Annotated in this window: 51 protein-coding genes (1 of these 51 running past the window's edge); 18 read left to right on the forward strand and 33 right to left on the reverse strand. The window is 52.3% G+C overall.

Annotated features, from left to right (window positions below; genetic code table 11):
• From rnr to HII30_RS15230, 8 genes are all read right to left on the reverse strand, one after another.
• The coding region (gene rnr, locus HII30_RS15195; protein ID WP_169505899.1) for a ribonuclease R at window positions 1-2,297 on the reverse strand (2,297 nt) is incomplete at its 3' end.
• Window positions 2,298-2,533: 236 nt separating this feature from the next.
• Window positions 2,534-2,764, reverse strand: coding sequence for a preprotein translocase subunit SecG (gene secG / locus HII30_RS15200; protein ID WP_169505900.1), 231 nt, complete (start codon window positions 2,762-2,764; stop codon window positions 2,534-2,536).
• Window positions 2,765-3,036: 272 nt separating this feature from the next.
• On the reverse strand, window positions 3,037-3,507 hold the full coding sequence (locus HII30_RS15205; RefSeq protein WP_169505901.1) for a PaaI family thioesterase: 471 nt from the start codon (window positions 3,505-3,507) through the stop codon (window positions 3,037-3,039).
• 766 nt (window positions 3,508-4,273) lie between these two features.
• On the reverse strand, window positions 4,274-5,944 hold the full coding sequence (locus tag HII30_RS15210) for a long-chain-fatty-acid--CoA ligase (RefSeq protein ID WP_169505902.1): 1,671 nt from the start codon (window positions 5,942-5,944) through the stop codon (window positions 4,274-4,276).
• Between the two features lie 93 nt (window positions 5,945-6,037).
• Entirely contained in the window at window positions 6,038-7,828 is a 1,791-nt protein-coding gene (locus HII30_RS15215; RefSeq protein ID WP_169505903.1) for an acyl-CoA dehydrogenase family protein, read from the reverse strand.
• Window positions 7,821-9,023: an acetyl-CoA C-acyltransferase gene (locus HII30_RS15220; protein WP_169505904.1), complete on the reverse strand. Its 1,203-nt coding sequence runs from the start codon at window positions 9,021-9,023 to the stop codon at window positions 7,821-7,823. Before HII30_RS15220 ends, HII30_RS15215 begins: the two co-directional genes overlap by 8 nt.
• Before the next feature lie 172 nt (window positions 9,024-9,195).
• Window positions 9,196-11,640, reverse strand: a complete 2,445-nt coding sequence (locus HII30_RS15225; RefSeq protein ID WP_169505905.1) for a 3-hydroxyacyl-CoA dehydrogenase/enoyl-CoA hydratase family protein — start codon at window positions 11,638-11,640, stop codon at window positions 9,196-9,198.
• A complete protein-coding gene (locus HII30_RS15230; protein ID WP_169505906.1) occupies window positions 11,637-13,817 on the reverse strand; it encodes a (Fe-S)-binding protein in 2,181 nt (726 codons plus the stop codon). Before HII30_RS15230 ends, HII30_RS15225 begins: the two co-directional genes overlap by 4 nt.
• A gap of 156 nt (window positions 13,818-13,973) precedes the next feature.
• Between HII30_RS15230 and fadR the strand changes: the two genes are divergently transcribed.
• From fadR to HII30_RS15270, 8 genes are all read left to right on the forward strand, one after another.
• Window positions 13,974-14,570: a fatty acid metabolism transcriptional regulator FadR gene (fadR, locus tag HII30_RS15235; RefSeq protein WP_169505907.1), complete on the forward strand. Its 597-nt coding sequence runs from the start codon at window positions 13,974-13,976 to the stop codon at window positions 14,568-14,570.
• A gap of 44 nt (window positions 14,571-14,614) precedes the next feature.
• Window positions 14,615-15,394 carry an electron transfer flavoprotein subunit beta/FixA family protein gene (locus HII30_RS15240; RefSeq protein ID WP_169505908.1) on the forward strand — a complete coding sequence of 260 codons (780 nt, stop codon included), beginning with the start codon at window positions 14,615-14,617 and terminating at the stop codon, window positions 15,392-15,394.
• Between the two features lie 176 nt (window positions 15,395-15,570).
• Window positions 15,571-16,551, forward strand: coding sequence for an electron transfer flavoprotein subunit alpha/FixB family protein (locus tag HII30_RS15245; RefSeq protein WP_169505909.1), 981 nt, complete (start codon window positions 15,571-15,573; stop codon window positions 16,549-16,551).
• Window positions 16,552-16,625: 74 nt separating this feature from the next.
• On the forward strand, window positions 16,626-16,964 hold the full coding sequence (locus HII30_RS15250; RefSeq protein ID WP_169505910.1) for a DUF1801 domain-containing protein: 339 nt from the start codon (window positions 16,626-16,628) through the stop codon (window positions 16,962-16,964).
• Window positions 16,965-17,149: 185 nt separating this feature from the next.
• Window positions 17,150-17,461, forward strand: a complete 312-nt coding sequence (locus HII30_RS15255) for a hypothetical protein (protein ID WP_169505911.1) — start codon at window positions 17,150-17,152, stop codon at window positions 17,459-17,461.
• 133 nt (window positions 17,462-17,594) lie between these two features.
• Window positions 17,595-17,903: an ArsR/SmtB family transcription factor gene (locus HII30_RS15260; RefSeq protein WP_169505912.1), complete on the forward strand. Its 309-nt coding sequence runs from the start codon at window positions 17,595-17,597 to the stop codon at window positions 17,901-17,903.
• Between the two features lie 12 nt (window positions 17,904-17,915).
• Window positions 17,916-18,881: a cation diffusion facilitator family transporter gene (locus tag HII30_RS15265; protein WP_169505913.1), complete on the forward strand. Its 966-nt coding sequence runs from the start codon at window positions 17,916-17,918 to the stop codon at window positions 18,879-18,881.
• Between the two features lie 8 nt (window positions 18,882-18,889).
• Entirely contained in the window at window positions 18,890-19,933 is a 1,044-nt protein-coding gene (locus HII30_RS15270; protein WP_169505914.1) for a flavin-containing monooxygenase, read from the forward strand.
• Between the two features lie 163 nt (window positions 19,934-20,096).
• Here the strand turns inward: HII30_RS15270 and HII30_RS15275 are convergent, their stop codons facing one another.
• The gene (locus tag HII30_RS15275) at window positions 20,097-20,372 is read right to left on the reverse strand and encodes a hypothetical protein (RefSeq protein WP_169505915.1); all 276 of its coding nucleotides are present in this window, start codon (window positions 20,370-20,372) and stop codon (window positions 20,097-20,099) included.
• Between the two features lie 902 nt (window positions 20,373-21,274).
• On the opposite strand from HII30_RS15275, the gene HII30_RS15280 reads away from it, so the two are divergent.
• Genes HII30_RS15280 through HII30_RS15290 form a run of 3 tightly spaced genes read left to right on the forward strand, consistent with a single transcriptional unit; the run spans window position 21,275 to window position 22,510 of the window.
• Complete coding sequence (locus tag HII30_RS15280) at window positions 21,275-21,559, forward strand: hypothetical protein (RefSeq protein ID WP_169505916.1); 285 nt, start codon at window positions 21,275-21,277, stop codon at window positions 21,557-21,559.
• A 13-nt stretch (window positions 21,560-21,572) separates the two neighbouring features.
• A complete protein-coding gene (locus tag HII30_RS15285; protein ID WP_169505917.1) occupies window positions 21,573-21,959 on the forward strand; it encodes a hypothetical protein in 387 nt (128 codons plus the stop codon).
• A gap of 53 nt (window positions 21,960-22,012) precedes the next feature.
• A complete protein-coding gene (locus HII30_RS15290; protein WP_169505918.1) occupies window positions 22,013-22,510 on the forward strand; it encodes a stalk domain-containing protein in 498 nt (165 codons plus the stop codon).
• 156 nt (window positions 22,511-22,666) lie between these two features.
• On the opposite strand, the gene HII30_RS15295 is transcribed toward HII30_RS15290, so the two are convergent.
• Both HII30_RS15295 and HII30_RS15300 read right to left on the reverse strand, forming a co-directional pair.
• Window positions 22,667-23,500 carry a glycoside hydrolase family 43 protein gene (locus HII30_RS15295; protein ID WP_169505919.1) on the reverse strand — a complete coding sequence of 278 codons (834 nt, stop codon included), beginning with the start codon at window positions 23,498-23,500 and terminating at the stop codon, window positions 22,667-22,669.
• A 56-nt stretch (window positions 23,501-23,556) separates the two neighbouring features.
• Entirely contained in the window at window positions 23,557-23,883 is a 327-nt protein-coding gene (locus tag HII30_RS15300) for a winged helix-turn-helix transcriptional regulator (protein ID WP_169505920.1), read from the reverse strand.
• 200 nt (window positions 23,884-24,083) lie between these two features.
• On the opposite strand from HII30_RS15300, the gene HII30_RS15305 reads away from it, so the two are divergent.
• Entirely contained in the window at window positions 24,084-25,289 is a 1,206-nt protein-coding gene (locus HII30_RS15305) for an MFS transporter (protein WP_169505989.1), read from the forward strand.
• A 585-nt stretch (window positions 25,290-25,874) separates the two neighbouring features.
• Here HII30_RS15305 and HII30_RS15310 read toward each other — a convergent pair.
• The 7 genes from HII30_RS15310 to HII30_RS15340 all read right to left on the reverse strand — a co-directional run bounded on the left by HII30_RS15310 (window position 25,875) and on the right by HII30_RS15340 (window position 35,178).
• Window positions 25,875-27,053: an amidohydrolase gene (locus HII30_RS15310; protein WP_169505921.1), complete on the reverse strand. Its 1,179-nt coding sequence runs from the start codon at window positions 27,051-27,053 to the stop codon at window positions 25,875-25,877.
• 75 nt (window positions 27,054-27,128) lie between these two features.
• The gene (locus HII30_RS15315) at window positions 27,129-27,905 is read right to left on the reverse strand and encodes an ABC transporter permease (RefSeq protein ID WP_246246515.1); all 777 of its coding nucleotides are present in this window, start codon (window positions 27,903-27,905) and stop codon (window positions 27,129-27,131) included.
• A 76-nt stretch (window positions 27,906-27,981) separates the two neighbouring features.
• Window positions 27,982-28,860, reverse strand: a complete 879-nt coding sequence (locus HII30_RS15320; protein ID WP_169505922.1) for an ABC transporter permease — start codon at window positions 28,858-28,860, stop codon at window positions 27,982-27,984.
• Between the two features lie 4 nt (window positions 28,861-28,864).
• Window positions 28,865-29,965 carry a polyamine ABC transporter ATP-binding protein gene (locus tag HII30_RS15325; RefSeq protein ID WP_169505923.1) on the reverse strand — a complete coding sequence of 367 codons (1,101 nt, stop codon included), beginning with the start codon at window positions 29,963-29,965 and terminating at the stop codon, window positions 28,865-28,867.
• Window positions 29,962-31,086 (reverse strand): ABC transporter substrate-binding protein, encoded by a 1,125-nt coding sequence (locus HII30_RS15330; protein WP_169505924.1) that lies wholly within the window; start codon window positions 31,084-31,086, stop codon window positions 29,962-29,964. Before HII30_RS15330 ends, HII30_RS15325 begins: the two co-directional genes overlap by 4 nt.
• A gap of 64 nt (window positions 31,087-31,150) precedes the next feature.
• A complete protein-coding gene (locus HII30_RS15335) occupies window positions 31,151-33,127 on the reverse strand; it encodes a hydantoinase B/oxoprolinase family protein (RefSeq protein ID WP_169505925.1) in 1,977 nt (658 codons plus the stop codon).
• The gene (locus tag HII30_RS15340; RefSeq protein ID WP_169505926.1) at window positions 33,124-35,178 is read right to left on the reverse strand and encodes a hydantoinase/oxoprolinase family protein; all 2,055 of its coding nucleotides are present in this window, start codon (window positions 35,176-35,178) and stop codon (window positions 33,124-33,126) included. The genes HII30_RS15335 and HII30_RS15340 overlap by 4 nt, the downstream gene beginning before the upstream one ends.
• A 267-nt stretch (window positions 35,179-35,445) precedes the next feature.
• On the opposite strand from HII30_RS15340, the gene HII30_RS15345 reads away from it, so the two are divergent.
• Window positions 35,446-36,612 (forward strand): acyl-CoA dehydrogenase family protein, encoded by a 1,167-nt coding sequence (locus tag HII30_RS15345; RefSeq protein WP_169505927.1) that lies wholly within the window; start codon window positions 35,446-35,448, stop codon window positions 36,610-36,612.
• A 79-nt stretch (window positions 36,613-36,691) separates the two neighbouring features.
• Here HII30_RS15345 and HII30_RS15350 read toward each other — a convergent pair whose 3' ends face one another.
• The 9 genes from HII30_RS15350 to HII30_RS15390 all read right to left on the reverse strand — a co-directional run bounded on the left by HII30_RS15350 (window position 36,692) and on the right by HII30_RS15390 (window position 43,702).
• Complete coding sequence (locus HII30_RS15350) at window positions 36,692-37,354, reverse strand: HAD family hydrolase (RefSeq protein WP_169505928.1); 663 nt, start codon at window positions 37,352-37,354, stop codon at window positions 36,692-36,694.
• Between the two features lie 16 nt (window positions 37,355-37,370).
• Window positions 37,371-38,252, reverse strand: a complete 882-nt coding sequence (locus HII30_RS15355; RefSeq protein WP_169505929.1) for a serine/threonine protein kinase — start codon at window positions 38,250-38,252, stop codon at window positions 37,371-37,373.
• 241 nt (window positions 38,253-38,493) lie between these two features.
• Window positions 38,494-38,841 carry a hypothetical protein gene (locus HII30_RS15360; protein ID WP_169505930.1) on the reverse strand — a complete coding sequence of 116 codons (348 nt, stop codon included), beginning with the start codon at window positions 38,839-38,841 and terminating at the stop codon, window positions 38,494-38,496.
• Window positions 38,842-38,873: 32 nt separating this feature from the next.
• The gene (locus HII30_RS15365; protein WP_169505931.1) at window positions 38,874-39,314 is read right to left on the reverse strand and encodes a hypothetical protein; all 441 of its coding nucleotides are present in this window, start codon (window positions 39,312-39,314) and stop codon (window positions 38,874-38,876) included.
• Window positions 39,307-40,107, reverse strand: a complete 801-nt coding sequence (locus tag HII30_RS15370; protein WP_169505932.1) for a hypothetical protein — start codon at window positions 40,105-40,107, stop codon at window positions 39,307-39,309. The genes HII30_RS15365 and HII30_RS15370 overlap by 8 nt, the downstream gene beginning before the upstream one ends.
• Window positions 40,104-40,793, reverse strand: a complete 690-nt coding sequence (locus tag HII30_RS15375) for a class I SAM-dependent methyltransferase (RefSeq protein ID WP_169505933.1) — start codon at window positions 40,791-40,793, stop codon at window positions 40,104-40,106. Before HII30_RS15375 ends, HII30_RS15370 begins: the two co-directional genes overlap by 4 nt.
• A 272-nt stretch (window positions 40,794-41,065) precedes the next feature.
• Entirely contained in the window at window positions 41,066-41,257 is a 192-nt protein-coding gene (locus tag HII30_RS21665) for a hypothetical protein (RefSeq protein WP_246246506.1), read from the reverse strand.
• A gap of 73 nt (window positions 41,258-41,330) precedes the next feature.
• A complete protein-coding gene (locus HII30_RS15385) occupies window positions 41,331-42,959 on the reverse strand; it encodes a glycosyl hydrolase family 18 protein (RefSeq protein ID WP_169505934.1) in 1,629 nt (542 codons plus the stop codon).
• A gap of 260 nt (window positions 42,960-43,219) precedes the next feature.
• Window positions 43,220-43,702 (reverse strand): DUF6933 domain-containing protein, encoded by a 483-nt coding sequence (locus HII30_RS15390; RefSeq protein ID WP_169505935.1) that lies wholly within the window; start codon window positions 43,700-43,702, stop codon window positions 43,220-43,222.
• 199 nt (window positions 43,703-43,901) lie between these two features.
• On the opposite strand from HII30_RS15390, the gene HII30_RS15395 reads away from it, so the two are divergent.
• The 4 genes from HII30_RS15395 (at window position 43,902) to HII30_RS15405 (ending at window position 47,617) form a co-directional block, all read left to right on the forward strand.
• Entirely contained in the window at window positions 43,902-46,478 is a 2,577-nt protein-coding gene (locus HII30_RS15395; protein WP_169505936.1) for a DUF2339 domain-containing protein, read from the forward strand.
• Window positions 46,479-46,481: 3 nt separating this feature from the next.
• Complete coding sequence (locus HII30_RS21875) at window positions 46,482-46,613, forward strand: hypothetical protein (protein WP_281363492.1); 132 nt, start codon at window positions 46,482-46,484, stop codon at window positions 46,611-46,613.
• Between the two features lie 176 nt (window positions 46,614-46,789).
• Window positions 46,790-47,197: an HAD family hydrolase gene (locus HII30_RS15400; protein ID WP_169505937.1), complete on the forward strand. Its 408-nt coding sequence runs from the start codon at window positions 46,790-46,792 to the stop codon at window positions 47,195-47,197.
• Window positions 47,198-47,227: 30 nt separating this feature from the next.
• Window positions 47,228-47,617, forward strand: a complete 390-nt coding sequence (locus HII30_RS15405; protein WP_169505938.1) for a lipoprotein — start codon at window positions 47,228-47,230, stop codon at window positions 47,615-47,617.
• A 47-nt stretch (window positions 47,618-47,664) separates the two neighbouring features.
• On the opposite strand, the gene HII30_RS15410 is transcribed toward HII30_RS15405, so the two are convergent.
• The 5 genes from HII30_RS15410 to HII30_RS15430 all read right to left on the reverse strand — a co-directional run bounded on the left by HII30_RS15410 (window position 47,665) and on the right by HII30_RS15430 (window position 55,692).
• The gene (locus HII30_RS15410) at window positions 47,665-49,224 is read right to left on the reverse strand and encodes a BCCT family transporter (RefSeq protein ID WP_246246519.1); all 1,560 of its coding nucleotides are present in this window, start codon (window positions 49,222-49,224) and stop codon (window positions 47,665-47,667) included.
• Window positions 49,225-49,385: 161 nt separating this feature from the next.
• Window positions 49,386-50,168 (reverse strand): SAM-dependent methyltransferase, encoded by a 783-nt coding sequence (locus HII30_RS15415; RefSeq protein ID WP_425495999.1) that lies wholly within the window; start codon window positions 50,166-50,168, stop codon window positions 49,386-49,388.
• Window positions 50,169-50,233: 65 nt separating this feature from the next.
• The gene (locus HII30_RS15420) at window positions 50,234-52,429 is read right to left on the reverse strand and encodes a DEAD/DEAH box helicase (RefSeq protein WP_169505940.1); all 2,196 of its coding nucleotides are present in this window, start codon (window positions 52,427-52,429) and stop codon (window positions 50,234-50,236) included.
• Window positions 52,426-53,781: a BREX system ATP-binding domain-containing protein gene (locus HII30_RS15425; RefSeq protein WP_169505941.1), complete on the reverse strand. Its 1,356-nt coding sequence runs from the start codon at window positions 53,779-53,781 to the stop codon at window positions 52,426-52,428. The genes HII30_RS15420 and HII30_RS15425 overlap by 4 nt, the downstream gene beginning before the upstream one ends.
• A 6-nt stretch (window positions 53,782-53,787) precedes the next feature.
• The gene (locus HII30_RS15430; RefSeq protein ID WP_169505942.1) at window positions 53,788-55,692 is read right to left on the reverse strand and encodes a TerB N-terminal domain-containing protein; all 1,905 of its coding nucleotides are present in this window, start codon (window positions 55,690-55,692) and stop codon (window positions 53,788-53,790) included.
• 223 nt (window positions 55,693-55,915) lie between these two features.
• Here HII30_RS15430 and HII30_RS15435 point away from each other — a divergent pair, with 223 nt between their 5' ends.
• The gene (locus tag HII30_RS15435) at window positions 55,916-56,617 is read left to right on the forward strand and encodes a M50 family metallopeptidase (RefSeq protein ID WP_169505943.1); all 702 of its coding nucleotides are present in this window, start codon (window positions 55,916-55,918) and stop codon (window positions 56,615-56,617) included.
• 134 nt (window positions 56,618-56,751) lie between these two features.
• On the opposite strand, the gene HII30_RS15440 is transcribed toward HII30_RS15435, so the two are convergent.
• Window positions 56,752-57,671, reverse strand: the 3' portion of a protein-coding gene (locus HII30_RS15440; protein WP_169505944.1) for a cellulase family glycosylhydrolase. Its footprint extends 808 nt past the window's final position; only the last 920 of its 1,728 coding nucleotides appear in the window; its start codon lies beyond the right edge, outside the window; the stop codon is at window positions 56,752-56,754.

Below are 57,671 nucleotides of genomic sequence, written 5' to 3' on the forward strand. Positions count from 1 at the left end.
CCCGCAGCAGCCGGCGCTGCATCGCCGCCGCGCTTACCACCGCCGCGCTTGCCGCCTTTGGCCCCGCCGCGCGCACCGCCATCACGGCCGCCAAAGCCCCGGCCGCCTCCGCCAGTTCCGCCGCCGCGCTTGCCGCCCCGGCTTCCGCCTTCGCTGCGCGGCTTCATATCCACCATCTCAAAATCGATGGTGTGCTCGTCCATGTTCACGTTCGCCACGCGAACCTTCACCTCATCGCCGATGCGGAACACCTTCGAGGTCCGCTCCCCGATTAGCGCCATATGCTGCTCATCAAAATGATAATAATCATCGGTCAGCGCACTGAGCCGGATCAGGCCTTCAACCGTATTTTCCAGCTCGATAAACATGCCGAAGCTTGTTACACTGCTGATCATGCCTTCGAACTCTTCACCAATCTTATCCAGCATGTACTCAGCTTTCTTCAGCGCTTCTGTATCCCGCTCCGCATCTACTGCCACACGCTCGCGCTCGGAGGACTGCTGAGCAATATCCGGCATTTTCTCACCGAGATACTCCTGGCGCTTCGGTGTCAGTGTGTTCCCGTTCTCGAACACCTCCCGGATGACCCGGTGAATGACAAGATCGGGATACCGGCGGATCGGAGACGTAAAGTGCGAATAAAACTCTGCAGCGAGGCCAAAATGTCCTGTACTCTCCGCATCATACTTCGCCTGCTTCATCGACCGCAGCATCATCGTGCTGAGCACCGTCTGTTCCTTCGTACCCTGGATGTCCTCCAGCAGGTTTTGCAGCGCACGCGGATGCACCGAGTTGCCCCGGCCCTTCACATGGTGTCCAAAATTGGCCGCGAACGCCATAAAGTTCTGCAGCTTCTCCGGGTCCGGATCCTCGTGAATCCGGTACAGGAACGGCACCTTCAGCCAGTGGAAATGCTCGGCCACCGTCTCATTCGCCGCCAGCATGAACTCCTCGATGATCTGCTCCGCGATGGAACGCTCCCTTTTGACAATATCGATTGCCTTGCCGTTCTCGTCCACAATGACCTTGGATTCTACAAAATCAAAATCCACCGCACCGCGCCGCATCCGGCGGTCCCGCAGCTTCAGCGCCAGCTCGCGCATCAGACGGAAATCGTCGACCAGATCACTGTAACGCTCGATCAACTCCGGATCCTCATCAATGAGAATTTTGCGAACATTATTATATGTCATCCGCTCTTTGGTCTTGATCACACTGGTGAAAACATCATGCTTCACGACCTTCATCTGCTCGTTGAACTCCATCTCACAGGACAGCGTCAGGCGGTCCACTTGCGGATTCAAGCTGCAAATGCCGTTCGACAAGCGGTGCGGCAGCATCGGAATAACCCGGTCTACCAAATACACGCTGCAGCCGCGGGCATATGCTTCACGGTCCAGCGCAGATCCTTCACGCACATAGTATCCAACGTCAGCAATATGAACGCCCAGCTTGTAGTTACCGTTCGGCAGACGCTCTACATTGACCGCATCATCCAGGTCCTTCGCATCCTCACCATCGATGGTGACAATGTTCTGACCGCGCAGATCGCGGCGGCCCTGCTGTTGAATCTCTTCTTCCGTGATCGAGCTTGGCGCCTGCTCTGCCTCTTCCGTCACCTCTTCCGGGAAGCTCTCCGGGAGCTGGTGCTTGCGGATAATAGACAAAATATCCACGCCCGGATCATCCTTGTGACCCAGCACCTCAACCACTTCGCCCTCTGCCGCAGCCCGTCCCTCCGGATAGCTGACCAGCTTCACAACGACCTTTTCGCCGTCTACAGCACCGTTCATCGCTTCACGCGGGATAAAAATATCCCGGTTGATCCGCTTGTCATCCGGAATCACGAACCCGTATACCTCATGGTTCTGGAACACGCCAACCACCTGGGTCACCGAACGGGTGACAATACGGATTACTTCGCCTTCCAGCTTGCCGCCGCCCTGGCTTTTGGAGCTCACACGCACCAGGACGATGTCGCCGTTCATGGCGCTTTTAAGATCATTCGCATGGATGTATACATCCGGGTGCTCCCGGTCATCAGGAATGAGGAAGGCAAAGCCTTTCGCATGAGCCTGCACACGCCCGCGGAGCAAATCCATCCGCTCCGGCACGCCGTAACGGTTGGTGCGGGTCAGAATGATTTTTCCGGACTGTTCCAATTCGTTCAACAGCTTCAAAAATTCACGGAACTCGCCCGCATCGCTAATCCCGAAGTGCTGCTCCAGTTCCTGGTACGTCATCGGCTTATAGGCGGTTTCCCGCATAAAATCAAGTAGGTTTTGTTCTGTTATCATCATTTCACCTCAAGGGGACTTACGTCTTAGTATGTTACGGTTAAATCAAAGTCTAATTCTATCCAACGTTTACCTATATATACCCATACCCTAGTATACACGAATTTAATCCGGGGTATCCCGGGGGCAGCTGCGGGCACTAAGTATGATTCAATATCCATAATATGTATGTGTAATTGATATCAAAAAAACCCCCGCTCTCCCATAACTGAAAAAGCGAAGGTTTTATGTGTACATTATTTCAATGCAGCAACTGCGATAGCCAGAATCATAAATCCGATAGCGACCACAACCGTGACGCGCTGCAGAACCAGATCCATACCGCGAGCTTTCGTTTTACCGAAAAGATGTTCAGCACCGCCGGAGATGGCACCTGCAAGACCTGCACTTTTACCTTTCTGAAGAAGAACGACCACGATCATCGCGATCGAGAAAACCACAAGCAGTACCTCTAAAAACATGACCACACCTTCCACCTCCTAAACGAGTAAACATCTGCAAATGTATGACAACAAAAAACCTGACAAAGTTGACAAAAGCATAAATGCATAAACAGTATTTTTATTGTATCACAGCGTCTTGCAAGTTGACAAGAAAAATGCGGTACAAGCTGGTGGGGTTTTCGCAATGATGGTAACGCATAAATTTCCCTTTGCAAAAAAACACATCCGCCCTTGTGCAACAGGGAGTTTTTCATGAGCATGCATTACCCGCTCCGGTCAAATGTGAATATACATGCTCATGCCTGATCTGATGTCTGATGAACCACTCCGCTATTTCCCCCAATCACTCGAAAAGACCCTGTACTGAGCGCGACCATCTGGCCCTCGGCATCGGTAATGCGGGACTCCGCAGTCACAGAGCGTCGGGCTTCATGCACAATATGAGCTGTTACCCTCAGCTTTCCTTGCTTGGCCGGCATCACAAAATGCACATTCAAGTTGCTCGTCACCACAGATTCTTCAGGATGCTTCAGCATGACCACAATGCCCATCGCATTATCCATAAGGGAGGAGAGCACGCCGCCGTGCACAATGCCCATCAGATTGAGATGATGCGGCTGCGCCTCCAGCGTAACTATCACCGCTTTGTTGTCTGCTGATTCCAGTTCACACCCCAGGTATCCCCAAAATGTCGCTGCAGCTGCTCTCGTCATCCCCTGAAGATAAGCTGTGTGTGACTCCGACTCCTGTCCATCCCCCTCCAACATGACGCAGCACCTCCTTTTTGATTTGATTACTTGCACATACCCTTAGCGCCCGATGCCCGCCTGGTGGGAAATCCTCACATTCATCATTAAGACTGTTTTCCAATCTTATTTCTTCAAAAACAGAAGCCATTTTCCCAATAAGACTGATTTTCACGCTTATTTTTTCACTTTTCGCCCAAATCTACTCTGCAGCAAGTCATTCAGCGATTTTAAGATTGTTTTTCAACCTTAAACTTTACTGAACAGGAAAAATGAGACAAATAAGCTTGAAAAACAAGCTTATTTCCAGCACGCCTCTAAACTGGCAGGCAAATGGCGGGCGGTCCGCCTTCAACCCTTTCCCACCCGCCGGCACAAACCTGTATTCTTTTGGTGCGGTCAGCCACGGTCAGCCTCGCCCGCACAATCAAGCACGGCAGCCTCACGCAGACTGACCTGCCCCCACAAACTGGCATCACCACCATGCCAACACGCCCACACACTGGGATAGATGCGAAGGCCTGCCTTTCTCCGGTCCGCACAAACTGGCCACATAGCGAAGGCCCTACCTTTCCTACGCCACCGGGTCGCTCCTCTCCCGCCCGCATCCTTATGCCGGTGGTCCGCCCCTCTCCCGTCTGCATCCCTTATACCAGCAGCAGCCCGCCCTTTCTCCCATGCCCGCATCCCTATGCCGTCGGTGGCCCCCAAGCCTCTCCGCCTGATGTTCATCCACTACGCCACCGTGCCGCTCCCCCTACAGCCCGCCCGCATCCATTACGCCGCCCTACGGGCCGCCCTCCTCTTCCTCCAGCAGCTTGCGCCGCAGCACCTTGCCGATCATCGTCTTGGGCAGCGAGTCGCGGAACACGTACACCCGCGGCACCTTGTACGCAGCCAGCTGGCTCCGGCAAAATATCTCAATATCTGCCGCATCCGGCTGCATCCCGTCCTTCAGCACGATGAATGCTTTTACCGTCTCGCCGCGATACGCATCTCTCGTACCGACCACGACCGCTTCCTTCACGGAAGGATGCTCATACAGCACCTCCTCGATTTCTCGAGGATAGATGTTGTATCCGCTTGCGATAATCATATCCTTCTTCCGGTCGATGATCCGAAAATACCCCTCCTCATCCATCACCGCCATATCCCCGGTGAACAGCCAGCCGCCACGGATCGTATCAAACGTCTCCTCCGGCCGGTTCCAGTACCCCTTCATGACCTGCGGTCCCCTCACGATCAGCTCGCCCGGCTCCCCTATCGGCATCTCCTCTCCCGTATCCGGGTGGACGACCATCGCCTCCGTGTCCGGCATCGGCAGCCCGATCGTACCGGACTTGCGCCGCCCCCAGATCGGATTGACATGCGTCACGGGGGACGCCTCGGTCAGTCCGTATCCTTCGATCAGGCGGCCCTGGGTCAGCTTCTCAAACGTATCCTGCACCTCGGCCGGAAGACCCGCCGATCCGCTGATGCAGGCATTTAATGAAGATAAATTATATTTTTGAATCCGGGGATGGTGGATGAGCGCGATATACATGGTCGGTGCGCCCGGAAACAGCGTCGGTTTTCTTTTGCGAATGAGTTCCAGAATGAGATCCACCTCGAACCGCGGTACAAGCAGCAGCTCCCCTGCCCGGTAAATCGCCTGATTCAGCAGCACGGTTAGCCCGAACACATGAAAACAAGGAATCGCCGCCAGATACCGTTCCTTCCCATGCTCCACCTGATAACACCAGTGAGCGCTTTGCAGCGTATTCGCGATCAAGTTCAGATGACTCAGCATCACCCCTTTGGGCACGCCTGTCGTGCCTCCCGTGTACTGCAGCAGAGCGAGGTCTTTTTCGGCGTCGACTTTTTCACAAATCGGATCATCCAGGGCATGGTCCAGCAAATGCTTAAAAGAATGAATAGTATCGCTGTAGCGGATGACGGGGAGCGGACCGCTTTTTTTGGCCTTGAGGGGATAGAGGAGGTTTTTCGGAAAAGGAAGATAATCCGGAATGGAGGTGATGATCATATGGCGCAGATTCGTCTCGCCCATCACTTTTTCCACTCTTGCTGAGAGCAAATCCAGCGTCACCATCACTTTCGCGCCGGAGTCCTTCATCTGATATGCGATCTCGCGCTCCACATACAGCGGATTCGTCATGACCGCCACGCCGCCAAGCAGCAGCACACCGTAATACGCAATAACCACCTGCGGACAATTCGGCAGCATAATGGCCACCCGGTCTCCTTTGGAGATGCCGAGGCTTCGCAGCACGTGCGCCATTCGGTAAGACTGCTGCAGCAGCTGCTTGTAGCTGATGGTTTTGCCCATAAAATAAAGCGCCGGCCGGTTAGGGTATTGTTGTGCGGACCGTACAAGAAATAAGGCCAAATTTTGTTTCGGATAGTCATACGTCGGGGCGACTTCAGCCGGATAAAACGGGAGCCAAGGCTTTGCCTGCATACAAAACCATCCCTTTCTCCTGTTTGCTGTACAGCCTGCTGCACTCCTGCTCCAGGGTCTGCCTGCATGCAGCAGGAGCGCCTTGCTGTTTGTTTACACGGTGTACCGCTCGCTCCGCACGACACGCTCACCGATGCTGCGCTTCAGGGCCACCGTATTGACCGGCTGGGTGCGGGTCAGCTTCTTGAGGACCGACAGCTGCATTCGCAGCATGTCGCCGCTCGCCGCGCTGGTCAGAATCTCCTTGGCCAGGGCATCCATCCGCTGCAGCGACTCATACACGAACACCTGCGTCATCTGGATCATAGGCAGCGCTTTTTCCTCCGAGGTACGAAGGATGTGCTTTCGGGTTCGGAGCAGAATGCTTTCCATGGCATACAGCTCGATCATCATATCTGCCAGGGATGAGAGGATTTCCTGTTCTTTCTCCAGCCGGGTGCCATAGGTTTGAACAGCGAGTCCGCCGGTAAGCAGAAAAATATGTTTGGCCATACTCAGCACATGGTCTTCCTGCTCCAGGGTTCCATCAAATGTCTGTCCCGGCACAAGCTGAAGCAGCTCACGCTGGAGACTTTCGGCTTTGGCAAGGAGCGCAATCTGCCCTTTCATAGCTTTTTTGAGCAATGTCCCGGGGATGAGCAGACGGTTAATCTCGTTCGTCCCTTCAAAAATCCGGTTGATCCGGGAGTCCCGGTAAATCCGTTCGATTTTGTACTCCTGAATGTAACCGCAGCCGCCGTGAATCTGCACTCCTTCATCTGCGATCGCATCCAGTCCCTCGGACGTGAACACCTTGTTGATCGAGCACTCGATCGCATATTCTGCTATCGCAGCTGCCGCTGCTGCCCCTGCATCACTGCCGCTGTCGTCGATATCCTGCATCGCCTCATCCAGCAGGCCGGCAGTCCGGTAGACCATACTCTCCATCACAAAAGCGGTCATGTTCATCTCGGCCAACTTCTTACGGATCAGAGGGAAGCTGGAGATCGGCACGCCGAACTGTTTGCGCGTATTGGCGTACTTCACACTGAGCTCGATGCTCTCCTTCGCGCCCCCGACCGTTCCTGCTGCCAGCTTATACCGTCCAATGTTCAAAATATTAAAGGCAATGCGGTGTCCCTTGCCGATCTCGCCCAGCAGGTTGGCCGCCGGTACCTTTACATCCTCGAAGAACAAGGGCCGGGTGGAGGAGCCTTTAATGCCCATTTTTTTCTCCTCAGGTCCCAGGGTGAAGCCCTCCATGCCCTTCTCCACGATGAATGCGGTAAAATGATCCCCGTCGATCTTGGCGTACACGATAAAAATATCCGCAAAGCCGGCATTCGTAATGTACAGCTTGGATCCGTTCAGCACATAGTGGCTGCCGTCGTCTGACAGCCGCGCTGTCGTCTTGGCGCTCAGCGCATCGGAGCCGGAGTCCGGTTCGGTGAGGCAGTATGCGGCGATTTTGGTGCCGGAAGCCAGGTCCGGAAGGTACCTTTCTTTCTGCTCCTTGCTCCCGAACAGCACAATCGGCAGTGTGCCGATGCCAACATGGGCACCAAACGAGAGCGCGAACGACGAACCCCGGGCCAGGGCTTCCGTGATCAGGGCCGTGCTGACCTTATCCAGGCCAAGGCCGCCGTACGCTTCAGGCACATCTGCGCCGAGCAGACCCAGCTCACCGGATTTACGCAGCAGCTCCACAGTCAATCCATAGTCCAGCTTCTCGATGTCTTCATCTCTTGGTATCACCTCTCCGCTGATGAAATTCCGCACCGTCTCGCCGATCATACGCTGCTCCTCTGTGAAATCCTCCGGGGTAAACAAACGGTCCATCTCCATGTTCTGAATCACAAAGCCGCCGCCGGCCAGCTTCGGCGGTCTCATCTCCTGCTCACTCATGCACAGTCTCCTTTCGTTCATGGACCTGGAACACCCCGGCAGCGCCCATCCCGCCGCCGATGCACATGCTCACAACACCGCAGCCGCCGCCCCTTCGGGCTAGCTCCGACACCAGGCTGACCGTAAGCTTCGCCCCGGTACAGCCGAGCGGATGCCCGAGCGCGATGGCCCCGCCATTGACGTTAACTCTGCTCTCGTCGATGCCCAGTGCCTGAATAATGTGCAGGCACTGGGAAGCGAACGCCTCATTGATCTCGAAGAGGTCCACCTGCTCCATCGTAATCCCGGCCAGCTTCAGCGCCTTCGGGATCGCCTCCACCGGACCAACACCCATAATCTCCGGCGGGACACCGGCAAGCGCGAACGACCGGAAGGTCGCAAGCGGCGCCAGACCAAGCTCTTCCGCCTTCTCGCGGCTCATCAAGGCAAGGGCCGCGGCCCCGTCGCTCATCTGGGATGCATTGCCCGCGGTCACTGTACCGCCAAGGGCAAACGCCGGCGTAAGCCGCGCCAGGCCTTCCGGTGAGGTATCCGGTCTGATGCCTTCATCCTGATCCATGATGAACTCGCGCGTCTTGAGCTGTCCCTCTTCATCTGCAGCAATGAGCTTTACGGGGACCGGAACGATCTCCTCGCGGAACCGGCCCGCAGCCAGTGCCGCTGCCGCCTTGCGGTGACTCTCTGCGGCGAAGGCATCCTGCGCTTCCCGGCTGATGCCGAATCTTCTCGCCACCGCCTCGGCCGTGTGCCCCATGCCCATGTAAACCTCCGGCATCTCCTGCACGATGGCAGGATGCGGAGCCGGCCTGAAGCCGGTCATGGGCACATGGCTCATGCTCTCCACCCCGCCGGCAATGATCACGTCGGCGTGACCGAGCATGATCCGCTCCGCGGCAAAAGCCACCGCCTGCAGTCCCGAAGCACAGAACCGGTTCACGGTCAGTGCCGGCACGGTCACCGGATATCCCGAATACAGCGAGATGATGCGCGCCACGTTCAGGCCCTGCTCCCCCTCAGGCATGGCGCAGCCGAGAATCACATCCTCGGCCATCTCCATGGTCAGCCCCGGCGCCCGGTGGATGACGGCCTGGAGCACGGCTTTGCCCAGATCCTCGACCCGCGTCTGGGCGAAGCTGCCCTTCACCGCTTTGCCGGCCGCCGTGCGCGCCAGGGATACAATGACTGCTTCTCTCATGGCAAACCACCTCTCTTGCGATTGCGAATGTGTTTGCTTCGGGTTACGGGCTGCGGGGAATGAGCTTTCTTCGCCATCCCTCTCCCCCAATCTCCTCTGCCCTGCGCCGTACCCTGACCTTGTGCCGCATAGTTCCGCAGCGACTTATCTTTGGCCAGCCAGCATGTGCTGCCTAGTTCCGCAGCGGCTTGCCCTTGGCCAGCATGTGCTGCATACGCTGCTGGGTCTTCGCCTCGCCGATCAGGCTCAGAAACGCTTCGCGCTCCAGGTCCAGCAGATATTGCTCGCTGACGACCGTGCCTGCCGGCACATCGCCGCCGGTCAGAATCCCGGCGAGCTTGCTTGCGATCAGGTAATCATAATCGCTGATGTACCCGCTGTGCTTCATCCCCAGCGCGCCCATCTGCAGGACGGCGCGGCCGTCGCGCCCGCTGACCCGGGCCCTGCCCGGTCTAGGCGGTGTATAGCCTGCGCGTTCCAGCGCCAGCACCGCCTGCTTCGCCTCATAAATCCGGTAATCCGGATTCATGAGTACAGCATCATGCCTGCGGCCATACATCTCCAGCGCTTCATGGCCGCTGGATGAGGTTTTGGCCATCGCGATCATCTCAAACGCCTTGTTGATCTCTCGCTGCATGTCACTGTCCCGGTCAGGATGCCTGCCGCTGATCTGCAGCACCGTCTCCTTGCAGCCTCCCCCTGCCGGAATGAGGCCGACACCGGTCTCCACCAGTCCGAAATAAGTCTCGGCCTGGAACAAGATCCGGTCAGCCGGCAGGCAAGCCTCCACACCACCGCCCAGGGTCATCCGGTGCGGTGCTGCCACGACCGGCTTCTCCAATCTCTTCAGCTTCATCATGCTGCTCTGGAACTGCGTAATCATCTCATCGATCTCATCCCATTCCCCGCTCTGCGCCTCCATCAGCATCAGCATCAGATTGGCACCCACGCAGAAGTTGCGGCCTTCGTTCGCAATGACCAGCCCGCGGTAATTGGCGCGGACCTCTTCAACACTCTGCGAGATCATGGACAGAATGTCAGCACCGATTGCATTGTTCGGAGAGCTGAATTCCAGACACGCCACCCCGTCCCCGATGTCAATCAGATTCGCACCGCTGTTCGAACGGATAATCATGTTCCGGCTCTGCGCCTTCAGGGCCTGCAGGGAGATGTGTTCAGGCTTTTCCTCAACGCCCCGGTACTCACCCTTGAAGTAGTGAAAGGTGCCGCCCTCTCTCACCTGGTAGAATGATTCGTTCCCTGCCGCAATCCATGCCTTCACCCAGACCGGAACCGTAAGACCCTCCTCTTCCATACGCTGCACCGTTTTCACCAAGCCCATCAAATCCCACATTTCAAACGGCCCCAGTTCCCAGTTGAAGCCCCATTTCATAGCATGATCGATGTCCTGAATGGAGTCGGCGATTTCACCCAGTTTTTCCGCAGCATAGATCAGCACCTGTTTCAGCACATTCCAGCCCAGAGCTGAATACCGGTCCTCCGTGCCCAGAAAAGCCCGGATTTTGCTGCGGATACCTTTAGCTGCTTTTGCCGCCTCCAGAGACGAAGCTTTCACTTTTCCCGCTGGATGATACTCCATCGTCGAAAGGTTCAGCGACAGAATCTGGCTGCCGTTTTCTCCCTTTATTTTTTTGTAAAAGCCTTGACCACCCTTCTCTCCTGTCCAGCCGCGCGATACCAGCTCCAGCATGACATCCGGGACCGTGAATATGTCCTTCTCTGCACCATCCGGCACATGATCAGACACATTGCGGGCGACATGCAGGAATGTATCGATGCCGACCAGATCCAGCGTACGGAAGGTCGCACTCTTCGGTCGCCCCAGCACCGGTCCTGTGACGGCATCAACTTCCTCCACGGTATATCCGCCTGCAAGCATCTCCCGCAGCGTCACAAGCAGTCCGTACGTACCGATCCGGTTGGCGATAAAATTCGGAGTATCCTTGGCCAGCACGACCCCTTTACCGAGCCGCCGCTGACAGAATTCGGTCATAAACGCCGTCACCCCCGGATCTGTATCAGACCCCGGTATAATCTCCAGCAGCTTCATATGCCGTGGCGGATTGAAAAAATGGGTGCCGAGAAAATGACGCCTAAAATCTTCGCTGCGGTTCTGCGCCATGGCGTTTATGGAAATGCCGGAGGTGTTGGTGCTGACGAACGCAGAGGGCTTGCGCAGACTTTCAATCAGAGCCAGAATCTGCTGTTTAATGTCCAGCCGCTCGGTAACCACCTCGATGATCCAGTCGGCTTCCTTTAACTGATGCAGATGATCCTCTATATTGCCGGGCGTAATTCGTTCTGCAAAAAGGGGCCGATACAGCGTTGCGCTGCCTGCTCCAGGCAAGCCGGCCACAGCGGCTGATGCCAGCCGGTTCCGGACCTTGGGCGACTCCAGCGTAAGGCCTGCCTTTACTTCCTCCGGCGTAAGCGAGGTTGGCACGATATCCAGCAGCAGACATGGTATCCCTGCATTGGCGAGATGGGCGGCAATGCCGCATCCCATAACACCGGAACCGATGACGGCAGCCTTGGTGATATGGTGCCCGGTTTTCCTGTGGCCGCCAGCGGTCTCAAGGTTCAGCGTAGAACTCATGGCATCATGACCTCCTGTTCTTGAATGGGTGACGGTCCAAAGACAGACATCTCCAGAATCTCGGCAATATCGCGGGTCTTGACCTGTTCTTCGGCTTCTTTTTCCTTGATGCCGTCCTCCAGCATGGTGAGACAGTACGGACAGGCGGAGCTGATCATGCTCACGGATACCGCAAGAGCCTGTTCCGTGCGGGCGATATTGACACGCTTGCCGGCACCTTCTTCCATCCACATCCGGCCGCCTCCAGCCCCGCAGCACATGCCGTTCTCCCGGGTGCGCTCCATCTCGGCCAGCTTGACGCCGGGAATGGTCCGGAGAATGTTCCGCGGCGCCTCATACTCTTCGTTATAACGGCCAAGGTAGCAGGAGTCATGGTACGTGATACGCTCCGGTACCGGGTAAGAAGGGCTAAGCCGTCCGCTCCTGACCAGCTCATCCAGCAGCTGGGTATGATGCAGTACCTCTGCCTCCAGCCCGAATTCCGGGTACTCGTTCTTCAGTGTATTGAAGGTGTGCGGACAGGCAGTCACAATTTTGGTAACATTCGCTTTCTGAAAGGCGGCGATATTCTCACGACACAGCTGCTGAAACAGCAGCTCATTGCCCATACGCCGCGGCGTATCCCCGGAATTCTTCTCTTCGCTGCCCAGGATCGCAAAGCTGACACCCGCTTCGTTCAGGAGCCTTACCAATGCCCGGGTGATGCTCCGGCTGCGGTTATCGTAGGATCCCATGGAGCCGACGAAGAACAGGTACTCAAATCCCGGGTTTTCCTTGACCGTCGGTATGATAAGTCCCAGCTTTCCACCCGGGTCCACTTCCGTCACCCACTTGCTGCGGTCGCTGCGGCTGATGCCCCATGGATTGCCCTGTCGCTCGATGTTCATCATCGCCCGCTGCGCCTCCTGCGGCACACGTCCTTCCATCAGCACAAGGTGACGGCGCAGGTCGATAATCTTGTCAACATGCTCGTTGCTCACCGGACACTGATCCTCACAGTTTCGGCAGGTCGTGCATGCCCAGATCTCTTCCTCTGTCATCACCCCGCCGATGAGCTGCACATTGCGGGGATCCACGCCCTGTACCTGATGCCATGACGCCTTCTGGGCGGCCATGGTCGGCGCAATATCCGTCACTCCCTCTCCATTCCCAAGTTTCATGGCGCCCTGCGCTGTACTTATCTGATGCGTACCGGGTGCGGCGAATATCGCTGCAGGCATCCAGGGTGACCTGGAGGTGAGCACGGCTCCTTTTTCCGTCAGATGATCCCTCAGCTTCACGATCATGTGCATGGGAGACAGCAGCTTGCCGGTGTTCGAGGCCGGACACACATTCGTGCAGCGGCCGCACTCCACGCAGGCGTAGAAGTCGAGCATCTGCTTTTGCGTAAAGTCCTCGATACGGCCTGTTCCGAAGCTTTCCGCCTCCTCGTCCTCCAGATCAAGCGAAGATAATCGTCCGGGCGGTTCTGTGCGCCGCAGTAAAATGTTGACCGGTGCGGTGATAAGGTGAAAATGCTTCGACTGCGGCACATACACCAGAAAAGACAGCAGGATCAGCAGATGAATCCACCAGAATGCGTAATATGCGACAGCGACCCCTGACTCCGGCATCCATGCGAAAACCGCAGCCAGACTAGACGACACCGGCGCCATCCCCGAGAAAGACAGCCCCTCTCTCAGCCGCTCCATAGCCATCGTTAGCAACACGGATATCATCAGCGAGGTGATCAGCACCACGACGATGCCCGGCTTCCAGCCCCGTTTGAGCCGCTTCAACTTCTCCCCGTACCGCCGGTATGCCGCATACCCCGCAGCCAGCACAATGAGTGACACCGTCACCTCCTGCATCAGGATGAAACCCTCGTAGCCCGGAATCGGCAGCCGATGTCCGCTGAGTCCTTTCCAGATGATGTCCAGCGCGCCAAACTGAAGGATGATAAATCCGTAAAAAATAACGAAGTGCATGACACCGCTTCGGCGGTCCTTGAGCAGCTTGCTCTGGCCGAACACTTGAACTGCGAAGCCTTGAAGCCGCTCCCTCCACTTGGGCTGGAGAGGAGTTCTTTTGCCAAGCCGAATGTACAGATAACGGCGGTATATTACAGTCGCAAACATGAACAGCGCCCCGCCGGTGACGAGGACGAAGAGGATTGCATGAAGAATGGGCCAGCTCATCGTATCACCCCCTTTTTTGAAAAATGTATTTACGCCGCAGCACCTCATGATAACGGTTACGACAGTATCCTATGATCACCGCGCCTGAAAAATGAATGAGGATTCATTCATAAAAAATAAAATGACCGTATATTTTGATACCAGGGGTGATGCATCGTGACAACGAAAAAAACTGAAAAATACCAGCTCATACTCCAGGGTGCCCTGAAGGTATTTGCCGAGCATGGCTACCACCGCTCCCAGGTTTCCAAAATTGCCAAAGCCGCCGGTGTGGCTGACGGAACGATCTATTTGTACTTCAAGCGAAAGGAGGATATCCTCATTTCCTTGTTCCAGGAAAGGCTGGGCGAGCTCGTCGGGAAGTTCCATGACCATGTGGAAGGCGTGGGCGATCCGGCGCAGGCACTCCGCAAGGTGTGCGAGATACATTTTAGCGAGCTGGAACAGAACCCTGATCTCGCTTACGTGACCCAGATCGAGCTGAGGCAGAGTGATTTGGAGCTGCGGAAGGCCATCGGGAGTGCGCTGAAGCCGTATTTTCAGCTGATCGAGCAGATTGTGCAGCAGGGTATGGAGGAGAAGGTGTTCCAGCCGGGCCTGAATATCAAGCTGGTGCGGAAGCTGATCTTTGGTGCGATGGATGAAGCGGTCACCTCCTGGCTGATTTCGGGACGAAAATATTCGCTGAGCGGGCAGGTCGAGGATACGCTGCGTTTCTTTCTGCACGGCATGACCGGCAGGCCTTACGCATAGAATCCCATGTTCACGATGGTTCCACATGAAAGGAGAGGTGATGTATGAAGATCGTTGTTCTTTTGAAGCAGACGCTGGATACGGAGGAAAAAATAACGCTGGACCAAGGAGCCGTCTGCGAAGACGGCGTCACCTTTGTGATCAATCCTTATGACGAGTATGCGGTGGAAGAAGCGGTCAGGCTCCGCGATGAGCACGGCGGCAGCGTAAAGCTGCTGTCAGCAGGACCGGAACGGACAGCGGAAGCGCTGCGAACCGCGCTGGCCATGGGGGCGGATGAGGCCGTGCTGATTACGGATGAGCGAATTCCGGATGACGAATATGCGGTATCCAAGGTTCTTCATACCTATCTGGTCCGGGAGAACGCCGATCTCATCCTCGGCGGGAGCTTCTCGGTCGACCGCGGCGGCGGGCAGGTCGCTGTCCGTACAGCGACACTGCTGGGCATCCCGCATGCCGGCTCCATTACGAAGCTGACGGTTAGCGGCGGAAGCGCTGAAGTCCACCGGGATGCCGAAGGCGATCTGGAGGTGGTGGAAGTGCCTCTCCCGGCGCTGTTCACTGCCCAGCAGGGACTGAATGAGCCGCGCTACCCCTCCCTGCCCGGCATTATGAAGGCGAAGAAGAAACCTTTTACGCGCCTGACCCTGGATGATCTTGGTCTTTCGCCGAATGAGATTCAGCCTGCGACGAAGCAGGCGGCGCTGTTTCTGCCGCCGGAGCGCAAAGCCGGCCGCATTCTGAAAGGCGAACCGGCTGCGGCAGTGCAGGAGCTGGTGTCTCTGCTGCGGACCAAGGTGCAGCCTGATACGACCGCTGATTAGTTCCATTGTATGGTGCCGGGGACGTCCGTCATGACTGAAGTTAAACGTTACCGTTCTGGTTTACTGCGATGGCAAGTGTTCTTACGACCGCTGACGCTTCTCCAGAATCACTTGTCACCTCCGTTATAGAAGGGTAATATCTTAACTTCATTTTATATAGCAAGGAGGTCATTGTGATGAGTCAATTTTTGCTGGTGTTTGCGGAAATGCGGGAAGGAAAGCTGAGGCAGGTTGCTCTCGAGACGCTGGGAGCAGCGCAGCTTCTGGCGCAGGAAGGGGATTTCATACGGATTGTGCTGGCCGCCGGATCGAACACAGCCGATGCCGCTGCGGTACTTTCGGCGTATGGAGCGGAGATCATCTATACAATTGAGGATGAGGATCTGGAGCATTACACACCGGATGCCTATGCTGCGGCCATTCAGGCTGCCGTGTCTGAAGCACAGCCAACTGTCGTCCTCTTCGGCCACACAGCGCTCGGGCGCGACCTGGCTCCAGTGATCGCCTCCAGCATGGGGGCAGGGCAGATCTCAGATGTCACCTCCATTGAAATCAAGGACGGCGAAGGCCTGTTTACCCGGCCCTTATATGCTGGCAAGGCCTTTGAGAAACGGAGCTTTACCACCCGGCCTGCTGTCATCACCATCCGCCCCAATAATATTGCAGCCGCAGCCCCTGATGCTTCAAGGAATCCCTCTGCCATCACAGAGCTTGCTTACCCGACGCCATCTCTTCGGTCGGTGGTCAAGAATGTCGTCCGCAAAACGACCGGCAGCATCGACTTGTCCGAAGCGAACATTGTCATTTCCGGCGGACGCGGCGTCAAGAGTGCGGACGGCTTCAAGCCGCTGGAAGAGCTTGCCGGGCTGCTCGGCGGCGCGGTGGGGGCTTCCCGCGGAGCCTGCGATGCCGGTTACTGCGACTATGCCCTGCAGATCGGGCAGACCGGCAAAGTGGTCACACCGGAGATTTACATCGCCTGCGGGATCAGCGGGGCGATCCAGCATCTGGCCGGCATGAGCCAGTCGCGCATCATTATCGCGATTAACAAGGATCCGGAAGCGCCGATTTTTAAAGTGGCGGACTACGGCATTGTCGGGGATCTGTTCGACATTCTGCCTTTGTTAACGATGGAATTCCGCAAAGTGCTGAACTAACGATTGTCCCTCCGCGGAACATGGATTATATTTATAAATAGAACTTTATTCCATACCAAGGAGGAGTTGGGTGTATGAGTACAGACGTAACTGCTTTTATTGAGCAGCTGCCAAATCCGTGGCAAAGCGAGCTCTGCAGCCGGCTGAGACAGCTGGTCCACAACACCATTCCGGACGCGGAGGAACGCATTCAGTACAAGAAGCCTCATTTTTTAAAAAATGGGCATTATGCGGCCGTGATTTCCCCGTCCAAGGATGCCATTGCGTTTATGATTATGAATGCAGGCGAGCTTGAAGTCCCTAAGGGATTTGAGGGCCCCCCGGAACGCAAGTGGCTGAAGATCCGCGAGGGGGATGAGCCGGACTACGATCAGCTGTCCTCCCTGCTGGCCCAGGCTTCCAGCACATTGTGAGACCGCGTGAGGCTCTCTGGAGATGCGCGGCATAAACAGCTCCTTCCTGCTCCTTCAACTGCATCTCCTTTTACTTCATCAATGTTACATATGGCTAGTCCACTGCATAATTTCGAGTATTCGCTCAAAAGGCCTGCGTAAACCAGGCCTGTTCCATATTGGTATCCCATTGGAGATGGCTTTAGATGAGAGTTGGCTATAGTATTTTAAGAGAGATTCACAAAAAGGAATTCACCCCAGAGAGCAAGGATTACGGGATTCAGGAACATGAATTCCTCAGGATGGTCAAACTGTTAGAGAAGCAAGGATATCTTGACAAAATTTTAGTGGTAGGAGATTTCTATTCATTAAAACAAACCAGAATTACAGACAAAGGTATTCGATTTTTAAAAGAGCACTTCGATTTGGAGACCATTTATCCTGCTCACAGATCTGATCTAGTGAATTGGATTCAAGTAGATAAGACCTTATACGGTAATGGTGCTGACTCTGATTGAGGACCATCTTCTGATTAATGCTCCACCGGATGATTGACAATAGTTTCCTCACCCCGTATATTCTATATATGAGTATATGCTCATATATAGAATATACGGTACATATTGAATACACAAAGGCGGCGAATCCCAAATGGAAGCTCATGAACATTCTTTTTTAAAGCCTGAAACGGTTGACGACGTATCCCGGATTTTCAAGGCATTGTCCGATCCGACGAGGATACGGATTCTCTACATGCTGTCTCAAGAAGAGTGTCCTGTCAGCCACATTACAGAGGTGCTGGATATCTCCCAGTCGGCAGTCTCCCACCAGCTGAGCCTGCTGCGAACCATGAAGCTGGTCAAAAACCGGCGGGAAGGCACCACCATCATCTACTCATGCGACGACGATCACGTCATCTCTTTGCTGAAGCAGGCGATCCGCCATGCCGAGCATTGTTAGGAGGTAGAAGCTATGAGCTCACATAACCATTCTCATCACGGACATCACGGTCATCATGGGCACGGACACGGGCATGATCACGGTCACGGTCATCACCACGGCATGGATGCAAACGGCAATAAAAAAGGCCTGATCATCGCGCTCATCATTACGTTCAGCATCATGCTGCTGGAGTTCTTTGGCGGCCTGATTACGAACAGCCTTGCCCTGCTGTCTGACAGCGGACATATGCTGAATGATGCGGTATCGCTGCTGCTGAGCCTGGCCGCTGTATCTTTTGCAGCCCGGCCCGCTTCCTCCAAGAAGACGTTCGGTTTTTACCGGTTTGAAATTCTGGCAGCACTTCTGAACGGTGTCACGTTGTTTGTTGTGGCCGGCTTTATCATCTGGGAAGCTTATGGGCGATTTCTTGAGCCTCCTGCCGTAGCCAGCGGATCCATGATGCTGATTGCCTCGATCGGGCTGCTCGCCAATATCCTCAGTGCATGGTCACTCATGAGAAAAGGCGATGTCAAAAATAACATCAATATGCGCAGCGCCTATCTTCATGTGCTCGGAGACGCGCTGGGTTCCGTAGGTGCCATTGCTGCAGGTGCTGTGATGCTGCTCTTCGGCTGGTATATTGCGGATCCGATCATCAGCGTGCTGGTTGCCCTTTTGATTCTGAAAGGTGCCTGGGGCGTCATTACGCATACCGTGCATATTTTGATGGAGGGGACGCCGCATTCCATCGACTCCTCTCAGGTACAGCAGGCACTGGAGGATATCCCTGGCGTTATTAACGTGCATGATCTCCATATCTGGAGCATAACGTCCGGTCTCGATTCGCTGAGCTGCCACCTGTTGGTTGGGGATGATGGGGATCAGCAGCATATTTTGCAGCAAGCCATCTCGCTGATTGCCGAGCAGTTTCACATCGAACACACCACCATCCAAATCGAAACCTCCGCTACCAGACATGCGGAATTGAAAGTGTAGGGATTCTTATGCAGACAAACACAGACGTGCTTATTATCGGGGCCGGCCAGGCAGGACTGGCTGCCGCCTATTATTTGAACAAATCACAAGTCAATTTCCTTCTCATCGGACAGGAGCAGCGCATCGGGGATGTTTGGAGACAGCGTTATGATTCCCTGGTCACCTTCACGCCAAGAGCCTATAATGCGCTGCCAGGCCTTCCGCTGGAAGGAGACCCGGATGGATTCTCCTCCAAGGATGAGATTGCCGATTACCTGGAGCGATACGCCGCCTATTCTGACTTTCCTGTGCAGCTGGGGACCAAGGTCCACGCTGTGGATCAGGAGGACGACGGCCTTTTCCGGGTAACAACCAGCTCTGGCGTGATTCATGCTGAGAAGATAATCGTTGCAGCGGGACCTTTTCAAAAACCGTGGATTCCCTCTTTTGCAAATCAGCTGTCCCGGAGCATCCATCAAATCCATACTTCGCAATACATTAACACGTCATCACTCCAAGAAGGCCCTGTTCTCATCGTCGGGGCGGGCAACTCTGGTGCTCAGATCGCCGTAGAGCTCTCTAAAGAGCGCGAGGTCTATCTTTCGGCCGGACATAAAATGAAATTCCTCCCGCTGCAGCTCATGGGCAAAAGCATCTTCTGGTGGTTTGATAAAACCGGCATACTCAGCGCCACCGTCGACAGCAAGGCGGGGCGATGGATCCGCGGAAAAGGAGATCCCATATTCGGAAGTGACTTGATACAAGCAATACGGTCTGGCCGTGTGATGCTCAAGCCAAGATCCATGAAAGTGCAGCAGGATGTGTTCACGTTTGAAGATGGGACAGTAGATGCTTTTCCCAATATCATTTGGGCCACCGGATTCCGGTCTGATTACAGCTGGATGCAGGTGCCCGGGATCCTTGATGCTGAAGGAAAACCCATCCATCAACGAGGCGCTTCACCGGTGAGAGGCCTGTACTTCCTGGGGCTGCCGTGGCAGTCCCGCAGAGGGTCCGCCCTGATCGGCGGGGTAGCCCGCGACGCGGAAGTTATCGTTCGGAGCTTGCAGTAGAGCCTTTTGCATTTGGAACACAGAAATCAATTGAAGTGGAAATCTCTTATTCTCACTTAACAGATGCTGATCCATTGTCCAACAAGGCACGACTCTAGCAAGTCGATGACGTTTCGTGTTACGAATCAAGATCAATGCATACAGTGTGCCTCTTATTGTGAAACTAATAAATCTTCTCTTCAAGAAGAACTTTCCCCTCAGAATCCTTAGCCTTAATCGACGATCTGAGGGGTCGACTCTCTAAGATGAAATACCATATAGTCAGATCGTTTTTTTGTATTATTTTACCTTGTTGTTCATTTATCTCTATAGTTGTTATTTGCGGGTTAATTATTGCGCCATATACGATAAAATCTCCTGTTTGTTCAGATTCTAAAATTCCATATGTAAATTCCTTAAATATATCAATGAGCACAAAATCCGTGATGTGTGTTTTCATTTTTTCACTGTTCTCTAATTTAATAAAACCCAGTCCTGATTCACTTAATCCCCCTTTTTTATAAAACGCATATATACTGCTATTTTTAATGTCAAAATGAATTAATTCCTAGTGAAATGATAAATTTCAGTTTCAGAAGAACTCACCTTTTTCCCTTAATCATTTCCACCTATTGTAAAATAATAAAAAAAATTAAAAAACCCCCATTGTAAATAATAGGGGCACAGATTAGGGTTTTTTAGTGTTCATAGATCCATTGGTCAGCAAAAGTCCATTGTTTGCCTTCATTAGTCCATCCAAAAGAGGCTGAGTAAGGAGTTATAGTTTCTTACAGTACCGCTAAATATTTTGTCATGCCAGCGCCATGATCTTCCATAGTTACTATAGTTTACGGGGTCCCTTTAGGAGAAGGTTCGTTAATCTTCGTCTTCAGTCCACTTTTTGCTGGCGTCCAAGCGATCATTACAATAATCGCGATTAATTCGAGAAATAGATAAACTTAAACTGTACATACAGCTGTACATATGATCAGCATAAACACAATTCTGTGTTGCACTAATCGAGTTGGTCAAATATTTTTTTAGCATAGATATGGTCAATCGCCTGGAAATAGGATAAACTGCTTCTTACAACCCATTCAGTGGTCCTTCCTTTTAGTGTGACAACTTAAGGACGATAGACTATTGCCGATGGGGTTATTTTTTTATGTTACAATTCTTCGACAAGAACTTTTGATATGGAGCGGGGAAAATCGGTGGCAGCAAAAATTATTCTTGGGTAACAAACAGCGGAATATCAAGTGAAGCAGGTCAGCGTCCTGAAGCATCAATATGGAACCCTTTCTGCTAATGGCAAAAAACGATATAGCTTTGACTACAGTTTGAAAGGAGCAGGAATTTAGAATGGATACACTGACCTTGAAGGAGATGGAAAAGAGGCTTGCGCTATGCCTGTCTTTAATCTTTCCGGGCATCGGCCTCGTATTTAAGAAGGAGTATTGGAGCGGAATCATCTTCGCTGTCATTCATTTGACGTTGGGTTATTTTTTACTGAAGGTAATGATCATTAGCACTCACAATAGCGGCGGCGGCAGACAAAGTCATGATGTCGACTTCATCCTCATCACGTTGTTCCTCATCAACTATCTATTCAGTGCTATATTGTCCTGGAAGTCCAGGGATGAATAGTGAGGGGCCCACGATGGAAAGAGCAAGCAAAGAACTTATGATGAACATCGTTGTGATATCCATTTTATTGAGTGTAGTTTATGGATTTCTATTCATTTATCTGGACAAATTACTGAATCCGGATACATATTATATGAGCTCTCCGGGTGACTTCGTACTCTTTACGCTGACCTTTTTAGTTGTTTATCCTGCTCATATTGTGATGAGTCTGCTCAGCTTTATGGCAGCCCGATTTGCAGGTAACAACGTTACGACAAGGCTTATCGCTTTTAACGGGATGGGGTTTGTCCTCATTGGTGTGCTCTACTATGCTTTGAGGGAACCTCTCGTCCTGCTGATTTTGTTCTCCTTACTTGTGTTTTCAGCTGCTGCCGCCTTCCATGCCCGCCGCACATCATGAAGTGACTCAAAAGGATTATTGTCCTTATCCAAAAACAAAAGGGGATTTTCATCATGAAAGACAAAGTAAAGGGAATTGTGATCGGTCTAATTCTAGGAACAATGTTAACAGGAGTAACAGCTTACTCTGCTTCTAGTACAAACATTAAGGCTGTATTAAACAAGGTCAATTTATATGTAGATGGTGTTAAAAAAAGCACAGCTAATACGATCACATACAAAAACACTACCTATGTTCCTGTTCGTGCTATGAGCAATGCATTAAACAAGGACGTCTCTTTAAAAGGAGATAACTTATTCATTGGAAAACAACCGAATGTTAAAGTAACACAAGATAAAGCATTTGATCTTGTATACACTAAAATTAAAAAAGAATCCGATAAATATAAACTCCATTATATGGATGAGGGGGTAGATGGTAGTTACTATATAGTAAGGGCTTTTGAGAACATGCCTACTCACATTGCTACCTACGGCTGGTACTATGTTGATATGTATACCGGAGTTGTTTATGAGTGGGATCTGGTTGAAAATGAACTGATTAAATTATAAAAACACGGCTCCTAAAGCCTGCTTGAATACCAAACTCAACTCGTGCAAAAGAAAAAAAGAACCAGCATACTAAACATGCTGGTTCTTTTTTGCCCTAAACTTAAAAACGCATATCATGACCATTAAATAACATTAATTGCGCCCTCCGGCTTCTCCTTATGCCAAAGCAAGCACAGAGGCATGTCTCAGGCCGGTCGGCAGAACAACCTGATCTGCGGGAACCGGCTCCCATTGTTTGAGATCACGTGACCCCATGACCGTATACGTGGCGTCCTGAAAACCGTCGGCCAGCATGATCCATTTATAGCCTGAATCATGATTCTCCGTCAGGGCATACAAGGTCGGTCCTTCCGTAAGGGGGGGAGTCAGCAGCTCGGAGATGTGGCCGAATGAGACTGCGCCCCCCGGCTGGGCGGAGATGGAACAGGAGCGGATCGCCTTAAAGTCCGTTCCGGGTTCGTTCGTACCGCGCTCGTCTTTGAAGAACATCAGATATTCACTGTCCAATTCCATGATGCTCGCATCAATGACGTTGTAACCAGGGTCGAAAAACAAGGCCGCCGGCGAGAATGTCTTGAAATCCCTTGTGGTCACAGACCAGATGCGGTGATCCCGAGGTCCTTCCCCTACCGTCGATGACCAGACAATCCGGTAAGCGTCACACGACTTGTCGTAGTAAGCTTCCGGGGCCCAGACGTTTTGCGTTTGCGGCAGATGTTCCATCAGCGCAATCAGCCGTTCGTCTTCCCAGTGCTCCAGATCAGCCGAGGAGGCATATCCAATGCTGCGGCTGCCCCAGCCGTCGGTCCAGATCAGATGATAGCGGCCGCTGTTGTCTTGTAACAAAAACGGATCGCGGATGGAGCCTGTTCCGACACCGGACACATGCTGCGGCAGACCGCCGTTTCGTTCTTTCCAGTGAAGTCCGTCCTCACTCTCAGCCAAAAAAAACTGTTCAGCCTCTTTTTTGAAATAACTCAGCAGATACATAATTCCTCTCCCTCACAGTTGTTTGATACCGCCTGCTGCCACATCTTCCACAATATTCATTCGGCTAAATGCTGGCCTGTCTTTTCCATATGGCACTCTCCCCAGGAGCACATGGCATCAAGGATCGGCTTCATGGTCCATCCATAATCCGTCAGGGAATAGACGACCTTCGGCGGTACCTGTTCAAAAATCTGACGCTTCACCAGCCCCGCCTCTTCAAGCTCCCGCAGCTGCTGGGTCAGCATTTTCTGGGTGATGCCGGGCATCAGGCGCTTCAATTCGCTTGTACGCTTCTCCCCTTTATCCAGATGGCATAAAATCACGACCTTCCACTTGCCGCCGATCACTTCCAGAGTCGCTTCAACCGGTATATTGTAACCCATGCCTTTCACCTCCTGCTCTATTGCTCTATGGTTAGGGTACTTTTTAGTACCTATATTACCCCATGGTATCTACAGCACTTTAAAGTGCGTACTTACCTACTTGCCTGTACCGTCCTATAATAGCATTTGTCCGCTGAATGTAAAGCATACAGCGTGTCCAACCATCATATATAGGAGGTTAACATATAATGAATTCTAGTATGACGCAAACCGCGGCATCGTCTCCAACATCCAAGTCAGCATCCTCCAGATGGGCGCTGCTCGCACTGGCGGTCAGCGCTTTCGGGATCGGAACGACAGAGTTTGTACCTGTCGGCCTGCTCGCTTCCATCGCAGACGACCAGAATATCCGGATTACGCTGGCAGGCCTGCTCATCTCGGGGTACGCCGTCGGTGTGGCAGCCGGCGCACCGATCCTTACCGCGCTGACAAACCGGATGAACCGCAAGTCGCTGCTGCTGTCTCTCATGGTGCTGTTCATTCTGGGCAACACCGCGGCGGCGCTGTCCCAGTCCTTCGCTCTGCTGCTGGCGGCACGGATCGTGACTGCATTCTCCCACGGCGTCTTCTTCTCGATCGGCTCTACCATTGCCGTCCAGCTCGTGCCTGCTGAGAAAAAAGCCAGCGCGATCGCCCTCATGTTCACCGGTTTGACGGTTGCGACCGTAACCGGCGTGCCGCTGGGCACTTATATCGGGCAAGGTTTTGGCTGGAGAGCGACCTTTGCCGGGGTAGCCGGACTTGGTGTAATCGCGATGATCGCATTGGCACTTCTGATTCCCAAAGACCTGAAGCAGCCGCCAGCAGCCAAGTTTTCCGATATGCTGCGCCTGCTGAGCAACAGCCGTATTGTGACCGGACTTGTCATTACGGCCCTGGGATACGGTGGAACATTCGTCGCCTTTACGTACCTGACGCCGATTCTCGAAGATGTCATCGGACTTCGGTCGTCCACCGTCGGTATCGTGCTGCTGGTCTACGGTATTGCTGTAGCCGTCGGCAATGAGATCGGCGGCCGCTGGGCAAATCGCAATCCAATACGTGCGTTGTTCTACATGTTCATCATTCAGGCGATCGTGCTGATCCTCATGTCCTTCATGATTCCATTCCGCATTGCAGGATTAGCTTCTGTTGTCTTAATGGGACTGTTCGCCTTCATGAATGTGCCTGGCCTTCAGCTGTACACCGTGCAGCTCGCAGAGAAATACGTGCCTTCCGCTGTCGATGTCGCCTCCGCGCTCAATATTGCGGCCTTTAATGTCGGCATTGCAGCCGGTGCCTCTATCGGCGGGCTGGTCGTGGACACGATCGGCATCCGGCATACGCCATGGATCGGCGGCATCATGGTTCTGGCGGCAGTCTTGCTGACAGGTCTCGCGGCCAAAAGAGAGAGCTCTGCAAGCTAACGGTTACAGCAGGTTTCCAAGTAATGCTGCTGGTATGCCCAGGTCAAGGCAGCCACTGCCCGCCGCTGATGCAGGCACAGATATGCTCAGTCTTGTTGAACTGTGCTTATATAGACTGCTGTTATGAATTAGCCCTCCCGGGTGGCTGCGGTAGCAAGTGATTTCACGACCGCTGCCGCATCTTGAGAATCACTCGTCACCTCCGCTAAAGTTCACCTTCATAGCGCATTTTGAATGACGAGTGTCTTCAAGGCCAACGCTAACGGACCCTTAGTCCGTTAGATCACTTGGAAAGCCTCGATCACGCACAAAATCATGCTCTAACGGACTCCATGTCCGTTAGAAACTAAAAGTCCCTGTATTTTCGGCTCTAACGGACTGTATGTCCGTTAGAGCCGTTGCCGCATTCACTCGCACCCCGTCACATCACAGCCTTCATGAAACAAAGTACATCCCACACCTAATAAAGTGAATGACCGATTGTGTAGTCTCATATCATTCATTTGTTCAGCCTATATAGCGGCTTGTACTTCTTCAACCAAAAAAAGGTGACCTGCTGGCATTAGCCGCAGGTCACCTTTTTACTTATGATTGATTCTGCCACGCATCCACCAGTAACAGCAGAAGCTTCAGTCCATATTCCATCGCATCCTCATCCACGGTAAAGCTCGGGGTATGATGCGGGAAATGACTCTCTTTCTCTACACTCCTCGAGCCGACATAGAGGAACGCTCCCGGTGCTTTTTGAAGATATGCAGAGAAGTCCTCGGCCCCCATGGTTGGCAGCATATCCTGCAGAGCATCTGCGCCAAAATGAGCCGAAGCCGCCTGTTTCGCCAGCTCCACCAAATCCGGATCATTCAGGAGCGGCCGGTATCCGTACCGGTAATCCAGCTCGATCGATGCTCCGTGTGCGGCTGCCACATGCCCTGCAATCTGCTTCAGCAAGGCCGGCATCCGCTCGCGCTCCTCCTGATCGAAGGAGCGGAACGTCCCGCCCAGCTTCACCTCTTCGGGAAACGTATTATACGCTGCGCCGCCATGAATCTGCGTGATGGACAGCAGTGCGTTCCGCAGAGGATCGATATGCCGGGCTACAACATGCTGCAGGTGGCCGATCAGCTGACCGGCTACAGCTACGGTATCGACGGCCTGATGGGGATAGGCAGCATGGCCGCCTGTACCCTTGATGACGATATCAAACGCATCATTTCCTGCCATTACAGGACCAGAGATCATACCGAACTTCCCGGTATCGAGCCATGAGATCAGATGAAGGCCATAGATCGCATCCACGCCCTCCATCACACCGGCATCCACCAGTTCCTGGGCTCCTCCGGGCACCTGCTCCTCAGCATGCTGAAAGATAAAGAGCAGCTCACCGCGCAGGTTCTCCCTTTGCCCCGACAGGATCTTGGCAGCACCCAGCAGCATTGCCGCATGGCTGTCATGACCGCAGGCATGGCTTATCCCATCCCTGTTTGAAGCAAATGCAAAGGTGTTCTCTTCCTGAATCGGCAGCGCGTCGATATCTGCCCGAAGGGCGAGCGTCCGTCCCGGCGCATCCCCGGTCAAACGTGCGATTACACTGGTTGGCGTCGGACGCGAAATATCCAGGTTCCCGAAGGAGCGCAGCTGCTCCTCAATATATCGGGACGTTTCCACTTCCTGAAAAGAAAGCTCCGGATGCTGATGGAAATGTCTGCGCCACAAGACGACCTGGTCCTTAAGCTCCTGTACATTCTGTATCCACAAGTCCTTCACGGCCGATCCCACCTATCCTACCTTTTTATTACACAAGCTATCGATTCTGCCTGCATGTATTTAGCATCCAAAAAGTTACAGTACCTTCGTCAGTCCGACCGCCCGGTCGATGATGATCATAGCAACGACCGCGACGGCGATAAACAGCACGGAAATCGCATTGACCGAAGGATCAAAGGTCTGATCGATATAGTTAAATATCCGGACCGGGACCGTAATATTCCCCGGTGAAGACACAAACAGACTGATTGAAACCTCCCCGAAAGACTCCACCACCGAAAACACCGTACCTGCAATAATGCCCGGCTTAATGAGCGGCAGCGTTATTTTGCGGAAGGTGGTCCAACGGCCTGCCCCGAGGCTCATCGAGGCGGACTCCAGCTTCGGGTCCAGACTGGATACACTGACACTGACCGTACGAACGACAAAAGGAAACGCAATGACCATATGGCCGATGACGAGGCTCGTTAACGTGTTGATCAGCCCCAGGCTGGTGAACTCATACAGCAGTGCGATACCCAGCACAACCTGCGGAATCATGAGCGGTGACAGCATGAACGACCGGATCGCTTCCCGTCCGCGGAACTTCAACCGTCCCAGTGCATAAGCAGCAGCCGTACCGAGGATTACGGTCAACGGCGTTACAATCAGCAGCAGAATCAGGCTGACACGAAGCGCCTCACCCCAGTCACTGTTCGTAAACAGGGCGGTGAACCAGCGGAATGAGACCGAGCTCGGCGGGAAGGTCGGATACTCGGTAGGACTGAACGCGGACAGGAAAATAACGAACATCGGGGCTACCAGGAACAGATATACGCCGATCCCTGCCGTCCAGACGAGGGTGGTCAGCAGCGACCACTTCCGGCGTACACGCCGCCGGCCGGATTTGGGCTTGGGGTCAGATCCGTTTGGAAGCCTTTTGTTGGAATCAGTCACGCAGCCTCGCCTCCCATCTCTTAGATATCCATCCCAGCAGCAGGACAACAAGTATTACCATAATCAGCAGCGTCACGGAGAGTGCTGCGGCAAAGGGCATATTAAACACCTGTACCGCCTGCTGGTAAATGGCCAGCGGCAGCAATGGCTGCAGACGGCCGCCCACCAGCAGCGGCGTAATGTAGCTGCCAGCTGCCAGCGAGAATACAATCGCCGCGCCCGACAGCATACCCGGCAGCGTCAGCGGCAGGGTTACCGTAAAGAAGGTACGGACTCTGCCTGCACCAAGACTCATCGAAGCCTGGCGCAGCTTGGGCTGAATCTCACCCATTGACGTGGCGATCGGCAGTACAGCAAACGGCAGCATAACCTGCACATAAGCAATCACGACCGCATTCATACTCCACAGCATGGACAAAGGCTTGTCGATCAGATGCAGATTCATCAGCAGCTCATTCAGCAGTCCATTCTGCGCCAGAATGACAATCCAGGCAAAAGTACGAATAACGACGCTCGTCAGCAGCGGCGAGATAAGCAAAATATAAAACAGCGTCCGAAGAGCCGGACGCTCTGTACGTACGAGCAAATAGGCAGCCGGATAAGCCAGCAGAGTACAGATGACGGTCGTCAGCAGAGCTACACCTAAAGAAGACTGAATCGTATTCAAATAGATGCCGGAGGTGAAAACCTCTGTGTAGTGGCTCAGACTGTACGTTGGCAGCACATTCAGCAGGCTGTCGACTTCCCTGAAGCTCAGCACAATCAGCATAATAAAGGGTACAACCAGAAAAGCGGTAAGGAACAGCAGCGAAGGCGTCAGCAGCAGCCAGTAAAATGAATTGGTGCGCTTCACCACGGATGTTCGGGCCATGGCTTTACACTCCTTCCGTCGGAAGAGGAATCACATCGGCTGCATCCCAGTACAGCTGCACGGAATCGCCCGCCTGAGGCAGCACCGGAAATACCGGATCCGGAGCAACAGCGATCAGCTCGCCTTTTCCAGCCAGGGTGACCAGCAGACGAACCTGATCGCCAGCATAGCTGACATGCCGGATCACGGCATTCACCTGATTGATGCCAGTGCTGCCCCCGTCTCCGATACGGATCCGTTCGGGGCGCAGCATAAAGGTGCCTGTCGTCTCCGAAGGTGCCGCAGCTGTTTCCAGAATGAGCGAGGTTCCCGCTTCGGTCTCATAATCATCGGCATAGTATCTTCCATAGCGCTCCACACGTTCGAATGGAACACCCTCTGTACGGAACAGATTGACCTGTCCGATAAAGTCCGCGACAAACCGGTTTGCCGGCTGCCGGTATACTTCAAGCGGCGTTCCTACCTGCTGCAGCCGCCCATGACCCAGAATACCGATCCGGTCTGAAAGACTCAGCGCTTCCTCCTGGTCATGAGTCACGAGAATCGTGGTAATTCCCGTCCGGCGCTGAATGGTCTTCAGCTCGGTCTGCATGTCTTTGCGCAGCTTGGCATCCAGGTTGCTGAGCGGCTCATCCAGCAGCAGTACAGAAGGCTCAATCGCCAGCGCTCTGGCAATCGCCACACGCTGACGCTGGCCGCCGCTGAGCTGATGCGGTCTGCGTTCTGCCATGGATGACAGCTGAACCAGCGCAAGCGCCTCATCGACCCGGCGCTTGACTTCCGATTTGGACAGCTTACGGACTTTGAGTCCGTAAGCTACATTTTGAAATACGGTGAGATGTGGAAATAAAGCATAATCCTGAAATACAATGCCAAGACCCCGCCGGTAAGGCGGGAGGTCCGTGACATCACGTTCTCCGATCATGATGCGGCCTGTTGTAGGATCCAGGAATCCGGCGATCATATTGAGCAGTGTTGTTTTGCCGCAGCCGCTCGGGCCCAGAAGGGAGAAGAACTCTCCCTCCCGAACCTGCAGCTGCACCTGCTCCAGTGCTGTAAAATCACCGAATACTCGGCTTACATCATCGATATGGATGCCGCTCACTTGCTGCCTCCAAAGGCTTGGGTCCAGCGGTTTGTCCAGTCGGCCAGATTTGGCGTAGCTGTCTCATAATCTACCCAAGTCAGCTTGCTGTACGCTTCTTCGCCGACCTGAACACGGTCTTTCAGGGCGTCGCTGTACTCCACATTTTTATTGGTCATTCCATACAGAGAAAGATCGGAGAACGATTTCTGTACTTCAGGGCTGGACAAATAGTCCACCAATTTATAGGCATTAGCCAGGTTTTTGCTGCCTTTCATAACAGACCAGCTTGCCACTGCAGCAACCGGACCGTCTTCAGGATAAACAAAGCCGACGTCGAGGCCCGCATCCTGCATCGCGAAGGCACGTCCGTCCCAGAACGGAACGATCGCTGCATCGCCGCGCTCCAGAAGGGTCTGAATGGAACCTGCATTATCCGGATAAGCAACTGTATTTTTTTTCAGCTCTGCCAGTTGGGCAAAGGTATTATCGATATCTGCGGCGTTACTCTCTTCTCCACCCAGCGCATGGACTAATCCAGAGAAAAACTGCAGGCCGGCTGAATACGTCGGCGAGGAGATCGCTACCTGTCCCTGATACTCTTCATTCCACAGATCAGCCCACTTGGTCGGCGGATTGCTCACCAGGTCTTTGCGGTAGATCATGCCGAGCTGGCCCATACTGAATCCAGCGGCATATACCTTGTCATCATAGGTGAAGCGTTCCTGAACGGAAGGATACAAGTCTGCCAGGTTCGGCACATTCTCAGCATCCAGAGGCTGAAGCAGGTTCGCTGACGCAGCACGCTGAATGGTGTCCGGCTGCAGAACCAGAACATCATAAGCGGGGTTTTTCCCGTTCGAAGCTTTCAGCTTTGGAAACCATTCGGCATCCGTACCGGTGACCACCTGAACTTTAATGCCGGTCTCTTCCTGGAATTTATCCAGGGCTGCCGAGCGGATATTTTCTTCCCATGCGCCGCCGGACACGCCCACAACGACCGTGTCGGTTTTCGGAAGCTCAGCGGCGCTGTCATCTTCAGCTGCACCGTTGGTGCCGCTGTTGCTGCCGCCGCAGGCGGAAACGAATACAGCCAGGCTGAGCAGCAGTGCGGAAAATGCGAATTTTTTCTTTTTGAACATGTGAGATTACCCCTTTTGTATGAAGTGTAGGTTATTGTTTTTGAATGCAAAATACTGGAAAACTCTATCTTGCGGTTGCAGCCCACTGCTCCCACAAGCCTTGTATATCTTCAGGCATAAGCGCATGGTCTTTGGACTGCCGGGCCGCCTCGTCATGAACCCACTGCTTGCGCACCGCTCTCTGCATCGGAGGCAGCTGCTGCAGCAGGACTGCCAGTGTATCGCTGGCTTCCGGTGTCCAGACGCTCTCATAAGCGGTTCTGGAAGGACCGAAATCCCACATATCATCCTGAACTTGTACACTTTCACGCAGAGATTCTGTCGCGCCCTTATTCACGCTCCAGCTGCCGTTCTGCACCTCCAGCACCACGCCGTATTGCTGTTCTGCATGCTCCTGGCTGATCAGTCCGGCGCGGAATTCCTCCAGCACTTCTTCCGGTTTTCTCAGATACGGGCTGCCCCAGCCTCCGCCGCCTGGCGATTGAATGCTGATAATATCACCCGGGGACGGATGCAGCACACTAATCTTAGGCAGCGGACGTTCCTGTTCGCTTCCCGGATTCAAGGTCACTTGTCCCAATGAACCGGCTTGTCCTCCAGCCAGTCCCCAAGGGTGAAAGCGAAGTCTCTCCATTCCCCGGGCTGTCACCGTAGAGCCTTCTTCCAGGATTTCAAAATCCAGCACGATCGCATGGCCGCCGCGATGCTGTCCGGCTCCTGCCGTGTTTTCCAGCAGCTCATAACGGTGGACCAGCACCTCAATATGCTGCTCCAGGCTTTCAATCGGCGTGTTGCGCAGGAAGCCGGATGCATGGTCAATGCCGTCGGCACCGTCCATATCGCTCTGCCCGCCGCCTCCGCCGCCCATCGGCTGAACGACAGCCATATTCCGAGTACCGTTCAGCAGATCAGGTGTCGATAATACCACAATGGCAGACTGTCCTGCACCTGCAGCCGGAATCTCATCCGGAATGGCTTTAGCCAGCGCACCCAGAACGGCGTTATACAGCCTCATCGTGATGGTATGTCTTACCCCCACCGCTGCTGGATAAACCGGGTTCACCAGCGTGCCGGCCGGTGCAATGACCGAGATGGGACGCGTAAGTCCGCCATTAACCGGAATATACGGATCCGAGCTGATAATATAGTTGATCAGTCCCTGGAACAGGAATGAATGTTTCTTACCATTGGTAACCAGGTTGAACGCTGTTCTGACCTGCGGATCACATTTGGAGAAATCAAGGGTGATATCTCCATCCTTTACAATGACCGACACCGCCAGACGCACCGGCGTATCCGACACCATGTCATCATCAAGATAATCGGCGAAGCTGTACGTGCCGTCCGGAATCCGGGAAATGACCTGCCGCGCACGCGATTCTCCCTGGTCCATCAAGTCTTCCATGCTGTCCTTGACCGCTTGGACCCCGAACTTGTCCACCAGGCTCAGCATGCGCTGTTCCGCGGTGTTCACGGCGGCCACCATGGCGTTGAAATCACCTAGATTCAGCTTCGGTGAGCGGCTGTTGGCATTCAGGAAAGTATGCACATCCGGGTTCGCTTCCCCGCGTTTGTACAGCTTCACCGGCGGAATTCTCAGCCCTTCCTGGTGGATATCCGTCGCTTCCGGCGAAATACTGGACGGCACCAGACCGCCTACATCGCTGCAGTGCACAAATGCCCAGGCATAGGAGATCAGCTCACCGTCCACGAATATCGGCTTGAATACATGCACGTCCGGAAGATGTGTCGCGAGTCCATCCGAAGAATAAGGCTCATTCGTTATAATAATATCGCCTGGCTCAAGCGGGCCGCAGGCCTCTGCCGCACGCTTCACGCTTAAACCCAGGAAGATCGTAACTCCAACTGTCTTGGGGTAAACGAAAAATTCACCTGAAGGAGCGGCCAGCGCGGTGGCAAAATCTGCAGACTCTTTTACAAAAGTCGTAAACGAGGTCCGTTCAATGACGTGACCCATGCCTGCTGCAATGGCGTTATAGTAGCTGCGCATGATCTCGAGTGTAGCCGGATCTGTCTTCATGCCCGCACCTCTTTTCGTTTCAATATCAGATTGCCGGAACGGTCTGACTCGCCGTACCAGTTATGCAGTACCAGCACCGTCGTATCGTCCTGCTCGACAATGGCCGGTCCTTCCACTACCTGGCCAGCCAGGAGCTCTCTGCGTGCATAGACATCGGCTTCATACTCTGTGCCTCCGTATATGATGCTGCGCTTGCCGGTCGGAAGGGCGTGGCCTGTGCCTTCTGCCACTTCCGAGATGACCGGTTTCACCGTATGTCCGACCAGACGGACACGGAGGTTGATGATCTCCAGCACGGCTGCAGGATCACTGTGGCCGTACTGGCGGCGGTGCAGCTCATGGAAGGCTGACGCCAGCTGTTCTCCGCTGCTGTCTTCCAGCAGCTGGCGGTCCAGCGGCATTTCGATTTCAAAGGCCTGTCCGCTGTAGCGGGCATCCATGGAATAATACAATGTGCTTCCTTCAAGGCCAGCGGCATCCTGGTTGTCCAGCCATGCCAGCGCCTGGTCTGCCAGCAGACCGTACTCTTTCTTCAACTGCTCTGCCTGGATTTCATCTAAACGCTTCTGGAGCGTCAGCACAGCATCATAAGCGAAGTCTGCCGTCAGCGCGCCTAATGCACACAGTGTTCCCGGGCTTGGAGGAACCAGCACGCTCTGTGCCTGAATCTCTTCCGCCAGGAAGTTGGCCGTGACCGGTCCGCCGCCGCCGAAGGCAAGCAGGCTGAACTCTCTGGGATCAAAGCCGTGCTGCTCCATCACTGCACTGAGCTCCGCATACATATTGGCAACCGCCACACGGATCATAGCGTCTGCAGCCTCGCGGGCGCTTGTTCCCAAGTGCTCTGCTACAGGGCCAATAGCTTCAGCCGAACGCTCCGGATACAGCTGGACATTACCGGCTGCAAAACGGTCCGGATTCAGGTACCCGCACAGCAGAAAAGCATCTGTCAATGCAGCCCGGTCTCCTTTGCCATAACAAGCAGGTCCGGGAGAAGATCCCACCGACTCCGGTCCGACCTTGAGCAATCCCCCGTTATCAATCCACGCATACGAACCACCTCCGGCTCCTACGGAATACATGGAGACCGATGGAAGCATGATGGGCATGCCTCCCAGCTGATTGAAGTGGGTAAACGTAGGTTCTCCGCTTTCGATAATCGAAATATCTGCACTCGTGCCGCCCATATCGAAGGTGATGACATTTCCGATGCCTGCAGAACGAGCCGCATGAACCGCACCAATCACGCCAGCAGCCGGACCGGAGAACAGCGTTCGAACCGGTGCCTCCGCTGCTGTCCCGATATCCATAATGCCGCCATTAGATTGCGTAATGAACGGTGTTGTCTTGACTCCTTCTTCCTGCAGCCGCTCCTGGAGAGTTTCAAAATACCTTTGAACATTCGGCTGAATGTACAGATTGACGGACGTCATCGCTGCCCGCTCGTATTCTCTCATCTGCGGCCACAGGGAAGATGATGCATTGGCGGCAAGCCCTGGTGCAATTTCAGCAATCCGGTTTACCGCCTGCTGTTCATGTACAGGGTTTTTATAGCTGTGCAGGAAACAGATCACCACACCCTGAGCTCCGGATGCGGCAGCTCCCTGAATCGCTTCATCCAAACTCTGCATATCCAGCGGTGTGTGTACAGAGCCGTCGTGAGTCAAGCGCTCCTTGACTGTAAATACGCGCTCTCTGGGAATGAGCGGCTCCGGCAGACGGGAGCTGAAATCGTAAGGAATTGGCAGACGGAGACGCTGAAGATTCAGCAGATCGCGGAAGCCTTCCGTCACGATTAATGCGATTTCCTCCCCCCGCCGCTGCAGCAGGGTGTTCAATCCGATGGTGGTGCCGTGTACGAAATAATGTATATCTTCAGGCTGAATGCCTTGAGCTTTCAATAGCGCCAGTCCATTCGCAATGCCCTGCGCGGGATCGGATGGAACGGTCGGTGTCTTGATACCGGTTAATTGTCCGGTCTCATTATTTAAGACGGTGAGATCTGTAAAGGTCCCCCCGATATCTATGCCTAATCTCCATGAGTTAGTCAATCTGGATGCCTCCCTATCATTGCAGCACAAACATTAGTTTGCGATAATATGTTTACTAATCTTATCGGAATTAATATTTTAAGGCAAGATTAAATGGCACAATTCGACACGAAAATTCGACATTTATATTTTCCAATTACAAACAACTGCCGAAAAGACGAAAACAGCAGGCAAATTTTTTTGCATTTTCGAATCCGAAACCGGATAATGATTAGCAACAGAGCACACTTTGGAATTCTAATTATTACTGCAAAAGGAGCTGACATCATGAGCTTTTTACGTGATCAATATATTCGGAATACGGCCGAGCAGGAACGCCTGAACGGCCTGCGGGAGCTGGCGGCCCGCTTTGCACAAAGAGCCCCCGAGCATGACCGGGATGGATCCTTTCCGTTTGAGAACTTTAAGGAACTTCGGGAGGGTGGTTATCTCCGCTTGACGGTCCCCAAAGCCTATGGCGGGGAAGAAATTTCCCTGTACGAGCTCGTTCAGGTGCAGGAGTGCCTTGGCCACGGAGATGGCTCCACCGCACTGGGCTTCGGCTGGCATATTGGCCAAATTCTGCAGCTCCGTACCACTGGAAAATGGCCGGAGACCTTGTTTGCCGAGTTATGCCAGGATATCGTCAAGGAAGGAGCCATGATCAATGTGTTTGGCAGCGAGAGCGGCACCGGCAGCCCCAGCCGGGGCGGCAAGCCGGCTACGATTGCGGAACGGACAGACGGCGGCTGGCTGATCAGCGGACGCAAGACCTTCAGCACCCTCTCCCCGATCCTGGATCGTTTCGTGGTCACCGCCACGCTTCCGGAAGACGGAAGTGTGAGTGAGTTTTTGGTGCATCGTTCGGAGCAGGTGAAGCTGATTGAAACGTGGAACACAATGGGGATGCGGGCGACAGGCAGCCATGATGTTGTGCTGGAGCAGGCCTTTGCCGCGGAGGATGCCCGGATTACGGGCAGCGGCACCGATGATGGCTCCGGCTGGCTGCTGCATATCCCGGCATGTTATGCCGGGATTGCAATGGCAGCGAGAGATTTTGCTGTACATTTTGCCAGCACCTACACACCAAACAGCCTCCCCGGCCCCATCGGAGAGCTGCCCACCGTCCGACAGTCGATCGGACAGATGGAGGCCGAGCTGCGGACAGCGCGCTCCCTTCTATATGAAGCGGCTGACACCTGGGACCAGAAGCCGGAGCTGCGGCCTCATATGAGATCCCAGCTGGGACTGGCCAAGCACATCGTGACCAATCATGCGCTGAACGTCGTCGACCTCGCTATGCGCATCGTAGGGGGGACCAGCCTGTCCAAGACGCTGCCGCTGGAGCGGTACTACCGCGACATTCGAGCCGGCTTGTTCAATCCGCCGATGGACAATATGGTGATGGAACTGCTGGCCAAAGAAGCGTTAAGCGAGATGGACAGCTTGGCGTAAATGGTTATAAATGCTAAAAAGATGCTCCAGGCGCTTAAGTGCCTGGAGCATTTTTATTAGCTTGAATATTTTCTCACGCTCAGAGGATTTTCGATAATTCCCTTAGCTGTTTAATGGTGTGTTCAGGTGTAATGGTGATTTCGTCATTCCATGGTTGATTGACCTGAAGCCAGATGGTTTTCATTCCCGCTTTGCCTGCACCCTCAATATCGTTTTTGGGATGGTCTCCAATAAACAAACATTCGTCGGGACTTACACCCAGCTGTGTCAACGCCATCTCAAAAATCTTTGCATCCGGCTTCTTCACCCCGGCTGTCTCCGAAACCAGAATAAGGTCAAATGCATCTCTAATTCCTAAATGATCAATTTTTCCATTTTGAATAACATCTTTTCCATTGGTAATGAGTCCGAGCTTATACTTCTGCCCTACATATGTAATTGTCTCTGCCGCGTGCTCCATTAGCAATGCACTTTTTACATAGTGTGCTGTATAGTACTCTAACAATTCAGTAATTCCAGGTTTTTGAGCCCACGGAAGTTCATCAAGCAACTCAGCAAACAAAATATTTTTGTCCTTATAACCGTCCTGATCCAAATCTGTAATTCGCTCAATAATGGACTCCATATGTTCAGCATGCTGGAAGTATGTATTTACAAATAAGGAAGTGAATCCCTGAAACGTACGCGTCCGATCCAAAATGGTATTGTCCAGATCAAAAAGAACAGCTTTAATCTTTTCCATATGACCCCCACTCTGGTCAATCCTGTGAACCGCTGTTTTTGTCCGTCCAAGCTTCGTAAAATTCCTTCACGGATTGGTAACGATCCGATCGGTCATCACAGACAGCCTTTGAAGCCATATCATAGAGCTCTTTACCTGCTTCCCACTTCGAAAAAGAACGATCACGCTCACCGCCTAATAAAGCGAATGCAGCAGCCCCCATATTAAACACATTCGTAACGCTGTCAATTTCAGCGCCTAACAGGAATTCCTCAGGGGACATAAATCTTGAAGAACCCCAGAGTCTGCCCATTTTATTGATGAAAGGTTTCTTCTGGTACAGATCAATATCACAAATTCGGGTCTGTTTCTGCAAGAAGCTGTAGAGGATGCTTCCATCGTAAAAATCAATGGCGGCGTAGTTCATCTCTTCTACAAATACATGAAAACGGAAAATAACTTCTAAGGATTGCAGCCGATCATGGACTGAAAGCTGCTTATATTTATAATATGGCAAGTTGGGATCCGTATATTTCGCCGGTGGAGGGTACGACCAGTGCGGATGAAGACATACACCGTCAAACCATTCATATATAACCGCATAACCAGACTCTACTTCAAAATGATCTTTGATCTTAATTAAAGCCGGATGCTGCAGATCATAGTACAGGGGAACCGCACTTTTTAGCCTGTTAATCGCATCCTGCGGGTCACCATTATAGTTTTCTGTCATGGCTCCAGCAAATTTAACAAACCACTTCTCTCCAGTGTTCTCGATTCCAAAGCATATATTTCCTGAATCCTGCTGGTCAAATACATGGAACACCCGACCCAATTGCTGCAGCCAAGAAAAGTCCATGTGTTCTTTTAGACTGAAAGAAACGCCATCTATATTGTGATTCACGAGATGATTTGTCATTTATTCCTCCTTAATAGACTGAGGTTAAGAGTTACCCTTAGAGTGGCTGCGATGGCAAGTGTTCTTACGACCGCTGTTGCCTCCAAAATGTTTGGAATTATAATTTATGGTAGCATTTTGGAGGCAAAGGCGGACGCTACCGCTTCTCCAGAATCACTTGTCACCTCCGCTAAAGAAGGAGACTTCTTAAATTCATTCTATATATTTTTTCAGAATAGAACTATTCAGACCCTTCTTTCTTTCAGAATTCAATTTTCTTTGGAAGACTTTCCACATTTGTGGTATGAGCTACATCCAGAATATCTGGCACATGATCTAGTGTCAGTGTGATTCCTTGCTGAACCTTTAAGTCTAATTCCTCTATTTCTAATATCTCAATGGCTTGAACGGTATGAATTCCAGTGTTTTTCTTTCTGTCTTTATTTATTACTGCAGAAGTCCCCATATTCCTGATCCTCCTGTCTTTACTGGATGAAATGATATTAAACTCAAATTCATCCGAACGAACGGATCGTAGTTCACCGACAAACCACTCTTCATCTCGAGTAAAGACTTTAATGTATTGTCCAATATAATGATTCAGGTCCAATATTTTTGCCTCCTGATGGATACTCATTCCCTTCAACTATTATTTTCTGAATAGTCTTCATTAGAATGATGACGCTGCTCTACTAATATTTTTATTAAAATTCCAAGGATTGTCCCGAAAATAACGAAGATCATATTAAATCCTATGATTAAAAATCCAAGGACTCCAGCAAAGTTTTCTTTAGTAATTGGAAATAGCGTTTCGTGAAGAAATATAACAATTACTGTCAATAATGGGGTGCTGATCAGCATGAGTAACAACACCTTTAGTTGCCCTGCTTGAAAGAAAATAACGATTGGCAGTGCATACAAAATGGTTATGACGATAGCTACAATGCTCAGATTGTTATTGTCCATGAACGGTAAGTCTTGTAATGAAGCGTAAAATAGAAACTCTCCCATCAAGGAATGGAATAAACTAATGAATATAGTCACCCAAACTGCATGTTTCATTGTTTTTACAGGTCTAATCATTGGACCCCCTTTCAGTGAGCTGCTTGTTTGTCAAATCCAGTGTGTAATGTTTATCCTTAGCATCCTCTTCTGGAGTACCTGCTCCAACAGGGGGGTGAACGATTAATGTATCATCTTCAACAGCTGGCAGCAGTTCCCCTTCCGAATAGAGAATCGTTTTATGGACCCTGCCATTCTTAACCACTTCTAACGGAAATGCATCACCGCTATCCTTATCTACTGCAAATACGTATCCTTCTACACCATGTCCCGTTTTGTATTGAGGAGTTAGGATGTAAACATCTGCATCTTTGAAGCTCACATGCTCGAACGGTAGTTTTTTATCCGTTGGCTGAACAAATAGAAGAGCCGGCAGTTCCAGTAATACCTGATCCTCTTCTCCTTGTCTGTATATAACAGAATAATTGCTCTGAAACGTCTGATCTCCTTCTTGCCCTAGTGTGCTTGATACATTCAAGTGTCCCCGCTCTTCCCTGCCATTTGAGATCATGAGCAGCGTCCCTTGATCCGTTTGCTGTTCCGCTCGGATTGACGGTTCCTCATTCACCGAATCAATAACAATTGAAGCCGCTAGAGCAGTTGTAGGAAATCCGCTGGAAATCTCACCTGCGGTCTTCTGTTCAATAGAAGGTGATGTGTTGGAGATCGTATCAGTAGCAGACGGCGTGAGCGGTTCAACACTCTGCTGACTGCTGCAGCCTGTGATCGAACCAGATAACAATACAGCGAGAGCTAATAGCAAACGATGCTTTCTGATGATCATCCCTCCTACGACATTTTTTAACCATTTCATAAATGCTTCCACCATATTCCTGCACACTCTGGGACTGTCGACCATTGATTCTCCTCGATTTTGTCTACCAACTCATTTCCAAAGAAGAATTCTGTATTGGCTTTGGCTTCTGAAATATCAGCAAATGTATAATCCATTCTGATCCAGCGGTGTGAAAAGCCGTATTCATGTTCAAGCAGTGCATAATACTCTTTTAAAAATGCTGGGGGATTTGGCGTTTCTGTCCCTGTTCCCAGCGTCTCTAAAATGATGATAGATCCATTCGGCCTCAAAACTCTATTGATCTCGTTCATAATTTCCTCAAGGTTTTTGCTTCCATCTTTATTACTGGAATTAGCTAAGTAACTTATACTCCATCCAGAAATCACAAGATCTATAGAGGAGTCCGCAATAGGAAGTTCTCGATGATCAGCCACCAATGTAGTCCAATTTTGAGCAGTACCTTTGCCCTTTAATTTTTCATCCAGAAGTTCTAACATGGATCCGGATATATCCGTGCACGCCAGTGACTTCGCTTCTGGAGCAATAAATTCAGAAAGCCTTCCAGAACCTGCTCCCAGGTCCAATACATCAATCCCATTGAACGGCTTTAATTCTTTAATGATTCCAGTCAAATCAGGCTGCCGACTAATCATATCTTCATATGACATGGGTTGATCATTGTAGATTTCTTCATGGCTGGTCATGTTATATCTCCATTCGTTTTGTGCTATATATTAAATGTCTTTCGTAACTTCAATCCACTTATTAACGACTTGTTTTAGGTCTTCCTTGTTTGCTTCTATATCATCCATTGATCTGAATTTAATAGTCGCTCTATCCCCAGCTATCCATTCTAGGAGGTTTGTTGAGTCTTTAAAGAGTGGTTCCCCTTTAGCATACTCAGTAACTTTCGAACCACAATGAAAAATCAGCCGAAAACCGTCTTTCCCATGTAATTAAAGTTATACGATCATCCTTATTCAAAAAATAGCTTGGTGCATGGTGCATTCCACTTTATGTGTTCTAACAAGTGGTCATTTGCTTCTAAGATGATCCTTCTTACACACTCGATTTCTAGTTTTAAAGGATGTTTGAGGTTTTCAATAAATTTAGCTACTTGTTCTTGATCTGATAATTTATTTAATGCTTTTTCCTTCTTGATCGGCATATTTTGGTTTCCTCCCCCGTGACATATATTCGATATGAGAGCTTAGGGGCCCCTGTTGAAATGGGATGCCGGTTTACTTACTCGTCTTCGCTTTTATAACGCCATAATCGGCAGTGGTATAATTGCCCATGTACCATAAGGACACGCCGTGCAGCCCGTAATATTTGGCCAGCCAGATCTTGACTCCAATGCTCTGTTCATCCTCATACCAGATCACATGACTGCCGCGGTCGTCTTTAAAGGTTATCTTTTCTAAATAGTATGGATAAGATAATTCCGACTTGCTTCCCGCCTTGGCCGCTCGCTCCTCCACCAGCTGAATAGCCGGATTTTCAACTACAACTGTTCCGTCCGGACGGGTAATCCACTGGTTCGCCTGCTTGGAGATGCCGAGCACAATTTTATTTTTCGGAATATCCTTCAGAGCCGTCTGAATCGTTTCATTCACTAAAGGGAGCGGTGCCGATGGCAGATGACTCTCCACATGCGTAAAATCATACGCCATCACAATGACTTGATCCGCCACACTGCCGATCTCACGCAAATTATATCCTTTGTACCATTCTATTGGAGGGACTGCCACCGACAGGGTGAATCCTTCCAACCCCTTTTTTAATGCCTTCAGAAAAGCAGCATAAGCAGACTGCTCTGAGGTTTCCATCAAGCCCTCAAAATCAATCGAGACTCCGGTAAATCCGTAAGGATTATTGACCATCGTATCCCGAACAGATTGAATAAAGGCCTGCTGTGCCGGAAGATCCTTTAAAAATCTGCTCAGCTTCTGATCTCTATTTTCGGAAAACACACTCAGCTCTTTTTGCACCTGATATTGATCCGCGATCTGAATAGCTGACTCCCAGCCCGCAGGCACCTTATAATCGCTGTTACTCATATCCAGAGCCGCTGTGCCCGCCGCCGTATAAGACAGTTCTGACCAACCAAATTTCACTTCATTTAAAAACTGCATCTGCTGTGCTTGTTTAAAGGATTCTATCGCGTAATAACCAATGCCTTTTACTTTGGTGTCCTCGATCCGTTCGTTGATCATCCGTTCGATAATAACGGCAGCTTCCTTGCGTTTCAGCGATGCCTTCGGTCTGAATTTACCGGCTGCATCGCCAACCACGATATCCAGGCTGGCGCTGTAATACAGCTCCGGCCGATACGCCGATTGAATCTGCGAAGCATCCTTGAATTCCCGCTCATTGTCCTCGGCCTTCCAGCCTGTCTTCTTCCAGCTAGCCTGCTCCAGCTCATCCAGCTGCTGAAGCAGCATGCGGCCGGTGAGTACGGCAACTTCTTCTCTCGTAATCTCCCGGGTCGGCTGGAACTTGCCGTCCTTGATCATAAAATCAATCCAGCCCTGCTCATATGCTTGTTGAATATAGGGATAAGACCAGCGGTCCGGATCCTGCATATCTTTTACATTCATGGATTTTGATGTTGATGCGGATGTGTCATCCTGAAGCGAAACGGTCAGCATTTTGACAAAAGCTTCTCTCGTAAGGACCCCATTCCCATTAAACTTGCCGCTCCCTACCCCTGATATCACATCTAAAGCGGACAGCTTATAAATACTGCCGGCAGCCCAGTCATCCGGAACATCCAAATATGTCTGCAGCTGCGCACGGTACGCAAATGTACTCCCTGTCCCTGCGCAAAGCAGAATCGTCATGGACAGCAACAAAATCTTTTTAAACATAAAACCCTCCTATTGTTCGCTTCCCCCGGGTTAGAGATGTTCGATGATCCACGCTGCTAAATCTCATATTCTTTTAGATTTCCGAAGAAAATTCACATGTAATTTCATAACATTCCTTATTCTACCATTTTATATTTGTTATTCATAGATCTGCCACGAATGCAGTCCACTTTTGAGCAATAACTTTCCGTATTTCGAAGCGATCCAACGAATCAATTGATCGTTCATCCGTTCTAGTCATGCGAAGATACCACGCTATGCTATGAATACCTTTTCTCTATTTCCTGCTTAAATACATGAATAGGTTTCTCATAATCAATAGGTTTATAGATCATCTTGTTTAGCCAGGCACTCAGATCGTATGTGTGCTCAAATGTCATATTTTTACTATAAATAACCATTTCATTCATGGTCCCAATAACACGCCTGCTGTTCGTTTTTCCTATTCTAATTTCGCCTGCTTCCAAGAAATATTGGTTGATGATATGTTTCTTTATTCCTTCTAACTGTAGATAATCCTTGAGATCACACAAGAATTTCTCCTGCAGCTTTCCGACTTGAGAACTCCTAATCCCGTCAATAACCAGACATAATTGACTGGAGTCATTGACAAAAATAATATGTTTTTTTCTCAGCTGCAGAATATTCACATGCCAACTAAATAACGGATCGATCTCCTCGATGTCAACCGGAGCAGTTTTCATGTCTTTTAATAACTTTTGAGTGAATCTAAGCGCTAGCATAATTGTTCGCTCCTCTTTGTGTTGCATTGATTTTACTTACTAAGCATAACTTAAAAATATTCGGGGACACATTAAACAATCCTGCCTTACAGCTCCTAAAAATTGCATGGAATTCAGAGACTTATGCCTTCCCTGTTGTGTTACTCCTGTTTCAGGGTAAAATGAAAATATTAACAATTTGTGATACCGGGAGGCGCTTATGGAGCAGTTCAGGGATCGGCTTAGAGCGGTACAGGAGCAGCAGGATGGGCTGCTTAAGGAGTACAAAGCCTTGATCACAGAATATGAGAACAGCGATTTGGTACACGAGAACGAAGTGTTGAAGATGCAGTATGAAGAGAACAAAGCGGCACTGGCCGAGCTTGACAGCCAGGCGGCAAAGCTGCGCCACGAGAACTCGGAGCTGCGGACTGCACTTGCAGAGCAGATTCTGGATGAGAAGCTGGGCATTCTGCGGGTATCGAAGGAGAAGCTGCAGACTTATTTTGCCTCTCAAAGCGACCGTTATCTGGACCGTCTGAGCGCTTTTGAACAGGAGACGAAGCAGCGCATTGAGAGCATGTACAAGGCAGCTGAGCATGAGCTGGGGAAAGACCGCACCGAATTTACTTACATTCTGGATGAGGTGAAGCACAGGCTGGATGAGCGCATTGTACTGCGCAGAAAAGCAAGGAATGAGTCCCGGGACCAGCAGAATGAACTCATGCAGAGCCGGATGGATGATTTTGCATCGGAAGGGGTCAGCGAGGATACGATCCAGCGGCGCCGCAAGCAGAATGTGATTGAAATGAAGATCGGCCTCAACTGGATAAACCGCCTGGCCATTCTGCTGTTGATTCTGGCTGTAGGCGCAGGCTTCAGGTATACCTATTTAACCTGGTTCAACGGATATATGAAGGGCGCTGCCTTTTTCCTGCTCGGATTATTGATGCTGGGCGGAGGCGAGTGGATGTTCCGTAAAGGCAGAGGAACGTTTGCGCTTGGCGTGCTGGGCGGAGGCATCTCGGTTCTGTACGGCTCCGTGTTCTACAGTTATTTTTTGCTGGAGATTATCGGGCTCTATACCGGGCTTGGACTCTCCGTGCTTGTCACCGCTTCAGCCGTGCTGCTGTCTCTGAGGTATGAATCGCGGACGATCTGCTCGCTGGGTCTTGCCGGTGGATATCTGCCGTTATTCTCATACATAGGCGCGTTTGGTCTTGACGGTGCTGCCGTTTATGTCGCTATGGGTTATTTATTCCTGCTTAATCTGTTGATCCTGCTGATCTCACTGCGCAAGCGCTGGGTTGTGGTCAATTACATCAGCTTCCTCTTCAATGTACCTTCGATGCTGCTGCTGGTTATTTTCGCGGACAGCGACGTTGCCAGCATGTTCTATGTCGTGCTGACCTTTGCGATGTATCTCGGCATCACGCTCTGGTATCCGTTCAAATTCCGCCGCAAGCTGTCCTGGTGGGACTTCTCCCTGCTGGGCTGCAACACGGTCATCAGCTGTGTAACCCTGTATTTTCTGTTTATGGATGCGGGGCTTGACGATTATAAGGGTGCGCTTGCTCTCGCCTTCTGTCTGATGTATCTCGGCCTCGGCCGGTTCGTACAGAAGCAGATGCCGCAGGAAAAAGAAAGCCGGCTGCTGTTCTACTGCACCTCGCTGACCTTCGCCGTACTGCTGGTGCCCTTCCAGCTGGGGGCGGCGTGGTGGTCGATCGGCTGGCTGACTGAAGCCGTTCTGCTGACGGTATACGGGCTGCGCTGCGGCTTCAAGGGTGTGGAAAAAGCAGGCTGGGGAATTTTGATGTTATGCCTTGGCGCTTTTTTCATAGTGGATGTTCCTATGCAAACGGCCGCAAATAACACATTGTTCGCTGACATCCAACCTTATTTTGACCTGAAATATACGTTTATAACGGCCGGGATGCTCATTGTAGCTGTGGTCTATGCGGTCCGTCATTCCCGGGAGGAAACACTGCTTCGCAGTACACCGTCTGAGGTAAAGCTGGCAGTAGGGTTCAAATATGCGGCACTGCTGAACTTCTATGCTTATATCGTCTATGAAGCGCTGACCTTATATGATCTGTACGTGCCGGGGGATCTTCGTCATTTCACCTTTTACAAACTGCTGCTGACGGCATTCCTTACTGTAGGATTGGCTTATGCGCTGCCTAAGGTCACGGTGCTTTATGATAAAATAGTCGGATACATGGTGCTGCTGCTGCGTGTGACCGGTTATGTCATTTGTATCAGCATCACGTTGGGCATGCCCGCCCTTCGGCCGGAGTTCGCAGACAATACAGCAGCCGATTATCTGGCGCTTGGGATGCTCATCCTGTTCAATGTGTTTGTCTGGTTCAGCGGAGGGGGACTGCTGCGCAGGACGATACAGCGTGATTACGGTAACATGGAGCTGTATCCGGTCATTATGGGACTGTACCTGCTGGTCAGTGTCACAGCTTCGATGGGTGTACAGCTGCAGCTCAGGGATGGCGGTCTGGCTTACAGCCTGGTATATCTGCTGCTGGCAGCGTTGTTCATTATGTACGGCTTCCGCAGCAGATACGTATATATCCGGCGGTTTGGCCTCATGCTGTCCCTGTTTGCAACAGGCAAGCTGCTGCTCTATGATCTCAGCCAGCTGGGCCTCGGCAGCAAAATTATCGCCTACTTCACCTTCGGGATCTGCCTGCTCGGCATTTCTTATCTGTATCAGAAGGTATCGAACAAAATGGAAGAGACTTATGCCAAGGAAGAGCAAAATCCGGCAGGGAAAGGAGTATAACCTATGTATGCCACTTATATATTTGATTTATACGGCACACTGATTGACATTGAGACCGATGAGGAGGCGCCGGAGGTATGGAACCGGCTGGGCTTTCATTTCGGCTATCATGGCATGAACATTGCAGGGGGCTGAGCTAAAGGAACGATTCCTGGCAGAGCGCGACAGCCAGCTGGCTGAGGCTGCAAGGAGCTGCCAGTTTCCCGATTTTGTGATGGAAGAGGTCTTCCGGGCGGTTGCCCGGGATTTGGGGGGGGCATCCTGAGGAAGCCTGGCTGCAGGAGACCGTGAGATGACTGCGGACGTTATCAATGATTCATATCTCCCTCTATGAGGGGGTTGCCGAAATTCTACAGCGCCTGCGCTCTGGCGGAAAGAGGGTCTTCCTGCTCTCCAACGGCCAGAAGACTTTCGTGGAAGCGGAGCTGCGTATGCTGGGCATTCTGCATATGTTCGATGGCATAGCTATTTCCTCTGAGGCCGGCGTCAGCAAGCCGGATCCTTTGTTTTACCGCTATTTAACCGACACTTACGGTGCAGATCTCCACTCTGCCGTGATGATAGGGAATGATCCGTGGACCGATATGGCAGGAGCGGAAGCTGTAGGAATCGATTCCTGTTACATTCAGACGGCTTCTTCACCCCGCGGCATCCCGGTGAAGAGTGCCTTTCAGATCCTGGACGGCAACCTGCGCAGCATTCCCGGCTGGGACCGGTAGCTCTCACGCCACCTGAAAGGAGTTGATCCTGTGAATCGAATCGTCCTTTTCCTTGTTCTGCTGCTTCTACTGACTTCCTGCTCAGACCAATCGACTTCCAGGCAAGCACCGCAGCCTATAGGAAACCCAACTGCTGAAAAGGTACTCCAGCAGCATGCTGACGCTGATCTGTTCATGGTTCAGGATCTGGTGTACATCCTGGCGGATCCTGACTCCTGGGTGCAGGAAGAAGAACTGGGTCCGCTTGAGGAGGTCGGTAAAATTCAAGAGATGTATGATCCAGCCAAGCCTTTTGTTAACTACATGGCCACCAAGCTTCCAGCAGGCACGACCATCTATGCCGACTCCTCGCACAGTTCATTTCTTGTTGTCCTTAAGGACGGAAAAGAAGCCCGGTATCTCGGCCTGGTCGAAGGATAACCAGGGAAATACGGGCTTCTTTGATATTTAATCATGCAAACGAGTCATCACTTCCGATTCTTGTTAGCCTCTTCTTCGAGCCGTTTGAATCGTTTGAGATCCGCTTTACGAATCGGGAGCGGCTCGCCTTTAAACATGCGGATAACCGCAGCGATTAACAGCAGCAGAATGATAGTAAACGGCAGTGCCGAGATGAGGGAAGCCGTCTGCAGCGCTTCAAGTCCTCCCGTGTAGATCAGCACCCCGGCGATGGCCGCCATCAGCATACCCCATACGATTTTCACGTAAAACGGAGGGTTCAGGCTTCCGGATGTTGTCATACTCGACAGCATGTATGTGGCCGAATCGGCTGAAGTGATCAGGAACGTCAGAATGAGAATGATCGACAGCACCGATACGATTCCCGTAAACGGCAGATTGTTCAATAATTCAAACAGAGCGGTGGAAACATCATTGTTCACAGCCGTGGCGATGCCTGCATTTTGATTCAGATCCAGCCACAGCGCTGTCCCGCCGAATACGGCCATCCAGACACATGCAATCAGAGGCGGCACGACCATGACGCCCAGGATAAACTCCCGTACGGAACGCCCTCTAGACACACGCGCCACAAAAGCGCCGACGAACGGCGACCATGCAATCGCCCAGGCCCAGTAAAAGATCGTCCACTTACGGACCCACTCCCCGCCGGCATAAGGCTGCAGACGCAGGCTGTATTGGATGAAATTCGAAAAGTAATCCCCAATCGCCAGGGTAAAGGTCTCCAGAATGAACACGCTCGGACCGGCAAAAAACACAAAGATCATAAAAGCAAATGCCATCGTCAGATTGAGATTGCTCAGATATTTAATTCCCTTATCCAGCCCTGTGGTAGAGGAAATCATATAGCAGATAAAAATCACACCCAGCACACCGATTTGCAGTAAGGGCGTATTGCCCCATCCTGTCATCGAACCGAGTCCGCCGCCCATCTGCAGCACGCCCATGCCGACCGAAGTAGCAACGCCCATTACGGTCGCAATCACCGCGAGGATATCAATGATATTTTTGACAACAGGTTTCTTCCCCGTGATCGGCTCCAGTGCCGTGGACACGAGTCCATCTTTTTTCTTGCGGAACTGGAAAAAGGCAATCACCAGCCCCACCAGCGCGAATACCGACCACTGGCTGATCCCGAAGTGGAAAAATGCATAGCCCATCGCGACCCGTGCGGCCTGCGTCGATTGTGTTTCCATTCCAACAAAAGGAGGAGTGTAAAAATGCGTCATCGGCTCCGCTACACCCCAGAATACTAGCCCGACTCCAAAGCCTGCAGAGAACAGCATCCCGATCCACGTGAAAAAGGGATAGTCCGGCTTCTGCTGGTCATTCTCTCCCAGACGGATTCCACCGTATTTACTGACCGCCACCCCAAAGAGAAACACGATAATAATAAAAATAGATAACAGATAGAACCAGCCAAAATAATTGGTCGTCAGATTAAACAAATACGTTGCCGCATTCCCGAACGCATCAGGCACGACCGCTCCCAAAATCGCTAAAACGCCAATCACTAATGCCGATACGGTAAACACCACATTTTTAAACAATCTTGCTCCCAATTGCATCACTCCAAGCTTATGTAGTAGCGTCCTGCCTCCTCATTATTTCCCAAGGTGGCCGGATCTCATGTAACCATGCTTCGTAAATTTACAAAGGGATCAGCAGTTATGTATGTATATAAACAAAAAAGCCGCCCCTTAATACAGGCAGCTTGCTAACTTTTAGGCTATCTCTTCCGAATGACCAGCATGCTGTTCGCATGACGTAAAAACTCATACGGCACTACTCGTTCTTCTACCTGTAAGCCCGCGGCAGAAAGCTCCGATTTCAGCATATCCACATATTCACACCGGGTTCCGGTCAGATCCACCAGCGGAAAAATCCTGACTTCATGTGAGGCAACCCGAATGAGCTCATTCACAGTCTTCCTATGAAAATCCAGATCCAGCCGGTCCCCATACATGAACAAGAAATGCGCCGATACAATCAGATCAAACCGCTTATCCTGAAAGGGCAGCGACGGCAGAACTGCTGGAACATAACGTTCCGGGCGATTTTTCATATCACGGATACAATGCTCTAGTGCACTGTACCGATGTTTGCCGAGCCCCTGCACATCCCCGTAAAAGTCCCACAGAAACAAGTCTTTGGCGTCTTCCATCGTGTCCAGCGCATGGGCAATGCCTGCCAGACCTTTGGTTTCCAGATCATCCGGTGCATGGTCGTAGGCAATATCGCATGACATGATATCCAGACCCTGCTGCCCCCCTACTGCTGTGAAGGAGCATGCTCCTGAGGGACAGTCCAGAATAGACTTCCCTTCCAGATCCTCATGCTGCAGATCGAACATCTGCATATATTCTTCAAACGTACGGCCGATAAAAATAATGCGTTCCAGTTCCTGCTTAGGCTTGGACGTTCGTCCCCTGCCACGCGTGCGGAGCCCATTCGCTGCCGTCAAATTCGTACCTTTTTTGTCTTTCCCTTGGCTCATCTCTTCTACACTCATCTCAGCTCACCTCAACTCATACATTTGGCAAAGGACACCACCGGTGTCCGCACCTTCATTCCATTCTATTCTCTTCTCAAAGCATATGCCAGCCCTTCCAGGTCCAGACCGTCCACCGCAAAAGCCCTCCGTACAAGCTCAGGAGCCACAAATTCGTCGTACTTGCCCAAATAAGGCGCTTCCTTGTGATCGAGCAGGGATTCCGGACCCGCCACGAGACATTCATCCAGCTCCCGCGCGATCTCATCCATCAGATGCTCCGGTGCCGTCTTACCGGCTACGACCATGTAATACGGCTCCATCGGTACGATGGACCGCAGCGACAGACTGCCGGCCAGGTTATGCTTCAGCAGCCGCTCCAGCGTGCGGAAGGGCTTGCTGCCTGCCCACGGCAGGATAAACAGCGAATCGCCGCCTGCGGGAATGACTGTGCTTTTGAGCAGACCGCTCTCCCGCGCAAGGCGCCTTGCACGCTCCAGCCGGTTCACCGCGCCGGGTGCCAAATATGGATAAATGGTGCTGTCGTCCAGGATTTCGCGCATTTTACGGACGACGCGGGTATGAATGTCACCGCCCGCTCCAAGCCAAAGCGTATCCACTTTCCCTTTGGAGGATTTCACATACAAGGCCTTATGCCGCGTATCGACTTCTTCCACCTTCCACAGCTTGCCTGCCAGGGAGAAACAGTATCCCGGCGGCGGCACCGTCGTGATGGAACCGATCTCCTCCGATCCGTTGTATACGACATGCTCTTCGTCGTCCTTGAACACCGCATAGAATCGGAAATTGTTCACGATACGCTCCCCGGTCAGGCCTATAATGAGCGGTCCTTCATCTGTCCGCTGAATATGATCGGTTTGCAGCAGATAATTCAGGAAATCTCTATACTCCTCTGCCGTAAAGTCTTGAAATGCTGGCAGTGTCAGCACGGCCCGAGCCAGTTCGGCCGGCTCTGCTTCGCCCATGCTCTTCAGAATGCTCATGGTCTGGTGGTACAGCAGCCCCACCGGCTTCTGCCGCAAACTCAGCGGCTCCACCCACTTCTCGCGCACATAAAGCTCGATCACCGCAATGGCCCGCAGCAGCATCCAGGGCATCCGCGCAGGCAGCTGGGCGGTTTCGTCCTCTTCCTCCGGACAGAGGAACATCATCTCGGATGCCTGTCCCCGGCGGCCCGAGCGGCCAAGCCGCTGCACAAAGCTGGAGCAGCTGTAGGGTGCGCCAAGCTGCACAACCCGCTCCAGCTCCCCAAGGTCTATGCCCAGCTCCAGTGTCAGCGTCGCCGCAGCTACAGCAGGCCCCGGCCCGCTGCGCAGCGCGGCCTCCGCCTCTTCCCTCAGCATCGCCGAAATACTGCCATGATGGACATGGTAGACGTCCGGCTCCTGGCGTTTTGCCGCCACACGGCGCATTTCCAGTGTGGTAAGCTCGGCATCGGAGCGGCTGTTGGTGAAGATCAGAGCTTTTTTCTGATGAGTTGTGTCGTATACGAAATCATAATACGCTTTTCGCGCATGCTCCAGCTGCTCTGCCTTCTTCTCGTCACGTGCATCCGGAAATGAAAAATGCTCCACACTGATCCGCAGCTTCCGCCCTCCCTGCGGGGAGACGACCTCTACAGATGCCTGCGTTCCCGCTGCCAGCCATCCTGCCGCCGTTTCATAATCGCTCAACGTCGCTGACAAGCCGATTCGCCGCGGCGAACAGGACGCCATCCGCTCGATCCGGGTCAGCTGACTCAGCACTTGAATTCCCCGGTCAGCACCCATAAAGGCATGCACCTCATCGACAATGACATATCTCAAATCATGAAACAGTGCCGGAATCGAGTTAGGACGATTCATCAGCAGCCCCTCCAGTGATTCCGGGGTAATCTGCAGCACACCGGAGGGATGCTGCATCAGCTTCGTTTTCTCGTCCTGGGATACATCGCCGTGCCAGTGCCATACCGGCACCTCGCCTTCACGCAGCAGCTCCTTGATCCGCTCAAACTGATCATTGATGAGCGCCTTCAGCGGACCGATATATAGAATGCCGACCGACTCACAAGGACGTTCGTACAGCTCGGTTAACGCTGGAAAAAAAGCGGCTTCCGTCTTGCCTGAAGCTGTCCCGGAAGCGATCAGCAGGTGGCTTGGCGTATCCATCAGCACACGGCAGGCTTCCACCTGGGCTTCGCGGAGGGTATCCCATTTCTTTCGGTAAATATACTCGCGAATAAAGGGCGCCAGTCTGGAAAACGGATTGCCGCCGCCGCTCACAGCTCAAACTCCGCAAGGAAATCATCCGTTTTATCCTGTTCCTGACTCTTGCCCCCGGCAGCACCGCTGGACTTCACCGCCTGCTCTGCCATCGCCGCCCGCTCACCCAGCAGGGTATCAAAATCACTCCCCGGATGCTGATGCAGCGTATGCAGCAGGTCCATGAAATCGCGGACAACTTCCCGCGGCGTCAGCAGCTCATCTGCACCCAGCCGGTTCACCGCATTTTGCATAAAAGTAATCAGCTGATCATCCGCAAGCCTGACCTCGTAGCCGTAATGAAGGGCATGAATATCCCGCAGCTTTTGCAGCAGGATCAGAATTTCCTCATGGGACAACATGTCCAGCTTCAGAATTGGAGAGGAATAAGTCCGGTAAGCCTGTGATCCATACCGCCCGTCGATCAGGCGTGAACGCAGGGCATCATAGCTGAACAGCCCCCGGCGCTCATCTTCCACGAACTGGGGGGTGCCGCCCATCAGAATGCCCAGATGCTGCGCTTTACCCTGCATCGTATCGTTAAACATCGTCAGCAGCTTCTCGTAGTTGCTGTGGCGGGAGACGGTGTTGGTGATTTTGTAGAGATTCACGCCTTCGTCGATAAACAGCAGCAGACCCTTATAGCCGATCGCCGCGGCAAATTCAGCCCACAGCTTAATGTAGTCATACCAGCTGTCATCATCAATGATCACGCCAACCCCCAGGTCCCTGCGTGCCTCGGTCTTGGTTGGATACTCGCCCCGCAGCCAGCGGAGCGCCATCTGCTTCTTGTCGTCATCGCCCAGCTTGTATCCATTCCAGTACGATGCCATCACCTTCGCAAAATCAAACCCGTGAACCAGGCTCTGCATACCTCCGGTCACTTCAAAAATCCGCTGTTCCACCCGCAGATTCAGCGAAGGGTCATCCGAAGTCAGCCCTTCGCTCTGCATAATGGACTGCTGAATCGCCGCGATCCACTTCTGGAGAATCATCTCCAGGGCACCGCCGTCTGGACGTGTACGGGTGGACAGGTGAGTCATCAGCTCGCGATACGTGCCAAGCCCCTGACCTTTGGTTCCGACAAGGCGCCGCTCTGGCGAAAGATCGGCATCCGCCACCACAAAATCCCGATCCATGGCATAGTTGCGGATGATCTGGAGCAGAAAGCTTTTACCGCTGCCGTAGCGTCCGCTGATCAGCCGAAATGCTGCACCGCCTTCAGCAATATTATCCATATCCTGCACAATGGCCTCCACCTCAGGCTTGCGCCCCACCGCAATATGCTCCAGCCCGACACGGGGCACAACACCCGCGGTCAGTGAATTCATCAAAGCCGTGGTCAGGCGTTTGGGTATTTTCAGTTCAGCCACTTCTCATCACCTCTTTATAAAATCCAGCATGTCCACATAATCCTCTGTCAGGGCATCTCCATCAATCAAAAGATCCCCGATCCAGCTCATTGCCGCTTCATTAATCTCATCTATAAGAAGCTCTGGCATGGAGCCGGCCCGTTGTGCCGCTGCCTGCAGAGCATCCGAGCCCAGCCCCTCCTTTAATCCGTACAGCATGTCCAGATGAGCCGGTGTCAAAGCCCGGGCCAGCTCCTGCCAATCTTCATCCAGATCTTCGGTATTCCAATATACCTTACCAGAATCAGCTTCAGCTTCAGCTTCAGCTTCAGCTCCAGCTCCAGCACCCATTTCTGCCGGCACTCGCTCCCCTGGTTCTGCTGCTGCGTCCTGCACCTTGGCACGAGGCACAGCAGCTTGTCTATTGCCCGGGCAATTTTCTTCCATCAAATGTAAAGATCCTTCCACCATGACCGGCTCGGCTGACACTTGCTCTAACCCTGATGCCGAATCCGGTATCAGCAGCAAATCACGCACTTCATCCGATTCTCGCTGCAGCCGCTGCAGCTTGCCCATATCGATAGCCACCTCAGGAACAGACGGTTTCCCCTGAGTAGGCTCTTCCGGGTTCAGTTCTCTTTTCAAATACCGCGTAACCAGCTTGTCGATTTCGGGCTCGACCGCAACACCCTTTAAGCGCCCCTTGAAGCCCATCAGCTCCCGCAGGCGATTCTCCGTTAAACGAACCAGCTGTGTCAGGTATGCCCGAAGCGGGGCATACGTGCTGATCTTCACGACCGGCACCATGACCGTGCGTCCATACAGCCCTTCATCATACACCGCTGTCCGAAAAATCGTACGCGACGACTGCACTTCAGGAGGAGAAAACCTCTCCAACAGCCTTGTGCCGCCCGTCTTCTCCAAATATGCATCTACCATGGAAATCACTTTTGGTGCATATACCCGCATCTCCTTGCGTCCGGCTTCCTGCACAAATCGGCTTTTCTCGGGATCGATGTCCAGCAGCTCCTTCAGCACATCCCAGTTCAGCTCCAGCGGCTGGGCGGTAAAGCGGCGTCTCCACTCCCGTTCCTTCAGCTCAGGGGAGAGATTGCGGGGGATTTTCTGAAATCCTTCTTCGCTTTCGCTTGGATGCATGAGGCCGTGCACATGGTCAAAATCAAACAGCCACTCTCTCATGTAACTGTCCAGCTTGCGATACCGGTCACGATAAGCCGACCAGATGCGCTGCATCAGCTGCCGCCCCTGCTCCGGCGCGCTCCAGCCAATGCCATGAATCAATTCATATATATAAACAAACAAGTAGGACAGATCGGTATCCGGATAACGTCCGGACCGCACTTCTTCCCTCCAGTAAAAATACCATGACTCCTGAGACGGCAGCATTTCGCTGTACACCGGCCAGTAGCTTTTGAAAGGCACAAACGGCCCCTCCTGCTCCACATGCCATTCCAGCTCACGCGCTCGCATGTAGAATTGCTGTTCCCGGGAGTAATACCTCACACCGTCAAAAGACGGCGGCACACTGGAAGGCGGAAGACTGGACACCTCAGACGGTTTTGCATGGACAGTGCCCTTCGGCGGTTTCTCTGGTTCTGGATCCCCAGCATTCTCCGGTTCCCACACATTCTTCGGTTCCCAAGCATTCAAATCATCCAGTGTCAGTTCACCTGGGGCGGCCTCTTTCGGGGCCAGAACCCCTTCATCTTGATCCTGATGCCCGGCAGGAGCATGCTCAGGGATCTTCAGCTGCCGTTCTTCTCCGCCCAGCTCAAATTCTGCAAATGTCATCTGTAAATCACGGATCACCTTGTGCCGCACTTGGCCCGTGGCTCCTTTGCTTCCCGAAGTCCTTGAAACCTCCCAGCTGTGTGAATCGGATCCTTGTTCCCGGCTGTCTTTGGGTGTCATGGTCTTCTCACCTCCCTCATATGCTCATTGTACCACTCACGTTTCCAGAACCAGGCTGTTTTTTTACAACGGCCGTTTCGGCGTCTATACTAGGTAAAAAGCAGGGTTACCTGCCCTCATTCACATTATAATACGAAAGAACGTATGTTCCATTTTATCACATTCTACGACCTGCTGTCTGCACCCGCCGTGGCTGCGGAATACGGTCAAAAAGGAGTTCCATATGAACAAATGGCTTAAAACCATTCTCTATCTGGTCGGCGCCGCGATTTTGACACGACTGATTCCGTTCTCCTCCTGGTTCCGCATCATGGATACGATGATCCATGAACTGGGTCATGCGCTGGCTACCCTGCTGCTGTCAGGCCGGGTACTGAGCATTCAATTAAACCCCGATCACAGCGGCGTGACGTATTCGCTTGTCGCTCCCGGCTGGAGGTCCCTGATCGTCTCACTGGCAGGATATATTCCGGCCTCTCTGTTCTCGGTCCTGATGTTCTACGGCTATGCCCGGCGGAAGCAGGCTCAGGGACTGATCGCGATTGCCGTTACCGCCCTGCTGATGATTTTGCTGTTTGTCCGCAACGGGTATGGCATCTGGTGGCTCTCCATTTTCATTGTGATCACCCTGGTGTTTTACCTGCTTGGCGGTCGAATCCGCAACGCCTATTATCTGGTTCTCGCTTTTCTCTGTCTGGAGGAATCGGTCATGGGCCCTGTCACACTTCTGGTATATGGAATCACCCGGCCCGCCCGTGCCGGAGATGCGGCCAATCTGGCCAGCCAGACGCCCCTGCCGGCAGCAGTGTGGGCACTTGTCTTCCTGGCTTTTGCGCTCTGGTGTGCAAAGCTGGCCCTCCAGCTGTTCTGGAGCAGGCGGTCTACAGCAAGCCGAGAGCGCGAAATGAGGGCACGGGTGCGGTAACCCGGCATATGGCGCTCTTTCCTCTACCGATTTAGGGCCGCACCTCTCTTGATCCAAGCCCAGCTGGGTAAAAGGAGCAAAACGAAAGGCGGCTGACCCATGATGGTCAGCCGCCTTTCCTATGCAACTCGACGTTATTTTGCCATACCGGTAATACTGTTTCCATCTTTCGTAATGGTGTAGCTCAGAATCTCGCCGCTCCAGAAATGGAATTTCAGGTTCACCACGCCGTCATTCACTTCCTTGAAGAAGTTCTCGGTAAGCTGGATCGTTCCTGCCTCAACATCCGGAGAAAATGTATACGCGAATTCCTTGAAAGATGTCCAGTTTTGAGGGCCTGCATTACTTCCATCCTCGTATACGGCCTCCATCGTTGCCAGCAGATCACCGTTGAACTGTGTCGGAATGACAAAATCTGCAGCCGTTCCAGTCGCTGCTTCAAGCTTCGGCGTATCGTTCAGGATGACACGGAAGTTCCAGTCCGCTCCCTGATTGAAATCCGCTTGAAGCACGGCCTGTTCGCCGTACCCGCCGGAAGCAGTCAGACGCGCGAGCGCAGATGCTTTAATCGTCAGGACATCACGGTAAAGTGTGTAGTCCGCGCCTGCTCTCAGCTTGTTCTTGCCTTTATCTCCAACCCAGATATTCACCAGGCGATTACCGTTCATCTCCATAGGAATAACTGCATCCTGCACCTGTGCTCCCTTGTTCACAAAGATCAGGTCGGATTTCGCAGTTGCCGAACGGCCTTTCCAGCTCGCCTTCATCATTTCGTACAGCTCGGGGTCAGACCACGCCAGGGTGTTTCGATTCAGGTGCTGACCGTTATCCCAGATCATATGGGCGATTTTTCTCTGCTGAACATAGTTTAAAATATATTCGAAAAACTTCAGCTTCTCGCCCTGCTCGATCACCCCGGTATGCTTGTCAAAGCCCAGGAGACCGAACTCGCCCAGAATGACCGGAATACCGTCCGCTACCAATGTATCGTAGGTACGGTCAAACGTATCGTCAATATCCTTGATTGTTTCCTCATTAAACGTGGTTACGCCAG

The organism is Paenibacillus lemnae (assembly GCF_012933385.1).
In the GTDB taxonomy this organism is placed as follows: domain Bacteria; phylum Bacillota; class Bacilli; order Paenibacillales; family Paenibacillaceae; genus Paenibacillus_AQ; species Paenibacillus_AQ lemnae.

Bases quoted from the DNA above. Each gene is read 5' to 3' on its own strand.
- HII30_RS15205 (WP_169505901.1), bottom strand. From the start codon at position 3,507: ATGTTGGAGGGGGATGGACAGGAGTCGGAGTCACACACAGCTTATCTT.
- HII30_RS15210 (WP_169505902.1), bottom strand. From the start codon at position 5,944: ATGCAGGCAAAGCCTTGGCTCCCGTTTTATCCGGCTGAAGTCGCCCCG.
- HII30_RS15215 (WP_169505903.1), bottom strand. From the start codon at position 7,828: ATGAGTGAGCAGGAGATGAGACCGCCGAAGCTGGCCGGCGGCGGCTTT.
- HII30_RS15220 (WP_169505904.1), bottom strand. From the start codon at position 9,023: ATGAGAGAAGCAGTCATTGTATCCCTGGCGCGCACGGCGGCCGGCAAA.
- HII30_RS15225 (WP_169505905.1), bottom strand. From the start codon at position 11,640: ATGAGTTCTACGCTGAACCTTGAGACCGCTGGCGGCCACAGGAAAACC.
- HII30_RS15230 (WP_169505906.1), bottom strand. From the start codon at position 13,817: ATGAGCTGGCCCATTCTTCATGCAATCCTCTTCGTCCTCGTCACCGGC.
- HII30_RS15240 (WP_169505908.1), top strand. From the start codon at position 14,615: ATGAAGATCGTTGTTCTTTTGAAGCAGACGCTGGATACGGAGGAAAAA.
- HII30_RS15245 (WP_169505909.1), top strand. From the start codon at position 15,571: ATGAGTCAATTTTTGCTGGTGTTTGCGGAAATGCGGGAAGGAAAGCTG.
- HII30_RS15250 (WP_169505910.1), top strand. From the start codon at position 16,626: ATGAGTACAGACGTAACTGCTTTTATTGAGCAGCTGCCAAATCCGTGG.
- HII30_RS15255 (WP_169505911.1), top strand. From the start codon at position 17,150: ATGAGAGTTGGCTATAGTATTTTAAGAGAGATTCACAAAAAGGAATTC.
- HII30_RS15260 (WP_169505912.1), top strand. From the start codon at position 17,595: ATGGAAGCTCATGAACATTCTTTTTTAAAGCCTGAAACGGTTGACGAC.
- HII30_RS15265 (WP_169505913.1), top strand. From the start codon at position 17,916: ATGAGCTCACATAACCATTCTCATCACGGACATCACGGTCATCATGGG.
- HII30_RS15270 (WP_169505914.1), top strand. From the start codon at position 18,890: ATGCAGACAAACACAGACGTGCTTATTATCGGGGCCGGCCAGGCAGGA.
- HII30_RS15275 (WP_169505915.1), bottom strand. From the start codon at position 20,372: ATGAAAACACACATCACGGATTTTGTGCTCATTGATATATTTAAGGAA.
- HII30_RS15280 (WP_169505916.1), top strand. From the start codon at position 21,275: ATGGATACACTGACCTTGAAGGAGATGGAAAAGAGGCTTGCGCTATGC.
- HII30_RS15285 (WP_169505917.1), top strand. From the start codon at position 21,573: ATGGAAAGAGCAAGCAAAGAACTTATGATGAACATCGTTGTGATATCC.
- HII30_RS15290 (WP_169505918.1), top strand. From the start codon at position 22,013: ATGAAAGACAAAGTAAAGGGAATTGTGATCGGTCTAATTCTAGGAACA.
- HII30_RS15295 (WP_169505919.1), bottom strand. From the start codon at position 23,500: ATGTATCTGCTGAGTTATTTCAAAAAAGAGGCTGAACAGTTTTTTTTG.
- HII30_RS15300 (WP_169505920.1), bottom strand. From the start codon at position 23,883: ATGGGTTACAATATACCGGTTGAAGCGACTCTGGAAGTGATCGGCGGC.
- HII30_RS15305 (WP_169505989.1), top strand. From the start codon at position 24,084: ATGACGCAAACCGCGGCATCGTCTCCAACATCCAAGTCAGCATCCTCC.
- HII30_RS15320 (WP_169505922.1), bottom strand. From the start codon at position 28,860: ATGGCCCGAACATCCGTGGTGAAGCGCACCAATTCATTTTACTGGCTG.
- HII30_RS15330 (WP_169505924.1), bottom strand. From the start codon at position 31,086: ATGTTCAAAAAGAAAAAATTCGCATTTTCCGCACTGCTGCTCAGCCTG.
- HII30_RS15335 (WP_169505925.1), bottom strand. From the start codon at position 33,127: ATGAAGACAGATCCGGCTACACTCGAGATCATGCGCAGCTACTATAAC.
- HII30_RS15345 (WP_169505927.1), top strand. From the start codon at position 35,446: ATGAGCTTTTTACGTGATCAATATATTCGGAATACGGCCGAGCAGGAA.
- HII30_RS15350 (WP_169505928.1), bottom strand. From the start codon at position 37,354: ATGGAAAAGATTAAAGCTGTTCTTTTTGATCTGGACAATACCATTTTG.
- HII30_RS15355 (WP_169505929.1), bottom strand. From the start codon at position 38,252: ATGACAAATCATCTCGTGAATCACAATATAGATGGCGTTTCTTTCAGT.
- HII30_RS15365 (WP_169505931.1), bottom strand. From the start codon at position 39,314: ATGATTAGACCTGTAAAAACAATGAAACATGCAGTTTGGGTGACTATA.
- HII30_RS15370 (WP_169505932.1), bottom strand. From the start codon at position 40,107: ATGAAATGGTTAAAAAATGTCGTAGGAGGGATGATCATCAGAAAGCAT.
- HII30_RS15375 (WP_169505933.1), bottom strand. From the start codon at position 40,793: ATGACCAGCCATGAAGAAATCTACAATGATCAACCCATGTCATATGAA.
- HII30_RS21665 (WP_246246506.1), bottom strand. From the start codon at position 41,257: ATGCCGATCAAGAAGGAAAAAGCATTAAATAAATTATCAGATCAAGAA.
- HII30_RS15385 (WP_169505934.1), bottom strand. From the start codon at position 42,959: ATGTTTAAAAAGATTTTGTTGCTGTCCATGACGATTCTGCTTTGCGCA.
- HII30_RS15390 (WP_169505935.1), bottom strand. From the start codon at position 43,702: ATGCTAGCGCTTAGATTCACTCAAAAGTTATTAAAAGACATGAAAACT.
- HII30_RS15395 (WP_169505936.1), top strand. From the start codon at position 43,902: ATGGAGCAGTTCAGGGATCGGCTTAGAGCGGTACAGGAGCAGCAGGAT.
- HII30_RS21875 (WP_281363492.1), top strand. From the start codon at position 46,482: ATGTATGCCACTTATATATTTGATTTATACGGCACACTGATTGACATT.
- HII30_RS15400 (WP_169505937.1), top strand. From the start codon at position 46,790: ATGATTCATATCTCCCTCTATGAGGGGGTTGCCGAAATTCTACAGCGC.
- HII30_RS15410 (WP_246246519.1), bottom strand. From the start codon at position 49,224: ATGCAATTGGGAGCAAGATTGTTTAAAAATGTGGTGTTTACCGTATCG.
- HII30_RS15415 (WP_425495999.1), bottom strand. From the start codon at position 50,168: ATGAGTGTAGAAGAGATGAGCCAAGGGAAAGACAAAAAAGGTACGAAT.
- HII30_RS15430 (WP_169505942.1), bottom strand. From the start codon at position 55,692: ATGACACCCAAAGACAGCCGGGAACAAGGATCCGATTCACACAGCTGG.
- HII30_RS15435 (WP_169505943.1), top strand. From the start codon at position 55,916: ATGAACAAATGGCTTAAAACCATTCTCTATCTGGTCGGCGCCGCGATT.